53 protein-coding genes (2 of these 53 cut by a window edge) are annotated in these 57,671 nt (G+C 64.2%); 21 read left to right on the plus strand and 32 right to left on the minus strand.

From position 1 onward, the window contains the following. On the plus strand, positions 1-748 hold the 3' end of the coding sequence (locus tag RY1_RS22120) for an arylsulfatase (RefSeq protein WP_072806204.1). Its footprint begins 1,538 nt before the window's first position; the window shows 748 of its 2,286 coding nt (coding positions 1,539-2,286); its start codon lies beyond the left edge, outside the window; its stop codon occupies positions 746-748. A gap of 43 nt (positions 749-791) precedes the next feature. Continuing rightward, positions 792-2,327 carry an ABC transporter substrate-binding protein gene (locus RY1_RS22125; RefSeq protein ID WP_072806205.1) on the plus strand — a complete coding sequence of 512 codons (1,536 nt, stop codon included), beginning with the start codon at positions 792-794 and terminating at the stop codon, positions 2,325-2,327. A gap of 40 nt (positions 2,328-2,367) precedes the next feature. On the opposite strand, the gene RY1_RS22130 is transcribed toward RY1_RS22125, so the two are convergent. The 5 genes from RY1_RS22130 to RY1_RS22150 are packed head-to-tail and all read right to left on the minus strand — an operon-like array spanning position 2,368 to position 6,965. Continuing rightward, a complete protein-coding gene (locus RY1_RS22130; RefSeq protein WP_072806206.1) occupies positions 2,368-3,429 on the minus strand; it encodes an ABC-2 membrane transporter-related protein in 1,062 nt (353 codons plus the stop codon). Beyond that, positions 3,426-4,283 carry an ABC transporter ATP-binding protein gene (locus tag RY1_RS22135; protein ID WP_072806207.1) on the minus strand — a complete coding sequence of 286 codons (858 nt, stop codon included), beginning with the start codon at positions 4,281-4,283 and terminating at the stop codon, positions 3,426-3,428. The genes RY1_RS22130 and RY1_RS22135 overlap by 4 nt, the downstream gene beginning before the upstream one ends. A 3-nt stretch (positions 4,284-4,286) precedes the next feature. Next, entirely contained in the window at positions 4,287-4,682 is a 396-nt protein-coding gene (locus RY1_RS22140) for a GntR family transcriptional regulator (RefSeq protein WP_072806208.1), read from the minus strand. Between the two features lie 34 nt (positions 4,683-4,716). Further along, positions 4,717-5,571, minus strand: coding sequence for an alpha/beta hydrolase fold domain-containing protein (locus RY1_RS22145; RefSeq protein ID WP_072806209.1), 855 nt, complete (start codon positions 5,569-5,571; stop codon positions 4,717-4,719). Next, positions 5,571-6,965: an MDR family MFS transporter gene (locus tag RY1_RS22150; RefSeq protein ID WP_072806210.1), complete on the minus strand. Its 1,395-nt coding sequence runs from the start codon at positions 6,963-6,965 to the stop codon at positions 5,571-5,573. The genes RY1_RS22145 and RY1_RS22150 overlap by 1 nt, the downstream gene beginning before the upstream one ends. Positions 6,966-7,022: 57 nt before the next feature. On the opposite strand from RY1_RS22150, the gene RY1_RS22155 reads away from it, so the two are divergent. Next, positions 7,023-7,595 carry a TetR/AcrR family transcriptional regulator gene (locus RY1_RS22155; RefSeq protein WP_072806211.1) on the plus strand — a complete coding sequence of 191 codons (573 nt, stop codon included), beginning with the start codon at positions 7,023-7,025 and terminating at the stop codon, positions 7,593-7,595. Positions 7,596-7,725: 130 nt separating this feature from the next. Here the strand turns inward: RY1_RS22155 and RY1_RS22160 are convergent, their stop codons facing one another. Both RY1_RS22160 and RY1_RS22165 read right to left on the minus strand, forming a co-directional pair. Continuing rightward, positions 7,726-8,100 (minus strand): histone-like nucleoid-structuring protein Lsr2, encoded by a 375-nt coding sequence (locus RY1_RS22160; protein WP_072806212.1) that lies wholly within the window; start codon positions 8,098-8,100, stop codon positions 7,726-7,728. A gap of 55 nt (positions 8,101-8,155) precedes the next feature. After that, positions 8,156-9,238: a GGDEF domain-containing protein gene (locus tag RY1_RS22165; protein ID WP_072806292.1), complete on the minus strand. Its 1,083-nt coding sequence runs from the start codon at positions 9,236-9,238 to the stop codon at positions 8,156-8,158. Positions 9,239-9,438: 200 nt separating this feature from the next. Here RY1_RS22165 and RY1_RS22170 point away from each other — a divergent pair, with 200 nt between their 5' ends. Then, a complete protein-coding gene (locus RY1_RS22170; protein WP_072806213.1) occupies positions 9,439-10,170 on the plus strand; it encodes a GAF and ANTAR domain-containing protein in 732 nt (243 codons plus the stop codon). 23 nt (positions 10,171-10,193) lie between these two features. Here the strand turns inward: RY1_RS22170 and RY1_RS29820 are convergent, their stop codons facing one another. Beyond that, entirely contained in the window at positions 10,194-10,736 is a 543-nt protein-coding gene (locus tag RY1_RS29820; protein WP_139279949.1) for a hypothetical protein, read from the minus strand. 190 nt (positions 10,737-10,926) lie between these two features. On the opposite strand from RY1_RS29820, the gene RY1_RS22185 reads away from it, so the two are divergent. Further along, the gene (locus RY1_RS22185; RefSeq protein WP_072806216.1) at positions 10,927-11,697 is read left to right on the plus strand and encodes an ATP-binding protein; all 771 of its coding nucleotides are present in this window, start codon (positions 10,927-10,929) and stop codon (positions 11,695-11,697) included. A gap of 28 nt (positions 11,698-11,725) precedes the next feature. Here the strand turns inward: RY1_RS22185 and RY1_RS22190 are convergent, their stop codons facing one another. Beyond that, complete coding sequence (locus RY1_RS22190; protein ID WP_072806217.1) at positions 11,726-13,567, minus strand: CheR family methyltransferase; 1,842 nt, start codon at positions 13,565-13,567, stop codon at positions 11,726-11,728. Positions 13,568-13,711: 144 nt separating this feature from the next. Here RY1_RS22190 and RY1_RS22195 point away from each other — a divergent pair, with 144 nt between their 5' ends. Both RY1_RS22195 and RY1_RS22200 read left to right on the plus strand, forming a co-directional pair. Beyond that, on the plus strand, positions 13,712-14,701 hold the full coding sequence (locus RY1_RS22195) for a chemotaxis protein CheB (RefSeq protein WP_072806218.1): 990 nt from the start codon (positions 13,712-13,714) through the stop codon (positions 14,699-14,701). A gap of 81 nt (positions 14,702-14,782) precedes the next feature. Next, positions 14,783-15,574, plus strand: a complete 792-nt coding sequence (locus RY1_RS22200; RefSeq protein ID WP_072806219.1) for a class I SAM-dependent DNA methyltransferase — start codon at positions 14,783-14,785, stop codon at positions 15,572-15,574. A gap of 36 nt (positions 15,575-15,610) precedes the next feature. Here the strand turns inward: RY1_RS22200 and RY1_RS22205 are convergent, their stop codons facing one another. The 9 genes from RY1_RS22205 to RY1_RS22245 form a co-directional block, all read right to left on the minus strand. Then, positions 15,611-16,063 (minus strand): DUF8820 family protein, encoded by a 453-nt coding sequence (locus RY1_RS22205; RefSeq protein WP_072806293.1) that lies wholly within the window; start codon positions 16,061-16,063, stop codon positions 15,611-15,613. Between the two features lie 74 nt (positions 16,064-16,137). Further along, complete coding sequence (locus tag RY1_RS30760; protein WP_245819862.1) at positions 16,138-17,340, minus strand: DUF6745 domain-containing protein; 1,203 nt, start codon at positions 17,338-17,340, stop codon at positions 16,138-16,140. A gap of 83 nt (positions 17,341-17,423) precedes the next feature. Beyond that, the gene (locus RY1_RS22215; RefSeq protein WP_072806220.1) at positions 17,424-18,233 is read right to left on the minus strand and encodes a sialate O-acetylesterase; all 810 of its coding nucleotides are present in this window, start codon (positions 18,231-18,233) and stop codon (positions 17,424-17,426) included. A gap of 10 nt (positions 18,234-18,243) precedes the next feature. Beyond that, a complete protein-coding gene (locus tag RY1_RS22220) occupies positions 18,244-19,455 on the minus strand; it encodes a lipase family protein (RefSeq protein ID WP_072806221.1) in 1,212 nt (403 codons plus the stop codon). Between the two features lie 67 nt (positions 19,456-19,522). Further along, positions 19,523-20,791 (minus strand): acyltransferase family protein, encoded by a 1,269-nt coding sequence (locus RY1_RS22225; RefSeq protein WP_072806222.1) that lies wholly within the window; start codon positions 20,789-20,791, stop codon positions 19,523-19,525. A 16-nt stretch (positions 20,792-20,807) separates the two neighbouring features. Further along, a complete protein-coding gene (locus RY1_RS22230) occupies positions 20,808-22,028 on the minus strand; it encodes a lipase family protein (protein ID WP_072806223.1) in 1,221 nt (406 codons plus the stop codon). After that, the gene (locus RY1_RS22235) at positions 22,025-22,717 is read right to left on the minus strand and encodes a YveK family protein (RefSeq protein WP_072806224.1); all 693 of its coding nucleotides are present in this window, start codon (positions 22,715-22,717) and stop codon (positions 22,025-22,027) included. The genes RY1_RS22230 and RY1_RS22235 overlap by 4 nt, the downstream gene beginning before the upstream one ends. Next, positions 22,714-23,964, minus strand: coding sequence for a lipase family protein (locus tag RY1_RS22240; protein ID WP_084727724.1), 1,251 nt, complete (start codon positions 23,962-23,964; stop codon positions 22,714-22,716). Before RY1_RS22240 ends, RY1_RS22235 begins: the two co-directional genes overlap by 4 nt. A 4-nt stretch (positions 23,965-23,968) precedes the next feature. Next, positions 23,969-25,366: a tyrosine-protein kinase domain-containing protein gene (locus RY1_RS22245; protein ID WP_084727726.1), complete on the minus strand. Its 1,398-nt coding sequence runs from the start codon at positions 25,364-25,366 to the stop codon at positions 23,969-23,971. 110 nt (positions 25,367-25,476) lie between these two features. Here RY1_RS22245 and RY1_RS22250 point away from each other — a divergent pair, with 110 nt between their 5' ends. The 10 genes from RY1_RS22250 (at position 25,477) to RY1_RS22295 (ending at position 37,153) form a co-directional block, all read left to right on the plus strand. Next, the gene (locus RY1_RS22250) at positions 25,477-26,880 is read left to right on the plus strand and encodes an O-antigen ligase family protein (RefSeq protein WP_072806225.1); all 1,404 of its coding nucleotides are present in this window, start codon (positions 25,477-25,479) and stop codon (positions 26,878-26,880) included. 115 nt (positions 26,881-26,995) lie between these two features. Continuing rightward, entirely contained in the window at positions 26,996-28,537 is a 1,542-nt protein-coding gene (locus tag RY1_RS22255; protein WP_072806226.1) for a cellulase family glycosylhydrolase, read from the plus strand. Between the two features lie 532 nt (positions 28,538-29,069). Further along, positions 29,070-30,215: a glycosyltransferase gene (locus tag RY1_RS22260; RefSeq protein ID WP_245819863.1), complete on the plus strand. Its 1,146-nt coding sequence runs from the start codon at positions 29,070-29,072 to the stop codon at positions 30,213-30,215. Further along, positions 30,212-31,207, plus strand: a complete 996-nt coding sequence (locus RY1_RS22265; RefSeq protein WP_072806227.1) for a GDP-mannose 4,6-dehydratase — start codon at positions 30,212-30,214, stop codon at positions 31,205-31,207. The genes RY1_RS22260 and RY1_RS22265 overlap by 4 nt, the downstream gene beginning before the upstream one ends. Next, positions 31,204-32,160, plus strand: a complete 957-nt coding sequence (locus tag RY1_RS22270) for a GDP-mannose 4,6-dehydratase (RefSeq protein ID WP_072806228.1) — start codon at positions 31,204-31,206, stop codon at positions 32,158-32,160. Before RY1_RS22265 ends, RY1_RS22270 begins: the two co-directional genes overlap by 4 nt. Then, complete coding sequence (locus RY1_RS22275) at positions 32,157-32,771, plus strand: acyltransferase (RefSeq protein ID WP_072806229.1); 615 nt, start codon at positions 32,157-32,159, stop codon at positions 32,769-32,771. The genes RY1_RS22270 and RY1_RS22275 overlap by 4 nt, the downstream gene beginning before the upstream one ends. Positions 32,772-32,794: 23 nt before the next feature. Further along, positions 32,795-33,862, plus strand: a complete 1,068-nt coding sequence (locus RY1_RS22280) for a glycosyltransferase (RefSeq protein WP_245819865.1) — start codon at positions 32,795-32,797, stop codon at positions 33,860-33,862. After that, positions 33,850-35,004 carry a lipopolysaccharide biosynthesis protein gene (locus tag RY1_RS22285; protein ID WP_245819866.1) on the plus strand — a complete coding sequence of 385 codons (1,155 nt, stop codon included), beginning with the start codon at positions 33,850-33,852 and terminating at the stop codon, positions 35,002-35,004. The genes RY1_RS22280 and RY1_RS22285 overlap by 13 nt, the downstream gene beginning before the upstream one ends. After that, positions 35,001-36,131, plus strand: a complete 1,131-nt coding sequence (locus tag RY1_RS22290; protein WP_072806230.1) for a glycosyltransferase — start codon at positions 35,001-35,003, stop codon at positions 36,129-36,131. Before RY1_RS22285 ends, RY1_RS22290 begins: the two co-directional genes overlap by 4 nt. Continuing rightward, positions 36,128-37,153 carry an alpha-amylase family protein gene (locus RY1_RS22295; RefSeq protein ID WP_072806231.1) on the plus strand — a complete coding sequence of 342 codons (1,026 nt, stop codon included), beginning with the start codon at positions 36,128-36,130 and terminating at the stop codon, positions 37,151-37,153. The genes RY1_RS22290 and RY1_RS22295 overlap by 4 nt, the downstream gene beginning before the upstream one ends. Here the strand turns inward: RY1_RS22295 and RY1_RS22300 are convergent. From RY1_RS22300 to dcd, 14 genes are all read right to left on the minus strand, one after another. Continuing rightward, entirely contained in the window at positions 37,113-37,871 is a 759-nt protein-coding gene (locus RY1_RS22300) for a TspO/MBR family protein (protein WP_072806232.1), read from the minus strand. The two genes, RY1_RS22295 and RY1_RS22300, sit on opposite strands and share 41 nt — an antisense overlap. A 165-nt stretch (positions 37,872-38,036) precedes the next feature. Further along, a complete protein-coding gene (locus RY1_RS22305) occupies positions 38,037-39,683 on the minus strand; it encodes a signal peptidase I (RefSeq protein WP_072806233.1) in 1,647 nt (548 codons plus the stop codon). Further along, on the minus strand, positions 39,676-40,227 hold the full coding sequence (locus RY1_RS22310) for a SipW-dependent-type signal peptide-containing protein (RefSeq protein ID WP_084727728.1): 552 nt from the start codon (positions 40,225-40,227) through the stop codon (positions 39,676-39,678). The genes RY1_RS22305 and RY1_RS22310 overlap by 8 nt, the downstream gene beginning before the upstream one ends. Before the next feature lie 5 nt (positions 40,228-40,232). Further along, entirely contained in the window at positions 40,233-40,796 is a 564-nt protein-coding gene (locus tag RY1_RS22315; protein ID WP_072806235.1) for a signal peptidase I, read from the minus strand. Then, complete coding sequence (locus tag RY1_RS22320) at positions 40,793-41,374, minus strand: hypothetical protein (RefSeq protein ID WP_139279950.1); 582 nt, start codon at positions 41,372-41,374, stop codon at positions 40,793-40,795. Before RY1_RS22320 ends, RY1_RS22315 begins: the two co-directional genes overlap by 4 nt. A 25-nt stretch (positions 41,375-41,399) precedes the next feature. After that, positions 41,400-41,945, minus strand: a complete 546-nt coding sequence (locus RY1_RS22325) for an alternate-type signal peptide domain-containing protein (protein ID WP_072806237.1) — start codon at positions 41,943-41,945, stop codon at positions 41,400-41,402. A gap of 480 nt (positions 41,946-42,425) precedes the next feature. Then, entirely contained in the window at positions 42,426-43,478 is a 1,053-nt protein-coding gene (locus RY1_RS22330) for a fused (3R)-hydroxyacyl-ACP dehydratase subunits HadA/HadB (RefSeq protein ID WP_072806238.1), read from the minus strand. A 132-nt stretch (positions 43,479-43,610) separates the two neighbouring features. Further along, positions 43,611-44,555: an Hsp70 family protein gene (locus RY1_RS22335; RefSeq protein WP_072806239.1), complete on the minus strand. Its 945-nt coding sequence runs from the start codon at positions 44,553-44,555 to the stop codon at positions 43,611-43,613. Between the two features lie 114 nt (positions 44,556-44,669). After that, positions 44,670-45,479: a class I SAM-dependent methyltransferase gene (locus RY1_RS22340; protein ID WP_245819867.1), complete on the minus strand. Its 810-nt coding sequence runs from the start codon at positions 45,477-45,479 to the stop codon at positions 44,670-44,672. Between the two features lie 153 nt (positions 45,480-45,632). After that, positions 45,633-45,923, minus strand: a complete 291-nt coding sequence (locus RY1_RS22345) for an ANTAR domain-containing protein (RefSeq protein WP_072806240.1) — start codon at positions 45,921-45,923, stop codon at positions 45,633-45,635. A 319-nt stretch (positions 45,924-46,242) separates the two neighbouring features. Next, positions 46,243-47,109 (minus strand): hypothetical protein, encoded by an 867-nt coding sequence (locus tag RY1_RS22350; protein ID WP_072806241.1) that lies wholly within the window; start codon positions 47,107-47,109, stop codon positions 46,243-46,245. Between the two features lie 91 nt (positions 47,110-47,200). Continuing rightward, positions 47,201-48,649, minus strand: coding sequence for a CYTH and CHAD domain-containing protein (locus RY1_RS22355; RefSeq protein WP_072806242.1), 1,449 nt, complete (start codon positions 48,647-48,649; stop codon positions 47,201-47,203). A gap of 74 nt (positions 48,650-48,723) precedes the next feature. Next, on the minus strand, positions 48,724-50,100 hold the full coding sequence (locus RY1_RS22360) for an Hsp70 family protein (RefSeq protein ID WP_072806243.1): 1,377 nt from the start codon (positions 50,098-50,100) through the stop codon (positions 48,724-48,726). Positions 50,101-50,208: 108 nt separating this feature from the next. Next, positions 50,209-50,787, minus strand: coding sequence for a dCTP deaminase (gene dcd, locus RY1_RS22365; RefSeq protein WP_072806244.1), 579 nt, complete (start codon positions 50,785-50,787; stop codon positions 50,209-50,211). Between the two features lie 213 nt (positions 50,788-51,000). Between dcd and RY1_RS22370 the strand changes: the two genes are divergently transcribed. The 4 genes from RY1_RS22370 to RY1_RS22385 form a co-directional block, all read left to right on the plus strand. Next, positions 51,001-51,756 carry a hypothetical protein gene (locus RY1_RS22370; RefSeq protein ID WP_139279952.1) on the plus strand — a complete coding sequence of 252 codons (756 nt, stop codon included), beginning with the start codon at positions 51,001-51,003 and terminating at the stop codon, positions 51,754-51,756. Continuing rightward, positions 51,753-53,879, plus strand: a complete 2,127-nt coding sequence (locus RY1_RS22375) for an Rv1355c family protein (RefSeq protein WP_072806246.1) — start codon at positions 51,753-51,755, stop codon at positions 53,877-53,879. Before RY1_RS22370 ends, RY1_RS22375 begins: the two co-directional genes overlap by 4 nt. A gap of 72 nt (positions 53,880-53,951) precedes the next feature. Next, positions 53,952-55,799, plus strand: a complete 1,848-nt coding sequence (locus tag RY1_RS22380; RefSeq protein WP_072806247.1) for a putative bifunctional diguanylate cyclase/phosphodiesterase — start codon at positions 53,952-53,954, stop codon at positions 55,797-55,799. Between the two features lie 95 nt (positions 55,800-55,894). Next, on the plus strand, positions 55,895-57,671 hold the 5' portion of the coding sequence (locus RY1_RS22385) for a putative bifunctional diguanylate cyclase/phosphodiesterase (protein ID WP_245819869.1). The gene runs 26 nt beyond the window's last position; 1,777 of the gene's 1,803 nt are visible here — the first part of the coding sequence; its start codon is at positions 55,895-55,897; its stop codon lies off the right edge, out of view.

A 57,671-nucleotide genomic window follows, 5' to 3' on the forward strand; every position in this document is an offset into this window, starting at 1 on the left:
GGGTGCGGACATCGACTCCCCGCACTGGCAGCTCTTCGATGTGCGGACGGATCCGACCGAGCTGCACGATGTCTCGGCGATTCATCCAGGGAAGGTAGCCGAGCTCGCGGCGGCCTGGGACGATGCCGCGTGGGCCAACACGGTTTTCCCTCTTGTCACCCGCGCCGACCTTGCCCGGCGACGTCCGGAGGAAGCTCGGCTGTCCGACCCGGTGACCATACTTGCCGGCACACCGACGTTGGAGCGCTACCGGTCCTCGAAGCTGATCGCGTACAGGGACTTCACCATCGATGTCCTGGTGGACGACGTCGGTGAGGGTGTCCTCGTGGCACACGGCGATCCGCAGGGCGGGTACATTCTGTACATCGAGAACGGCCGCATCGTGTTCGGGTTCAACAGTTTCGGACGCTACACCGAAGCATTCGGCCCGGTGCCCATCGATGCTCACACCATCACCGTCGACGCCACGGTCGCACCTCGGCTGCGCTGGAACTTCCGGATATCGGTGGACGGCGCCCCGGTCGCCCGGTTGGACGATCAAGTCCAGCTGGTTGCGATGGCACCGTGGACCGGCATCTCCGTGGGCGTCGATGCCCGAGGTCCCGTGTCCTGGGATCTACGCGAACGGCGCGGACCGTTCCGTTACTCGGGTTCGCTGAGGTCCGTGACCTACCGGCCCGGCCCGGTGCAGGTCGAGGCGGCAACAGTCGACCGGATCGAGAGCGACGCCGAGGTGTTCGCGGATTGATGCGGCTACGCCCCCGGCGCGTGAGCCACATACAGGAGGAACCATGATCAACCGTAGAAGTTTTCTGACCGCGGGTGCCGCCGCCGTATTTCTCACCGCCTGCTCGTCGGCGGTGGAGGAGTCACGCAGCGGTGGCACGGGAGAACCCGGCGGCACACTGGTGATCGGCTCGCTCAGCGATCTGAACCCGGCGAGCATCTTCTCGCAATCGCTGACATCGATGACCATCGGCGGACTCGTCTTCGACACACTCGTCCGACTCGATCCCGACACGCTCGAGCCGACGCCCCGCGTCGCGACGTCGTGGGCGGTATCGGACGACGGACTGCAGGTCACGCTCGATCTGCGCGACGACGTCACCTTCCACTCCGGACGGCCGTTGACATCCGAGGACGTCGCATACGCGTTCGCCAACCTCGCGAAGGACGCCGCCGGTTCGCAGCTCCAGGCTGCAGCGAAGACGATCACCGCCGTCGATACCTCGGACGCGCACGTCGCGGTGCTCACTCTGGCACACCCGCTGGTCAACCTGAACGACCTGCTCGAGTTCACGTTGCTGACCGACTCCGAATCCGAAGCCGAACTCCTGTCCGGTGAAAAGTTCATCGGCACAGGCCCGTTCGTGTTCGACTCGTGGCAGCGCGGGCAGCAGTCCAACTGGAAGCGTAACGAGAACTACTGGGGCGACGCGGCTCTGCTCGACGGTGTCACCGTGCGCGTGGTTCCCGACAGCTCTGCACTGTTGTCCTCGGTACGATCGGGTCAGACGAATGCGGTGATCGGGGTGTCGGCGCAGGACGCACGGCCGTTCTCGGGTGATCAGTTCACCGTCGAGCACGAGGACGTCTACGACGTGGCCTACTACGTCGGTGTCAACGTCAACGATCCTGCGCTGGCGGACAAAAGGATTCGCCAGGCCATCTCGTACGCGGTCGACCGGACGCGGATCGTCGACGAGGTCCTCGGCGGTATCGGCATCGCGTCGAGTGCACCGTGGCCCGAGTCCTCACCTGCGTACGACGCCTCTGCCAGGGACTTCTACTCCCGTGATCTGGAGAAGGCACGACAGTTGCTCGCCGAGGCGGGCGGCCCACCCGCTGCCCCGCTGCTTCTGTCCTACGGAACCGGTGTGGCCCCTGCGCGCACCATCGCCGCGATCATCGAGAACAACCTCGCCGAGATCGGTTTCACCGTCACCCTCGATCCCCGCGAACAAGCTGCGTTCTCACCGTTCCTCGGCAGCGGTCAGCATCAGCTCTGGATCAATCCGCACGGCTTCGCGCAGCTCAACCCGTCCACCCTCGCGACGGGCGCGGCGCCGTTCAAGCCGGCCAAGAACCTGTCGGGGTACACCTCACCGCAGTACACCGACATCGTCGATCGCCTGTGGTCGCACGCCGACCCCGACAGCGACGCGGCAAAGGCGTCGTACACGGAGTTCTCGGATCTGTTGCTCGACGAGCAGTTCGTCATCGACCTCGCCGTCACCACCAACACGAACATCTACACCGCAGGCACCGCGGGTATCACCTGGAACCGGTACAAGAATCTCATTCTGGACACGGCGACGGTGGGCTGACGCCCACCTCCAGAACCAGCCACCTCCAGAACCATCCACCTCAGGGCCGCAACCTACGCACCAGCAACGTCGACGAGCCTGCCAGCACTGCCGAGAGCAGAAGGCACAGCGCCGTTTCGGTGAACTGGAATCGCCAGAACATCCGGTCCGAGTGGTAGCGACTCTCGTAGTGGTCGACACCCATCGCGCGCAGACACGTCACCCTCTCACGTGCGTCCTCGGCGTACCACGCGTCCAGACGTGCCTCGTACTCGGCGTTGGTCTCGTCGGCCGCCGGTTCGACCCAGTCGTCGCCATTCGAGACGCACGCGTCGGGGGCAACCACGACCCGTTGCCCCTGAGCGTCCACGTAGTCGGTACCGACGGTCCATTCCGGATAGAAGTCGGCGTACCCCAGTTGGGTGTACGACGAGAACGCGCCGGTGAACATCTCGTCGAGCGGAATTTCCTGCACCTGTGGGCTGGCGTAATGCTCGCGGAGCTGAACCGGAAAGAGCACCAACGCGAATACGGTCAGAACCAGAGTCGCGATCATGGCACCGACCGTGTGCCGCAACAACAATGCGCTCGTACTACCGATCGTCAGCGCCAAGGCCGTGTATCCGGCAGGAACCAACCCTGCCGCACCGAACGACGGCCACTGCAGGCGCGAGTCGATGGCGCCTACGAAACCGAATGCGCCCGAGGTGGATTGGTATTGGTACCGAGCCCAGAACCACACGTACCCCAGGACGAGCATCGCGAGGACGACGGGAACGAACACCACCAGCACACGCGTCCAGTACCAGCGTCGACGACTCACCGCCTGTGTCAGACCGAGGACGTGTGTGCCACGTTCGATATCGCGTGAGAACACCGTGACTCCGACGAAGAGCCCCAGCACGACGGGCAATCCGATCGTCGCCACGGACGCAAGAGTCAGCGTCGATTCCGCGAGGCACCCCGTCGCCGCATAACCGAAGCACTGGAAGAAGAAGGTTCCGAACGGACGAACCCCGCCGAGGCCGAGTGTCAACCCAAAAACCACGGCAGCAAGAACAAGGGGTACGAGCACGGAGGCAAGGACGGTTGCGCGGAACTGACGCCACGTCACCCAGATCACGATGCACTCCGCGCGCTCAGGTGGGCCAGCACGACGTCGTCGAGTGTCGCAGCGTCGACGTGCCATCCCGGCGGTGCGTCGGGTCGGGGGCCGCGGACGACGAATACTCTTCCGCCGGAACCTGTTGCCTCCAACACCACCGAGCCGTCGGTCACCACCGCGGCCGGATCACCGGATCCGATGAGCACGTAGTGCCCATCGACGACGTCGTCCACAGCGCCGGAAAGCCGAATCCTGCCGTCGCGCAACAGCATCAGATGATCGGCGACGTCGGCCAATTCGGCAAGGACATGCGAGGACAGCACGATCGTCGTCCCGTACTCGGCGGCGTCCCGCATCAACGTCTGCGCGACGGCTCGGCGCGCGACGGGGTCCAGGTCGGCGAGCGGCTCGTCGAGCAGGAGCACGTCGGGTCGACGCCCGAGCGCAAGTGCCAGTGCGACGCGTGTGCGGTGGCCCGGTGAGAGCGATTTGATGCGCGCAGACCTCGGTACCCCTGCCGCGTCGACGAGTTGCGCGGCATAGGCGTCGTCCCAGGACGGGTTGGTGTTCCGGCCGAATCGCAGTATCTCTTTCACCGTGAACCTCGAGTACAGAGGTGTGTGTTGGGCGAGATACGACAGACCTGGCGCGATCCCTCGCTGCCCCACCGGTTTTCCCAACACCTCGAGCGAACCGCCGTCAGGTGAGAGGAGTCCGACGACGAGGGACATCAGCGTCGACTTGCCTGCGCCGTTGGATCCGACCAGCGCGGTGATGGTGCCGCGCTCGATCTCGAAGGAGCAGGCGTCGAGCACCTTCTTGCGCCTGAAGGACTTGTCGACGTCCGTCATGGACAGCACCGTGTCGGTCATTGCTCAGCAATCTCCTTCGCCCGAATAGCGGGTATCGAGCGCCGAGGTGACCAGCGCTTCCAGATCGGTCCGGTCCAGTCCTGCCGCGACACCGTGCCCGACCCAGCGATTCAGTTCTTCGGTCAGTGCCGCCTTCTCCACCATGCCGGGCTTGGCGAGAGTTGCAACGACGAAGGTGCCCACACCCGGCCGCGGTTCGACCAACCCGTCCCGCTCGAGCTCGCGATATGCCTTGAGCACTGTGTTCGGGTTGATCGCCAACGCGCCGACGACGTCTTTTGCCGTGGGGAGCCGTTCACCGACAGTCAGCTCACCGAGGCGAAGGGCCTGCTTTGTCTGCAGCACCAACTGCACGTACGCAGGGATGCCCGAGCGCCGGTCGATCCGGTACGCGATCATCGGTCACCATTTCACTAGTGTGTTAGTGGAATGACTATAAGCCACGACCGTCCACGCTGCACACGTGCGCCCGCAGATGGTCGATGATCAGGGCAATCGCGTCGGGGCCCGCAGTCTTGTCGCCTGTGAACCCGTGATCACTCCCCTCGAACACCCGGTGGGTCACATCGACTCCCGACTCGGCGAGGAGATCCACGAATCGATCACCCTCTGCCCGAACTGCGTCGAGACCACCCGTCTCGAGCAGCGTCGGCGGGAAGTACGCCACCTCGGGGTCGAGGAGCGGTGACGCCAGCCGGTTCGTGCGGTCTGCACCGGCGAAATAGGTGGCGTACATCAGCCGGATCAGCCACGGTGACACCGCGGGCATTCTCAGAGTGGAGTGACGTTCACCCGTGCCGAGCGTCATGTCCAACGCCGGATACGCGACGACCAACGCAGCGGCGTCGAATCCCTGCTGAACGACGTTGATCGCAAGCTTTCCACCGGCGCTGAATCCGCCCACGGCGATCGGGCCGGTGAATCGTGCGGCGATCCACCGCGCCACATCGATGCACTCTTCCTCCGCGACAGGGAACGCCACTCGCGGTGCGGTGTCGTAGTCGACGGAAACGACGATCGCCTGCAGCTCGTCGACGATCCTGCGTGCGACGTGCTCGTCCTGCTCGGGTGACCGGACGATGAAGGCGCCGCCATGGAAGTGGATGTACACCGGGCCGCTGTCTGCGACCGTCTCCGGACGGTAGACGAGGCATCGAACCGACCCGTGTCGCGTCGGCACGCGAACAACCTCGGGGTCCGGACCGACCAGACGTAACTCTTTGTCGGAGCGGGGAAGTAACCGAAAGGAACCGCGCAGGGCCCAGGCCCCGAGATCTGCGAGTCTCATCAGTACTCCTTGGCTTCGACGCTGCCGTCTGCGACGAGCATCATCTCTTCGCTGAGCGGCTTTTCTTTCATCAGAACTCCCAGCACAAGCGCGAGCGCCATGAACGGCACGGTCCAGAAGAAGACCTCCTGATACGCACCGACCGAGGCGACTCCGCCCGACGCAGCAAGGATGGCGCCGAACACCGCAGCGCCGAGCGCGCCGCCGATGCTCTTGAAGAAGTTGAGCGCTCCGGTTGCGACTCCGAGGAACCGGTAGTCGACGGCATTCTGCCCGGCAAGCAGAGATACCTGAACGAACAGTCCGATTCCGGCACCCGCGAAGACGAGTGGCACGATGATCGCCCATGCAGCTGTACCGGCGTCGACGGTCGAGAGGAACCACATCGACACGCCGGTCAGGACTGCACCGATGATCGGATACTGCTTGTAGTGACCGGTTTTCGAGATCAACGGTCCGGCCACGGCTGTCGCGACGATCAATCCGACCAGTTGTGGAATCAGGAACAGCCCGGCGACGAAGGCCGAGTAGTGCTGCACCGACTGCAGAAACAGCGGGACGTAGAGCATTCCGACGAAGAGGACGAGCGTCGAGACGAAGAACTGGACCGAGGAGATACTGAAGACCGACGACCGAAACAGATGGAGTGGCGTAATCGGTTCGGCGGCACGACTTTCGACCACGATGAACGCGCCGAGGCCGACGACGGCGAGAATCAGCAGAGACCACTGCGCTGTGTCGGTGGCGAACAGCAGTAGCGCAGCCGTCCCGATGGTGACCAGGACACCGCCCCACACGTCGACGCGTCCCGTCGAATTCGGAGTGTTCAGATGCACGCGAAGTCCGATGATGACCAGCGCGACCAGTCCGATCGGGATGTTGATGTAGAAGATCCATCGCCACGACAGGGTGTCGGAGAACAGCCCACCCAGAAAGGGACCTGCAATCAGCGCGATCGTGGCGACGATGCCCGTCAGCGCCTGATATTTCGAACGTTGCCGAGCGGGGATCACTTCACCGACGATGGCCATGACCAGCGAGTTCAACCCGCCGCCGCCGATGCCTTGCAGCCCGCGGAAGATCACCAGCATGACCAGACTCTGTGACAGTCCGGCGAGAACCGATCCGAGCAGAAACACGACGATTGCAATCTGGAAGATGCGTTTGCGGCCGTACATGTCGCCGAGCTTTCCAAAGATGAGCGTCGATACTGCGCTGGTCAGGAGGTATGAGGTCGCGATCCAGGACGACGACTCCAGCGCGCCGAGATCGCGGCCGATGGACGGGATCGCGGTGGCGACGATGGTCTGGTCCAAGTTCGAGATGAAGAGGACCAACATGAGTGGCACGAGGACCACCAGGATGCGGTTGCGCGAGACAGTAAGGGAAGTCATGGCTAAAAAGTAACTCACTTACCTTTTATGGTCAATAACTTTCGCTACTCTGTTTCCATGAGTCTCCGGGAACGAAAAAAGCTGCAGACACGGCAGAACGTCATCGCGGTTGCGGAACGATTGTTCGAAGAACGCGGATACGACAATGTCACCGTCGCCGAGATCGCTGACGCCGCCGACATCTCGGTCAAGACACTCTTCGTCTACTTCCGATCCAAGGAGGACCTCGCGTTCGCCGATACCTCGCTGATCGACGACGTCGCCTCGGCGATCGAGCGCCGGGGGGACAAATCCCACGCCGAGGCGCTGGTCGAATCACTGCTCACGCGCACCGACGACACTGCAGGACTCGAGGCGTTTCATCGCGGGTACGGTCAGTCGGCCGCGCTGGAATCCGGACTTCTGCGCATGTGGGCCGCATGGGAGGAGCGCCTGGTGGCCGCGCTCGCGGCAGAGGCAGACGGGCCTGCAACCCCTCGGATGCGGCTGCACGCCATCGCACTCGTCGGAATCATCCGGACGACCACTTCACCCGAGCTGCTCGACGCGGTCTCCGGACTCACCGACAGCGAAGCCCAGCGGGTTGCCGAAGACTGGCTGGCCGAAGCCGCGGCTCACGTCGAACCCTGAGCCTCGCAGCTCCAACCCTGAGCGGTACAGAAGATTCCGTGCTGCGCCCGCCATCGCGCTCATCGGTGCTTCCCACCGCGATTCACGGGCGCGACAATTCCTGCAGGCGCAGCAGCAGAACTACTTTTTTTCAGTGAGCTGCGTCGTACGCCTCTACGATATCGGCGGGAATTCGTCCGCGGTCGTTGATGTCGTAGCCGCTGTCCGCTGCCCACTGCCGGATGGCGCGGGTTTCGGATGCGTCCCTTTTCGCCGGAGCCGCTGCCGCGGGTGCAGATTTCGTTGCGGCACCCGCAGGTGTCACTTTCCGCTTACGTCCGCCGACGCGCGTGGCAAAACCGACGTAGTAGTCTATTTTCTTCCGAAAGTCATTGGCATTCTTGCTCTTCAAATCGATCACGTAATCGACGCCGTCGAGCGAGAACTCGATCGATTCGCCGTGACCCTCGTCGATGGCGGTGCCGTCGATGTCGTCGACCAATTCGTAAATGACCTGCTTCGCCACAGTGCGACGCCTTTCGAAGTAAGAGAATTCACTCAAGCGTAGCTATTGCCGATGATCAGCGGAAATTATCGGTATCTTCAGGCGCGTCGGAGTGTCTCGCGGCGGCGATATGCACTGTGTTTCCGCCCGCCTTTTTCGCGTCGTACATCGCCGCATCTGCCTTCTCCCACGCGCGCCGGAAACCCGAGTCGGGTGCGTGGGCGATGCCGATGCTCACCGTCGTACCCGTCCCCGCATGAGCGATGAAGCTCGCCTGCAGTGTGCGTGCACGCTCTATCGCCTCCGCAGCGGCGATTCTGGCGACGACGACGAACTCCTCCCCACCGGTCCGAGCCGTGATGGACGGCGGCGGGAAGGCGGCATCGATCGCACCCGCGGTACTTCGCAGGACGACGTCGCCGTGTGCATGGCCGAAGCGGTCGTTGACCTGTTTGAAACGGTCGAGGTCGATGACCATCACCACCGCGACATCGAGTCGGACTCCGTACTCCCCGATCGCAACATCGAGCCCCCGTCGATTCCGGAGACCCGTGAGAGGGTCGAAGAGCGAGGTCGCGGCATCGCGGCGCAACAGGAGAAGAAATGCCTGAGTGAGCACCGGGGCAGAGAAGAGTACGAGCGTCAGCATGACCAGATAGGCGCATGCGAGGACCACGTCGGCGCCGGGCGCGGTGACAGCCGAGACGAACAGGACACCGACGAGTGCGGCGACCCAGATCTGGTGGGCCAGGAACAGTTTCTGGCTGTGAAACGCTGCGATGTAGCTGCCGTTGACACCCAACGCGGCGGCACAGGGCAACGCGACGAACGGATCGCTCAGCATCAGCAACGCCGCAGCCGCACTGAGCTCCAGATACAGCACGAACAACCGCGACACGTTCTCGCTGGGCCACCTCCGGAGCACCCACAGGATTCCGATGACGGTCGACGAGCCTGCCAGTACGAGCGCGAGCACACGCTGGGCACCGTCCGGGGCGCCCGCCGGGGTATGGGTGCCGAGAATGCAGAGCGCTGCATACATCCAGCACCACGTCCCGAGTGCGACGTCGGCGCGACGCAGCAACGGGTCGGCTCGATGGTAGGACGAAGTCCAGGCGTAATCGGCGGGGTGAGCCCACCATGTGTAGAGGAGTCGCATGCTTCGGGCGCAAGCCTTCTGTGTGGAGCAATCGTCACCGCGACCCGGTACAGGATTACCGAGCCGACCCCTCGTTCCCGCGGCGACGGCACCCATTCAAGCAGAAAACAGGCCAGCCAGTATTCGAACGCGTCGACTTCACAGGACCGCGTGGATGTGGCAACGTGGAAGACACCTCGTACCATGTCAGGGGGCCTGAGATGAATACCAGCGCGCACGACATGCAGGCCGCGATCGCGGACCTGGCGCGGTCGATGCACCACTCGAGCAGTGCACACCCTATCACCGCGGACGGCCTTCTCTACGAGGTCACCACGAGTGCCGCGCGGTTGGTCACCGCAGTCGATCACGCGGGCGTCAGCCTCATCCGTCGACACGGAAAAGACCACACCATCGAGTCGACAGCGCCCACCGGAGAAGCGCCACGACTGATCGACAAACTGCAGGAAGAGTTCGGCGACGGTCCGTGCCTCGATGCGATCCGCGGACACCACACCGTCCACGTCTGCGATTACACCACCGAGACCCGATGGCCGCAGCTGGCGCGCGCAATTGTCGACCACACCTCGGTACGGTCCAGTCTGTCGATCCAGCTCTACACCGATCAGCAATCGTTCGGGGCGCTCAACCTGTACTCGGACTCGGCGGCGGCCTTCGACGAGGACACGGTCCAACAGGCTCTGGCGTTGGCTGCACACGCCGCCGTCGGGCTCTCCGGGGCACGCCGCGACGCGCAGTTCCGGTCGGCTCTCGCATCCCGCGACATCATCGGCCAGGCCAAGGGCATCATCATGGAACGCTTCTCGATCGACGCGCTACAAGCATTCCGACTGCTCAGCAAACTGTCGCAGGGCCAGAACGTCCCGGTGGCGCAGATCGCCGCACAACTTGTCGAAGTCGATCACCCGGCACCTAAGCCCAACAGCAATTGAGGCCCAACAGCAACTGAGGCCCATCAGCAATCCGACATGTCCTGCTGCCCAGACACGTGCTGCCCAGACACCTGCTGGTCTGATACGTGCTGCTCCGGTACGCGCTGGGGCGGTGCTTGCTTCGATCGGGGCGCCCGCTGCGTCGAGAGAATGCGTTGCGACGCCGTGGCCGCGCGCCGCGCCATGAAATCCGCCGTCGCCTCACGCTGGCTGATGGCGCCGGCGATGTCGTTCTCCACAGCCGCCCGGCGGTGCTCGGCGGCGGCGACCTTGTGCTCGTCGGCATCGCCGAAACCCTGCGCAATCGCGCGCTCATGCACCTCCGCGGCGCGCAGATGAGCCATCGACGCATGCTGATGGCCGAGGGCGGCAGCCAGATGCGCGCGCGCCGCGCGGTCGTAGGCATTCTCGGCGCGTTTCTGCGCGGACTGCGCGGTTTCCGGGGTGCATGGCTTGCCGGAATTCAGATCGAGACGCCGCTGCTGCAGCTCGCGCGCTCTTGCCGCGGCCGCACTGCCACGCTCGGTCGAGGACCCAGGCGATATCGGGGAATCGTCGTCGGTCACGGGCTCACCTACTCCACACGTCAGCGAACAATCGCATCGAGTACCAACAGATCCACTATATGACGATCGGATGTGCATCGACATCGTCACGGTCCGCCGCCGGGGTGGGCGGTAGACTTGGAGTGGTTCTCGATGAGCAACCAGGCGCTGCACGCGAGAAACGACCACACCTTCGTCCGAGGCAGATCCGATGACCGAAGATACTGTTTTCACCTCCACCGAATGGGTGAACCAGATACCCGTCGTGCATTTACACGGTGTACTCGACGCGCGAAGCTACATGCAGGTCCGCAACACGATCGTCAAAGCCGCCACCGATTCTCCTGATGCAGTCCTCGTCGTCGTCGACGATCTCTCGGTTCCTACAGAATCGGCGTGGACGGTGTTGACGAGCTCCAGCTGGCTGATTCGGCAATGGCCAGGAATACCGCTGTCCGTCGTCTCGAACTCGTCCGATCGACGCGAACGGCTCACCCGAAACGGCATAGCTCGCTACCTGCCCATACATCCCGGCGTCGAGGACGCCCTGGCCGAGATTCGGGCAGGCCGGAATTCGTCGCCGGTGCGGGTGCGTGTCCGCCACCACCGGCCGCGGACCGAGGCGGGCCTCGCCGAGATGCGCGAGCTGGTGACCGACACATTGCGCGACTGGGGTCACCCGGAGTGTGTGCCCGCGGCGCGGTGCATCAGCTCGGTGCTCAGCGGCAACGTGTTACGGCACACCGACAGCGATCTCGATATGCGTGTCGAGATGCGCGGAGACCTCGTGACCATCGCCATGCAGGACGGCAGTCCGGCACCGGCGGTGTTGCGCGAGGAATCCGCCGATCCCGGTACCTACGTGTCGGGTCTGGCCATTCTCGCCGCGCTGTCCCAGGCGTGGGGCAGCGTTCCCAGCGAGGACGGCAAAACCGTCTGGTCCGTCATGGGTCCGGAGAACTACCTTCCGATGTATCGATAACGGCTGGTATCCCGGTTGAATCCGATGGTCAATCCGAGTCGGGATGGATCAGTAGCATCGCGCCCCTGATCTCACGATCGTGCACCTTGAACGGGCTGCACCGGATCAGCACCCGCACCGCTCTGCCACGGCGATTGATGGCGTCCAAACGTATGGAATCGGAGTAGTTCTCGTCCACCAGCGCATTGCCGATCAGCGGTCGTAGCTGCGCGGTCGGCAATCCGATGTCGAGCGCCAGCAGCTGACGTCCCCGCGCTTCGGTGTCCGTGACCCCCCAGAGCTCCACCGTCGCCCGGTTCCAGACCGTCACCCGCATGTCACGATCGACCACGATGATTCCCACCGCCGCCGAATCGAGAATGGAGTCGAAGAACTCCTGCGCCTGCGTCAATTCGACGGTCTTGTCCCCCAGCGCCCCGTTGATCTCGTGCAGCTCGTCATTGGTGGACTGCAGCTCCTCGTTCATCGTTTCGAGCTCTTCGTTGGTGGACTGCAGCTCCTCGTTGGTCGTCTCGAGCTCCTCGACCGTCGATTGCAGCTCCTCGTTGGTCGTCTCGAGCTCCTCGTTTGTCGACTGAAGTTCCTCGTAGGCGTTCTCCAGCTGCTTGTTCGTTTCCTCGACCTTGTCGAGAAGGGCGCGTGTGGTGCTGACGTCGAAAAATGCGACAGACACACCCACCAGCCCGTTCCCCGCATCGATCAGCGGGTTGACATGGATCTCGAGCCACAGAGCCTGCCCGCCGTGCTGAAGCCACTCGACGTCACGGATTCTCGACGACCGACGTTCGACTTTGGCCTGCTCGACGTACCCACGCAACTCCACCGGCCGGTACGACAGTTCCAGGTCCCGCAGCAGGCGTCCGACATCACGAGCAGACAGACCGAACAGTGACTCGGCGTGCTGATTGATCAGCGCAACCGTCTCGTCGCCGGTGAGTACCACCTGCGCGACGGGGGTGTGACGGAACGCGAGCTCGCGCAGATTGGACACGCCGGGCAAGTCGTGGACCGACTCCGCGAGAGTCTCCGACGGCATTCGGGCAGGGGCGCTTCGCTCGTCGGTCACCTTGCGGAACAGACGGTTCTTCAGATCGAACGGCGCAAAACGGTCGCTGTGGCTCAGCAACATCTCGGCGTGGCCGAGAAAGAGAATTCCATGGGGCGCAAGCGCAAAGTGCAACCGGCCCAATACCCGTCGCTGCGTCTCGGCGTTGAGATACATCAGGGTGTTCCGGCACACCAACAGATCGATACGCGAAATCGGAGCATCCTGGACGAGGTCGTTTCGCCCGAAGATGACCGCCCTGCGCAGCTCCTTGCTGAATACGTACCGCGTACCGTCCTGGTCGAAGAAACGCGAAAGATGTTCCGCCGGGATGTTCTCGACGGCTTTCGCGTCGTACGACGCCTGACGTGCCGCGGCGAGCGCATCCTCGTCGACGTCCGTGGCGTAGATCTTGACGCGCTGGCGGAAGCTTTCCGGGCCCACCGCGTCGGCGAGCAACATCGCCAGCGAATACGCCTCCTGGCCCGTCGCACATCCTGCGCTCCACACCCGGATCGGATCATCGGGACCCCGCTGAGCGAGTAGCTGCGGAATAACTATGGTGCGCAGCACTTCCCACGCGTCAGGATCTCGGTAGAACGTAGTGACATTGATGAGGATCGTGTTGAACAACGACGCGAACTCGTCCGAGCTCGCCTGCAGATGATCGAGATATTCGGAGTATTCCTCGAAGCCGATCTGCTCCATCCGATGCCGCACCCGCCGCATCAACGACGTGCGCTTGTACCCCGTGAAGTCGAATCCACGGGCATCTCGCAGATAACGAAGCAGCGTCTCGAAATCGTCGTCGAGTTCCTCGGGCAAACCGGGTCCTTCCGTGGTTTCGTGCGGACGTAGGGTTCGCCCGCGCGCCCATGACTGTAACGTCCATTCTGACGCATCGGCCGGTGTGAACGCAGCAAGCCCGAGCTTTCGGTTAGAAGTCCGCCATTCGGGTAAGACGGAAGCGTGCCGGATTCCAGCAGTCCTCTCATCGTCGCCGTCGGTGCCTCTGCGGGCGGTGTCGAGGCGCTGACCGCATTGGTCGCTCATCTGCCCGAAAACTTTCCGCACGTGATGCTGGTAGCTCTGCACATGCCGGAGAACGGAACCAGTGCGCTGGCGCAGATTCTCGATCGATCAGGATTGCTGCCCGCGGTGACCGCGGAAAGCGGCGCTGCGTTGCGCCCCGGAGTCATCCACGTCGCGCGCCCAGGCCGTCACCTCCTCGTCGACGGCGGCGAGGCGCTCCTGAGCGACGGGCCGACGGAAAACGGACATCGCCCATCGATCAACGCGCTGTTCCGATCGGTCGCAGTGTCGGCCGAGACGCGGGCCGTCGGCGTACTGCTGTCCGGAGTGGGCGACGACGGCGTCGACGGCCTCGCCGCAATCCAGGCTCGCGGAGGCATCGCGATCGCGCAGCATCCCAACGACGCTGTCTACCCGACCCTGCCGGGTCACGCCATCGAGGAAGTTGGCGTCGATCACGTTCTCCCCGCGGCGCGGATCGGCCCGATGCTGATGAGAATGGATCAACGACCACGCCCACCGAGCACGTCCTTGGATCGAGAGCGCCTGGAATTCGAGAATTTCATCGCAAGCAGCAGCCGGTTCGAACGCCACCCCACCGCCGACCATCTCGGCACACCCTCGGGCTACGTGTGCCCGGACTGCGGGGGTGCCCTCATCGCCATCGACGAGAAACACAACTTCCGCTGCCACATCGGCCATGCGTGGACCGGACACGCATTGTTGGAAGCACAGAGTTCGAAGATCGACGGTGCCCTGGCCGTAGCTCTCCGCAGTTTGCACGAGCGCATTCATCTGGCGAATTCGCTGGCGGTCAAATCCAGGCCCGGCCCGCTCCAGGACCGATACAACCTTCATGCGAAAGAGGCATTGCAGGCGGCAACGGTCCTCAGCGCAGCACTCACTCAGCATCCGTTCGAACCCTGAGGTCCCTTGCTCCCTGCCTCCGCTCCCTGCGCCGAAAATCGAATGCACAGTGGCACAGACCGGGTGTAGCGTCCGACGACCATGACGAACGAGACGAGCAGGGCCGATTCCCGTATCCGGCACGACGACGATCCTGCGGACGGCTTGTTCCCCGAAAGTGTGGCCGCGCGCTACGACCATCCCGGCGGCGAGAACGAACTCGCCGTGATCACACCGGCGGTGGACGTTCTGCAGGATCTGGCCGGCGACGGACCGGTGCTCGAGTTCGCCGTCGGGACCGGGCGGATCGGCGCACCGCTCGCCGCCCGCGGGGTCCAGATGAGTGGTATCGAACTGAGCCGGGCCATGGCGTCACGCATCACCGGCAAGCCAGGAGGCGACGACGTCGACGTGACGATCGGCGATATGACGACCACGCGGGTGCCCGGCCGATTCTCCCTGGTGTATCTGGTGTTCAACACGATCAGCAACGTCACGACGCAGGACGCGCAAGTCGACGTCTTCCGGAACGCGGCCGCCCACCTGCGGCCCGGCGGCCTGTTCCTCATCGAAGTGGGACTGCCGGACATTCGACGTCTGCCGCCAGGGCAGGACATCGTTCCGTTCGCAGTGACCCCGGGCGAATCCGGTAGCGGGTACGTCGGGTTCGACCAGTACGACGTCGTGACACAACGGTTCACCTCGAACCACGTCACGGTCTCGGCCGATGGCCGAGGGCGGTTCCGACGCATCCCCTTCCGATACGCCTGGCCCGCGGAGTTCGACCTCATGGCCCGCATCGCGGGCCTGACGCCGGCGCACCGCTGGGCGGATTGGGACCGCTCGGAATTCACCGCGGAGAGCACCAAACATGTGTCGGTCTGGCAGAAGTGACCGGACCGGAGTCAGTCCCGCCGTCGTCGCAGGTACTCAATCCGCCACGAGTTGGGACGAGCCGAACATGCCGCCCACGCCGCGTTCACGCTGACGGCCGATCACGTACCGGCCGGGAGCTATTCCGGTGGCACCGTGCTCGGGATGGATGAGATAGGCAACGACCTGCGTGTCGAGAATGCCGAGCGCAAGTCCCCGAGAGTCGTGTACCCGCGACGACCATCTGCACTCGCCGCCGTCGGCGAGGAGCGTGTGCGGGTTACCGCCTGCGGCACTGCGTAACAACTCCACTCCCGAGAGCGGAACGTCCACCGTGTGCGACCACGACGTGGTCATCACCGCCTCGAGCCGCTCGTGCGGTACCACGATGAGATCGCCTTGGGCTTGCAGCCCGTCGATCACGGGAATCGACATCGCCTGATCGAGATAGTCGAACACATCGAGTCCCGACAGCGACGTCAGCTCGGACAGGGTCATAGGGTTGTTCAGGGGCATGGGATTTTTGAAAGTCGTGGGGCTTTCGAGGGTCATGAGATTCACCTTGTGTGTCGGTATGCGAATGTTCAGGTTCGGCGGAGAAGGTCGGCGTAGTCGGCGCCGCTGATGCCGTAGGTCCACCCGGCAGCATCCATGGCAGACGGCATCCAGTGAGGAACGTGCAGTCCGTACCGTCGACGGTGCCCGTCGCGCTCACGGGAACCGTTCACCGCCAGCAATATTCGACTACGCCTGCCCCAACCATCCGGCGTCGTGTAGAGCTGTAGCATGCACCCTGGATTGCCGGGGTCGTCGCTTCGGTCGATGAGTTCCAACCCCGCCGCATCGATGTAGGAGTCCCATCCGATGCGTTCGATGGCGCAGCGGCGGACCTCGACGTTGCGCTCGGCGGAGATACGTTCGACGGATGGATCGAGCACGACCCAGTCCGGCACGATCGTGCCGTGCAGCACGAACACTGCTGTGCCATCGGCGAATTCGAGAGCCGGACGGTCAGGTTCGTGCAACCTGCGCTGGTTGTGCACACCGCCGGGAGTGGGTTCGGTGCGCAGCGCGGTCGGGCGTTCGGACATGACGCAGACGCCGTCGAACGCCCACCACCATCCGGTGGAGTCAGTCAGTACCGACAACACGTCGAGTAGGACGACGTCCTCGTACCCGAACGTCACCAACCCGGAACGCCGATAGACATCGTAGTGACCGACCCGATGGGCCTCTTGCTGTCCGTACCACGTGACGCCACACACGACGGGTGGCATCAACGTCCGCACTGCGGAGGCAACTCCGTCGAACAGGCTGGTACGCAACGAATCCCACATCGACGCCCGTAGAACGAGATCAGGGTCGATGCCGCGCCCCAGGGCGTCCTTCGGAGGCAGAGAACGCGCCGCCTCGATGGCCGAATGCCTGCCTGCCCAGTCCGATCTTCGACGCTCTATCCGGGCATCCATGCGTGCGAAGGATGCCCGGATACGCGCTGCGATGCACGTGGGCGGCAGATCCAGACGATCCTCGGCGAACGACATCGATTCGGCGAGGTTCTCGTCCTCGATGAGAGTCGCCCCAGCAGGCGGAGACGGCACCCAGACGAACTCGGGCCGAGCCAGGCCGCACAGTCGATAGAGCTGTGCGACGGCAGATTCGGCCGAGGTTCGATCGGACCGCCGAGTACACAGTCCCCGCGCGAGCCACGCGTCACGTTCAGCTGAGATATTTTCGATGATCTCGCCCCGAATCGGATGTCGTGGGGCGAGTGATGCGGCGGTCACGCGACGGTGGCGGAGTCCGCCTTTCCTGTAGTCATGATTCGAGGATGGCACGGGATCGGCCGAAGCGCAAGGCGTCCACCCCTCTACCGCGCAGCTGCGAAGGCGGCCCACATCGATGCACCCAACAGGCGTTGCCCAGCCGCGTTGTAGTGAATCTTCTCGGTCTCGCTGTTGTAGAGCCCGCGCGGCCCCTCCACGAAAACAACTCCGGCGCGGCGGTTCGGTGTGTCGCGGTGTACCGCGTCGATCACCGGATAGTCGCGGTGCGCCGACTCGATCTCGTCCGGCACCATCTGCCCGATCACGAACGGCACCTCACCGAACCGTGCACGCACTGTGTCTATGACGAGATCGAGCTTGTCCGCGTACACCGGCCCCGGGGTCAGCGGAACATCACTCTCGCCCTGGTGCCACAGCACGGCGGCCACACTGCTGCCCGGGGCCGCATCGAGTCCGGATTCGATGCGGCGCACGGCATTCCAGAACAGATTCATCCGCGCACCGCGATCTGCTGGGTCCCACGTCGTGCCGCCGACCCGCGCGAATGCGGAATCTCCACGAGCGCAGGGAATCAGCAGAACCGGCTGCCCGGTGTCGTCGGCCAGCCGGCGTGCGAACGTCGTCGCAAAGCCGACTGCCTTCGACGGCACCTCGTGGAACAGCGGATCGCATCCCGCAACGATCGTGTTCTTCGACCGACCCGACGACGCCCACTGATGCACCCTCGGATGCGGTGCGTCCAGTCCGGCGCGGTCGAGACCGATGCCTGCGCCGTGCGCATTCGATTGCCCCATGACAGCGACGACCAGATACGGTTCCGCGAACGGGGGCACCGGAAGTCCGGATCCCAAGCGCCGCTTGATGATATCTTTACCGCGCACCACAATGCTCATGTCCCCACCTTCACTCGCAGTCGTTCGCGGCGGCGTCGCCGGCGAAGCGTTCGCCTATCCACCGATTGACCGCATCCCCATCGAGGTCGCTGTGGCCCTTGCCGTGTTGCCGGTCGATGGTGACGGCATCACCGAACGCGCACGCTTTCGCCAGCGCGTCGTCCGTCCACGAGACATCGATGTAGGTATCGGCATCGCCGTATACCACCAACATCGGTGCGGTTGCCCTCTGCTGAGGGACCGCCATAGCGCCGAGGTAGGAATCCAACAGCGCAGCAGCCTGTTCGGTGCGCGGCGCGAAGTCCAGCGGCCCGATCCGCGCGGCGGCATCGGTGCGCGCCGACGCCGTGGCCGGGGTGCAGCCGCTGAGTACGTCCCAGTCCTCGGCGACATGCCCGCTGCGGTAGTCGTCCAGGTCCAAGTCCGGATGCGCTCTGGACAACGATTCGAGTAGCCAGTGAACCAACGGAGCTTGATCGGCCGTCAGCGTTCCCTGCTCGGTCTTGTCGACAAGACCGCTGACATTTGCACTCGGCGCCAGACTGACCGAGCCGAGAAGCTCCAATTCCGGTGCGTACCCTGCTTGTTCGTTGGCCGCCCATGCGGCACCGCCGCCCTGGGAACCGCCGAACGCTACCCACCGGCTCGAGACGTCGGGGAACGTGTGGCGGAGCGCGCGAACGGCGTCGATCATGTTGTAGCCGGCCGACGCGTTGTCCAGATACCGATGCACTCCCGGGTGTCCGAGCCCCTCGTAGTCCGTGACCGCCACCGCGAATCCCGCTGCGGTGTATCCCGCAACGAGCGGCGCCACTCCGAGGAGAGTGCGAGACAACGACGGTCCACACGCCTGTTCGATCCCCGTCGTGCCGTGGCCGAAGGAGATCACCGGCCACCCGCCCTCGGGTGCGTCCCCTGCCGGGGTGAACACGCTGCCGGACACTTCCGTCGTCCCGCCGCCATTCCCGGCCGACCGGTAGACCACCCGCGCTGCCTTCACCCCGGCCCTGGTGACCGTCCACGGCAGATTCGGCAGGGTCTCGGCGCTGACCACCGATCCGTTACCCACGCCAGGATCGGCCACCTCGATCGGCTCGGATGGCTGTGGCCACGTCGACAGAACCGCGATGCCGGGGGCCAGCACCAGCGCCGGGACTACCGTCGAACATCCCGACAGCATCAGTACCGACGCCGCCAGCGCCGCGTATGCACGCGCCCTCATCGCGCGTGCATGCCGTCCCCTACACCCCGCTCGGACAACAGCGGTACGGGGCGTGTCGTGCGCGACACTATGTGGCTGACCGGAATTTACGCGCCTGCATCAGGGCAGGCTTCTCCACCAATCGGTAGGTGATGGTGGCGAACACCAGGCTGACGGTAGCCACGACGAGGAAGTTCCACAACATTCCCAGCGGACTGTCCCCTGCCATCCAACCGAATCGGCCGACCACGATCAGTATCGGGAAGTGCCACAGGTACACACTGAGCGAGACGGTTCCGACGTAACTCAGTGGGGCCCAGTCGGCGAGTTCGGCCAGGCGTGAGTTCTCACCGCGCGCCAGCGGAGCGATGATGAACAGGATCAGCAGCCCCGACCCGATGGCCACGAACGTACTCTGCCAGCGTGAGTTGTCGTCGACCAACTTCAACGAGATGACCGCAACCGGAATCATCGCCAGCCCTGCCCACCACCGCATCTTGGTGGCGACCACACCGGTCAGGACTCCGTTGTCGATGGCGACGAATACGACGGCCACCAGCATGCCGTAGGTGAAGTTGTCGGCCAGCGACCAGAAGCTTCGGCTGAGTACGGCGATTCCGTTGGGACCCCAGTCGAGAAGTTGCGGGCTCGTGATCCCGGACGACTCGACCAGACTCGCGGTGTAGAGCTTGCCGGTCAGTCCGATCACGAACAGGACGACAACCGGGATCATCGCCAGCACAGGGGCACTGATGTTCGTCCGCTTCCGTAAGTAGAACGCGATCCCCGCGAGCAACGGCAGGGCGATGTAGAACGCGAGCTCGAGCGAGAGCGACCACGACGGGCTGATTCCCGTCTGCAGATACGCCGGGAAGTACGAGTGCAGCAGCGTCAGGTTGGCCAGCAACTCCAGCGGATCGGTGAGCATCCCGAGGCCCGCGTCGGTGAAATGGCGTTCTGCGACGGCGGCGTTCTCGGTGAACACCGCGCGCAGCACGAAACTGCACAGCAGAAGAATCACGATGTAGGCCGGGAAGATCCGCATGATCCGGTGCACGACGTACGTCTTGTTGTCCGGCATCGACTTCCCGGCGAAAAGCCTGCGGACCATAGGCAGAAAGATCAGGAAGCCGGACAGTGCGAAGAAGAAGATCAGCCCTTGACCCAGCAGGCCGAGCTTGAAGTCGATGACGGTCTGCGGGCTGTTGTGACCGCCGACGTGCACTGCGAGAACGCACAGGCACGCGAATCCGCGCGGGCCGTCGAGACCGACGATGCGCGTGGCCCGGCCTGCCGGCCGAACCGCCGGAGATGTCTTGGTTGCAGCACCAGCAGTGCCGTCGGGAGAATCGGTCATGGTGGGCGCCTTACGGTTACGGTTGCGGAGGAGCTGGGCAATAGCTGATCGCTGGGGCGCCGTCGAAGCGCTCCTCGATCCACGGGAACGCGGCGGCGCCATCGACGTCCGCGTGGCCTGCATCGGGCTGCAGTACCGACTGGATGGACTCGCCGGATTCACATCCCGCGGCGATCGCGCGGTCGGTCCACGCCTGTGAGATCAGCGAATCCCGGCCGCCGTAGATCACCAACATCGGGGCCGAAGCAGGAGCTGTCGGAAGGCTCATCTCGCGGAGATACGCTTCGAGAGCTCGGGTCGCCTCGGGCGTCGACGGCCGAAGGTCGTCGTTGTCGATCTGCGCCGCCAGTGCCGTGCGATCGGCGGCACGCGGTCCACCGCACGCCGACAACTCGTCCCAGCGGTCCTTGACGACACCTCGCCGGTAGTCGTCCAGATCGATCTCCTGATGAGACTTCGCGAGCCCCACCAGTATCCACTGCAGCAGCGGCTTCTGGTCGGTCGTCAAGGTACCGTCGGCAGCAGCCTGCGCGAGGCCGCTGATGTCGGCCGCAGGAACGAGGGAGACCGAACCCACGATCTGCAGTCCGGCGCCGTACGTGCTCGCGAGTTCGTTAGCAGCCCAGGATGCCTGGCCGCCCTGTGAGCCACCGAAGGCCAGCCACCGATCGGATGTGCCCGGCACCAACCTCTTCGCGGCTCGCACCGAATCGATCAGATTGTTCGCAGCGGTTCTCGCATCCAGGTACGGATGATAGGTCGCGTCGAGACCGAGCCCTTGATAGTCGGATACGGCCACCACGTACCCCGCACGCACGAGCGCGGCGACGATCTGCGAACTGCCGAGCAGTTCCGGGTCGGTCGACGGCGCACAGTCCGGCAGAACTCCCGTTGTCCCGTGGCCGTATGCGATCACCGGCCAGCCGCCATCGGGGGCTTTGCCCTCGGGAGCGAAGACCGCTCCGGATACCTGGGTCGGTGAGCCGTCCACGCCCGACGTCGACGAATACACCACATGTGCTGCGATGGAGGAGATACTGCTGATCCGGCGATCGATCGTCAGGAGTTCTTCGGCGCGCACGAGCGAACCGGATCCGTGCTCGGTGTAGTCGGCAGGAACGATACCCCCGAGTGCAGCGGAATCGGTTGATACCAACTCGGTTTCGCTCCCGCACCCGGCGAGCAGCAGGACTACGGCCGCCGCACACGCGGCGCTCACGCGTCGTAGATGTTTCATCGTCGATCTCCCCCTGACCGCCCCGCGGCTGCCCTCCCGGTGATGTACTCGGCTTGGTCGCGATACTGGATCGTGTCCCGCCGAACTCCGTACACGACAACGAGCACACAGCTCACCACAAAACCCATTCCTCCGCCGAGTAACAGGTTATCGGTCTGTTTCGGAGTGCTCGGTGAGCCCGGCACCACCGCTGGATCGACGAGCGTCACCGTCGACACCGGGCCGTCCGAGCCGAGATCGATCTCCTCGATCACCTGAATCAGATTGGTGGCCAGTGCGTTCGCGATATCGCGTGCCGTATCACCGGTGTCGGCGGTGACCGCGACCTCGATCGACGCAGAGCCTGGCGTCGGCAGGACGAGTACGTCCTTCTTCAGTTCCTCCGGTTCCATCGACAGGTGCAGTTGGACGATCGTGCGCCTGAGCACCTGTTCACTCGTCGTCAACTCGGCGTAACTCTCCACCCGGGCGAGGGAGCTTCGGTTGCCGTCGAGCGCGGCACGCGGCGACGACGGGCCGGGCGCCGAGACGAACACCATGGATGTAGCCGTATACGTCGGTGCGACAAACACAGTGGCGAGCCAGGCACCCCCGAGGGCGAGCAGCGTCGCCGCGAGTACGAGCGCCCACGAATCGCGGATCATTCGTCCGTAGTCCTTCAGCCGAGGCACTCCTGCGGGCGAGATCATCCGTTCTGCTCGCACGTGTTCACCGGTCGTTGGCCGGCGAACCTCGCCGTGACCCACGGCACCGAGAAGCTGCTGTCCAGATTGCCGTGGCCCTCGCCTCGATGTAGCTCGTATTCGACGACATCTCCCGAATCGCAGGCACGCTTCAGGGCTTTCTCGGTCCAGGATTCGAGGATCAGATCGTCCGTCGAGCCGTACATGACCAACAGCGGAGACGTCGACTTCTGCTGCGGCAGCGCCATCTCGGTGAGCCAACCGCGCAGAGCGTCCGTCGCGTCCGCATCGATCGGCTTCAGGTCCGACGGCTGCAGCCGTGCAACCAGTTCCGGCACCTCGTCCGACTCCGGAGGAATGCACGCCATGAAATCGTCCCACCTGTCCTTGGCCAGACCCGACCGATAGTGGTCCAGATTCATCTCCGGGTGCGTGATCGCCAGGCCGTGCAGCGCATACATCAGCAGCGGATACTGCGCGCGCGTCAATGTGCCCGCCGCCGCCGAGTCCGCGAGCCCCGCCATATCCGATACCGGCACGATCGCCGCGGTACCGACGAGCTCCATGCCGCCCCCGTACTCCGCATTGCGGTCGCTCGCCGCCCACGCCGCCATTCCGCCGAGGGACACCCCGTAGGCGGCCCACCGGACACTGAGCGTCGGAATCAAATTGCGGGCCGCCCTGACGGCGTCGATCATGTTGTAGCCGAATGTCTTCGAGTCCAGATACGGATGATAACTGCCGTCGACACCGAGACCCTGGTAGTCCGTGATCGCGACCGCGTAGCCGTTCAGCACCAGAGCCGCGACGATCGGTGCGCTGCCGAGCAGATTCGCATACTTCGAGGGGCCACAGTTGCTCAGCACACCCGTCGTGCCGTGACCGTACGAGACCACCGGCCAGCCACCGCTCGGTGCACGACCGCCAGGGACGACGACGGTCCCCGATACCTCGGTGCTGCCGCCGTCGATGCCCGACGTCGAGCGGTACACCACACGCGTCGCACGCGCACCGAGTTCGGTTATGTCGTCGGCGATCTCGTCCAGCGGTTCGAACGACAACAGAGAACCGGGCCCGGTATCGGTCATGTTCGGCGGCGGTATCGGCTCGGGCGTCGCAGGCGCAGCGGTCACCGGTGTGGTGTCCGCACCGGGGGGAAGGACGATCCGCTGGTCCTGAGCGCACGACATCGTCAGCGGCAGGACGACGAGCGTGATCGCCGCGAGGAGGATCGGTCGTGTCGGCCGCACCATCGCCTCAGCGCCCGCTGGAGGACGACGCCGAGACCTCGCGGTCCGCGGCGGCTGCACCGCTCGTCGTGTCGGCGCCCGCGGTCCTGGCGCGCGCCGACCGCCCGCCGCGCGTGGTCTCGAATGTCGTCACCACGCCGAGCACGCTGCCGCCGACACCGCCCAGTACCTTCACCGCGCGACGCAGCGTCTCACGCGAGGTTCGGCCGATACGCGCCAGCACCAGGCCGCCGTCGGCGAGTGCCGTCAGGATCGCACCGTCGGTGACGTCGAGAAGGGGTGGGGTGTCGATCAGGACGTATCGATAGTCTCCGCGCAAGGATTCCAGAAGAATCTGGGCGCGATCCGAGCCGAGCAGTTCACTCGGGTTCGGCGGGATCGGGCCCGCCGGAAGTACCGCGACACCGTCGAGAACATCGCGGTGGATCGCCTCCTCTAGTCGGTGCTCGCCGGACAGGACGGTGCTGAGCCCGCGGGTCTGTCCGATTCCGAGTCGCTCACCGAGGTCCGGGGACCGCATGTCGCCGCCGACGAGAAGGACCTTGTGTCCGGCCTCTGCCATCACCGCCGCGAGATCGATCGCAGTCGACGTTCGCCCCTCACCCGCGCCACCACTCGTCACCGTGATGACACGAGGAGGAGAACCGCCGCCGAGGAAGCGGATGTTGGTGCGCAGCGCGCGCAGCGGTTCGCCCATCCGCGCGAACGTTGCGACGGGATGTCGCGGGCGCTCCGCATCGGCAGGCAGACCACCGAGAACGGTTCGGTCCGAGATGTCCTCCGCGCGTGACCGATCGCGAATCGACCGATCCATGAGCCCGCGGCCGAGTGCGACGAGAAGCCCGAGAATCAGACCGGCAGCGCCGCCGAGTACGAGGAGAGTGACCAGACCGGTCCCGACCGGACCGGTCGGAACGTCCGCCTGATCGACGATGGTCGCACCGGCGGCCGGGCTGCCTCCGCGCTGTGAGGTCTCGAGTTCCTGGACGACCTGAGTCAGCTGGCCGGCCACGGCATTGGTGAGCGCACCGGCAACGTCCGGATCCGAATCGGTGCCGCACACATCGAGCAGCACCGTCTTCTCGATGGGCGTCGCGGTGATCCTCGCGCGCAGATCCTCGGCCGACATCGGCTGCTGCAACTGATCGACGGCGCGCTGCGCGACCTGGATGCTGGTGGCGAGTCCGGCGTACGAGCTCACGCGCTCTTGGGAGAACAAGTTGTTCTGGTACGCCTCACCGACCGAACTGCCACCCTCGGTGGTGACGAACAGACGGGCGCATGCCTGATACCGATCCGTCGACACGAGCGAATACGCGAATCCGCCGACGATGCCGAGCACGGTCAGCGACGCGACGATCCACCACCCTGCACGCAGAATCCGCCCGTATTCTCGAATCTCCACGAAATACTCCTATCGGATTACCCGGTTCGCCAGAAAGAATAGAGCGCTCGGCTGAATTCAGCAGTACGTACATGTTGCGGGAGAACGAAAGCGTGACAACATCACTGCCCATGAGCATCTCGAAGCGCGTCGACGCGGCGGTGATCGTCGTCGTTCCTTTAATTGTTTCGTTTTTGATCATTATCGGAGGAGCTCCCGCGAAATTGGGAGCCTTCGCCCTCGTCGGACTGGTGGTCGGAGCTTACATCGGCCTGCGGCACCCCGCGTATCTGACTCGCGCTCTTGCATTTTCACTGGGCGCTCTGCCGTTCGGTTACGTACCGGGTGTACACGCGCCCCTGGTCTTCACCTTGGGATTTGCGGTCGTACTCGCGGCGTTGATCCACCGCACGGGCGTGAGTCGAATCACATACGGCGAAATGGCCGTCATCGCATTGATCATCACCTCCGCGCTGTCCGTCGTCGCAACAAGTAGTGCAACAGTGGATTACAGTGAGTTCGGCAAATGGCTCGTGTCGACACTCGTCGTCGTCGCTCTACTTCGTCTGCCTCGCGGCGAACTCGAATTGTTCGGCAAGATCTACGTCTACTCGGCGTCGGCTGCTGCCGCGTTCGCCGTCGCCATTCTTCTCGCGGACCCCGAGGGCAAATCGATCGGATATCTCTCCCCCTTCGGATACGGCGGCGAAGCAGAGAGCGGCCGGTTCGTCTACGCGGGCGAGACCACAACACTTCGCCTCGCCGGCACGTTCATCGACCCCAACGCTGCAGGTATCGGCTTGTTCGTCGCGCTGATGCTGTGCGTCCTACTGATACGCGGGACAACCCGATGGGTGCTGTCGGCGTTGCTTTTCGGGGCGATAGTGCTGACGTTGTCGCGGGCAGCGTTGTTCTCGGTCGTCTTCGGCATCTGCCTCATGCTGGCGTTTCACACCATGCGGACGAAGGATCGCCTCATCATCGTCGGGGGATTCGTCCTCGCGTTCATCGGTGCCCTGTGCGTGCCCACCGTGCGCAACCGGGTGTTCTCCTCGTTCGGCAGTGGCGACGCCGGTTCCAGCGCGCGCGGCGACGCGCTCGTCGATTTCCCGGGCCACATGGCCGGTCATTGGCTGTTCGGCCTCGGCTGGGGCCGGGCGGAATTCAAGGATCCCGGGCATGCTTTCGCGGTGAACTACGTCGCCAACGCGCCGCTTCTCTCGGTGTATCGCGGCGGCATTCTCGCCGGACTCGCGTTCGTCGCCGTGCTCGTCGCCGGGGCGATCATCGGCTACCGCTGCCTCCGGTCGAACAAGTGGGAACACGGATTCATCGGCGGCGGATTCATCGGATTCTCCGTCGTCGCATTGCAGCTGGATTTTCCGGTCGTCACCATTCCGGCCACCACGATGGCATTTTCGGTGCTTCTCGTATTTCTTGTCCTCGCGTGGGAAAAGGCATCCGATAACCTACCCATCGACCGAAGTACCATTCGATGGAAGGCGTCGGGCTTGGAACCGATGAAACACGCCTGACCTGCAGTTTCAATTCAACAGACCACATGGTGTGAATTTTTACAAAGCCACTCGACAGTGCAATGATTCCGAAAGTCGGGTTCGACGCGAACCCCATTGCCGGAAAGACGCGCCGATGAAAAGAATGCGATTGCGTTCGGTGATATCCGCCGTCTCGGTGGCCATTGTCACCGCGGCCGTGGCAGTCGCGGTGACGTCCTATGTGGTGTCAGGAACCGGGGTGTCCGAAACCGGGGTTCCCGAAACGCAACCGGTCGGGCAAGCGGAGGCCGCCGTCCCACAAGGGACCGTCGGGGTCTCGGACAGCGGAGCACTGCTGTGGTCGACCGACGCGGAACTCGATACCACCCTGACGGTGCTGAAGGCCGCGGGAATCACCTCCCTGCGTATCTCCATCCCCTGGCCCACCGTCGAACTCTCGCAGAACCGACTCGACTGGACAGCAGTCGACCGCGTCGTCGGCGCTGTCGCAGCGCGCGGAATCTCGATGCTCGGAATCATCGCGTACACACCGCCCTGGGCCACGTCACCGCCAGGAGGACCGATCAGCACCAGGCCCGCCTCGCCCGCGCTGTTCGGCCAGTTCGCCGGCAAGGTCGCCGCCCGATACAAGGGCCGGATCGCAGCGTACGAGATCTGGAACGAGCCCAACGGAGCCTTCTTCTACGGACCTGCGCCCGACGCGGCCGGGTACACGGCCCTGTTGACGTCGGCGTACCCGGCCATCAAGGCGGCGGATTCGGCGGCGACGGTCATCGGCGGCGTCCTCGGTGCCGTCGTCGACATGCCCGGCGTGCAGAACCCCGTCACGTTCACCAGGCAGATGTACGCGGCCGGAGCAGCGGGGAAGTTCGACGCATTGTCGTTCCACCCGTATCAGTACTCGCTGAAGTTCGCCGACGGTGTCTACGTCGACGACTCCCCTGCACGCCAGATCATGGATATCCGCGCAGCCATGGTCGCAGCCGGTGACGGCGCGAAGAAAATATGGGCCACCGAGTACGGCGTCCCCACATCCGTGGTCTCCGAGGCGCAGCAGAACGACATGATCACCCACCTGATCACCAAGTGGCAGGAACTGCCGTTCGCCGGTCCGATCTACCTGTATCAGCTCCGTGACCAGCAGACCGGAAGCGCCGATCCCGAAATGACCTTCGGGCTGATGCGCACAGATTGGAGTGCCAAGCCCGCCCTGTGGGGCGTCATGTCGCTCCTGGCGAACCACATTCCGAGAACACCGGAGTACACCCGGTTCACCGCGGTTCCCGCCGTGTTCGGCGCTGCCACGAGCCCGGTCTTTCCGATCCGCACTCGGTGGGCCCAGATCCGCGAGTACGCCACCGTCTACGAGATGCCGAGCGGATTCATCGCCGCACCGCCCGCGGTGGCGAACGCCGTCCGCTACACCGGATTCCTACCCACCACCGGATTCGCCAACGGCTACCAGGACTTCGACAGCCCGTTCGGCCTGCGCGTGTTCTCCACGGACATCGGCGGAACACGCCTCATCGGAGGCGGCATCATCGCAGCATGGGACCCGACCCTCGGCCCGGCGACGAGCGACGAAATTCCACTTCCCGGCGGCGGCGTCCGCGTCACCTTTCAGTACGGGACGATCACCTGGCGGCCTGGTACCGGTGCAGTCGTCGTGCGCTGACCGATAACGCGAACATCCAGGGGACGCGAACATCCAGCGCGCGAATGATCAGGGGCGCGAATATTCAGGGGCGCTGACTGATCCAATTCTGAACCACATTTCCGCTTTCACTTGAATTCGACATCACTGCTGTCGACCGATTCGATGCCGGCCGAATTCATTATTAGTTTCCGAAAGATCGAGTTCCGGACAATACCGAGGACCGCGCTTCACCGAACATTCATCGACCCTGTGAACCACCTCACTTAGAGCTACCATTTCCAGGCCGGAACGTATAGATATATACGACGAACGAATGACGCAATGGACACCGCGTCTGCAGTTTTCATCGAGGTCGGGGGGCCTGCAGTGAGCTCGATAATACAACGCACAACGACGTAGCGAAATCGAACGACATCATGCACACGCAATCTCGACCACCGGATCTCCTGTGCACAGTTCGACACGATGGGTAACCGATGAACACATATTTCGTTGTGCCACAGCTCTATTCAATTCGTCCTGGTTCGACGCGCAGCAGGCGAGTCGACCTGTGAGCGAGCGGTCCGGACGCCCGATACGCGTGGCGATAGCGCACGACTACCTGACCCAGCGGGGTGGCGCCGAGAAAGTGGTGCTGGCGATGGCTCGTGCGTTCCCCGGTAGCCCGATCCACACCACTCTCTACGAACCGACGACGACCTTTCCCGAATTCGCCGATCTCGACATCAGACCGTCGCGGCTCAACCGTGTCGGTTTCCTACGAAGGAACCATCGACTGGCGCTGCCGCTCCTGCCGTTCGCGGCACGCTCGATCACGATCGACGCCGACGTCGTCGTGACGAGCACCAGCGGTTGGGCACACGGATTCCGCACCTCTGGAAGCAAACTCGTGTACTGCTACTCGCCTGCCCGCTGGTTGTACGCCTCGCAGATGTACCTCGGCGAGTCGAGCAGTGCAGTCAAGCGCGCGGCACTCGCGGTGCTCGCGCGGCCACTGCGTCGGTGGGATCGACGGGCAGCGGCGACCGCCGGCCGCTATCTGGCGATCTCGACGGTGATACAGAAGCGCATCACCGACGCATACGGCATCGACTCCACCGTTGTGCCTGCGCCGTTCACCGTGGAGACCGCGCCGATCCACCCCATCGCCGCCGCCGAGAAATGGGTCGACGGCACATCCTTCTACCTGTGTATCTCGCGGTTGCTTCCGTACAAGAACGTCGACAAGGTGATGGGCGCGTTCGCCGGGACCGATCGCAAGCTCATCGTCGTCGGACGCGGCCCGGAAGCGGAACGTCTGCGAAAGATGCAGTCGGACAACATCCTCATGCTCAGCGATCTCAGCACCGGTGAGATGAGGTGGCTCTACACCCGGTGTGACGCCGTCGTCACCGCCAGTTACGAGGACTACGGACTGACTCCGATCGAGGCCGCCTATCACGGTAAGCCGAGTGCCGTCCTTCGCTGGGGCGGATTCCTCGACACCGTCGAAGAGGGGGTGTCGGGAGTCTTTTTCGACGAACCGACCCCCGAATCCATCGCGGTCGCGCTCGCCACGCTCGAACGAACGACGTGGGAGCCGTCGAAGATTCAGGCTCACGTGGAGCAGTACAGCGAAGAACGCTTCGCCGCCGAACTGATCGCCGCAGTCACCGACATCCACGAACGAACAACCGAGAGGAAACTGTCGCGATGACCAAGAGGGCACTGATCACCGGAATCACCGGACAAGATGGTCTCTATCTCGCCGAACTGCTACTCCGTAAGGGATACAAGGTGTTCGGTCTGCTTCGTGGACAGAACAATCCGAAGGCATCGATGCTCGACCGAGTTCTCCCGCAGGTCGAGGTTCTGACGGGCGACCTACTCGATCTGTCCAGCCTCATGCGGGCATTCGCCGTCGCCGATCCGGACGAGGTGTACAACCTCGGCGCGGTCTCGTTCGTCGCATACTCGTGGGAGAACGCCCGCCTCACCACCGACGTCACCGGCGGCGGTGTACTGAACATGCTCGAGTCGACACGCCTGTACCAGAACGTCGCAGGCAAACAGGTCCGCTTCTACCAGGCCTCCAGCTCCGAGATGTTCGGCAAGGTCCAGGAAGTTCCGCAGCGCGAGGAGACGTTGCTGTGGCCACGGTCGCCGTACGGTGTCGCCAAGGTGTACGGCCACTACATGACCATCAACTACCGCGAATCGTACGATATGCATGCCAGCTCGGGCATTCTGTTCAACCATGAATCACCCAGACGTGGAGTCGAATTCGTGACGCGCAAGGTGACCCGATCGGTCGCTCGTATCGCGTTGGGGATGCAGAGCGAGATCTCGCTCGGCAACCTCGACGCCAAACGCGACTGGGGTTTCGCCGGTGACTACGTCGAAGCGATGTACCTGATGCTGCAGCAGGACCAGGCGGACGACTACGTGATCTCCACCGGCGAAACACACTCCATTCGTGAGCTTCTCGATCACGCGTTCGCCGCGGTCGGCATCACCGACTGGTCCGAGTACGTCAAGATCGACCCACGCTTCTTCCGTCCCGCCGAAGTCGATCTACTGGTGGGTGATTCGGCGAAGGCACAGGCCCAGCTGGGCTGGAAGCCGAAAGTTGCCTTCGCCGAACTGGTCACGATGATGGTGCAGAACGATCTGGCCGAGCAATCTCCCGATGCGATAAAAATCGCGTGACGACGGCACTGATCACCGGCATCGGAGGGCAGGACGGCACCTACCTGTCCGAGTTGCTCGTCGATCTCGGGTGGGCTGTGCACGGGGTCGAACGCCCTGGTTCGACCCACGTCACCGACACACAGATCACGCGGCACATCATCGACCTCGGCGAACCGGACGCCGCGATATCCCTCATCGAGGCCACCGACCCGGACTACGTCTTCCATCTGGCAGGCATCTCGTCGGTGTGGCGGTCCTGGAACGAGCCTGTTCTCACCACCCGGGTCAACGGCGTCTCGGCGGCATCGCTTCTCGACGCCTGTTTCACGCACCAGGAGGCGTCGGGCAAGCGCGTGATGGTGATCAACGCCTCCAGCGCCGAGATCTTCGCCGGTTCGGGAGAGCGCAGGCAGGACGAGCACACCCGTATCGCTCCGACGTCGCCGTACGGCGCATCGAAGGCGCTGAGCCACACCATGGTCCAGGTCTACCGCGCACGCGGACTCGAAGCCACCAATGCGATTCTGTTCAACCACGAATCGCCGCGTCGGCCGGACACCTTCGTCACCCGCAAGATCACCAAGGCCGCCGTCGCGATAGCACGCGGCACGCAGAGCACACTCGAACTCGGCAGCCTGACGGTCGAGCGCGACTGGGGCTGGGCACCGGACTACGTCGCCGCGATGCTCGCAATGGCACGGCACGGCACGGGCGACGACTTCGTCGTCGCCACCGGGCAGGCACACAGTGTGGCGAACTTCGTCGAAGCGGCGATGTCGGCCGTCGGCATCGCCGACTGGCGAAGCTACGTACGAGGTGATCCCGACATGTTCAGACCTGCAGACTCTGCCTCGATGATCGGTGACGCGTCCAAAGCGCACGACGTATTGGGATGGAAGCCGACCAAGACTTTTTCCGAGATCGTCAGCGCGATGGTCGAATTCGACATGACCGAGGAGATGGCAGCATGACAGCGGTGGAGAATCAACCCGACGCACAAGCGCATGTCCATCACGTATCGGACTACAAGATGCAGGACATCACGCTGGCTCGCAAGATCCGCAACAGGGTCGGCACGCTCGCCTTCAACATGGTGGTCACCTACATCCCGTCCCATGCGATACGGCAGTACTTCCTGCGGGCGTTCGGTGCGAAGATCGGCAAGGACACCTCGATCTTTCGCGGCACGACCATCCTCGACATCGAGAATCTCGTCATCGGTGAGGCCTGCTCGATCGGATTCCGCTGCATGTTCGATGCGCGCGGCGGAATCACGATCGGCGACAACGTCGTCATCGCCAGCGACACCCACATCATCGGCGGATACCACGATCACAACGACCCGACCTTCAAACCCATCCTCGAACCGACCTACATCGGCGACTACGTGTGGATCGCCAGTCGCTGCACGGTATTGAGCGGATCGGTCATCGGCCGCGGGGCCGTCGTCGGAGGCTGCTCCATGGTCCGCGGCACCGTGAACGAACTCGAAGTCGTCGCCGGAACACCTGCCAAGGTACGCAGCATGCGAAACCCCGATGCGTTGCAGTACCGCCCCAAGTACCGTCCGCTCTTCTACTGACCGACCGAAGGGAACCGCACCAGGTGATCCTGAGCGACCACAGACTCGTCCACGTCGCGCCGCACTCCGGCGTCGGCGGCGTCGGTGACTACGCAGACGACTTCGCGGCTGCGGTGAGGCCCTACTTCGCGGAGGTCGTCGAGTACCGCCACGATGGGCCTGGCCACGATTCGGTGCGCGACATCGCTCGCCACCGCACAGCACTCGCGCACCTCGTCGAGAACAGCCCTGGCCCGGTCGTCGTGCACTTCGAGTTCAGCGGCGGGTCGGTCGTGCCGTTCTGGGCGAGCTGGAGACTGCGCGGAAATCCACTCGTGACGGCGACCGTCCACGATCCTCCCGGTCTGGTCTGGTGGCCTGCCCGCACCAGGTTCCTCGCCGGGCAGAAGGTACTGAACCACGGCCTGCACTATCCACTGCGCTCGCTGTGGCGACGGCTCGAACGACATGTGGCAGGCGACAGAACGCTTTTCGCGCTCACACGGGCAGGAGCCGACTCGCTCGCACACGCATACCCCGGTGCGACGGCCACGGCGTCGACGCTGTTCGTTCCCACTCGCCCCGACCTCGTGCCCGCAGAGGAACGCCCGCCGGCGGTCGGGTTGTTCGGATTGGTCTATCGCGGCAAGGGCTTCGAGCAGATCGAGCGGCTCCGCGACCGTCTTCCGCGCGACATCGCGATCCGTGTCGCCGGGCGCGGCACCGAGCAGCTGCCGTCGGTCGACGGCGTCGAGATCGTCGGTGAGGTCAACGGCGCCGACGAGGACGCGTTCTTCGCCTCGATCCGAGCACTCGTCGTCCCGTACGGCAAACGCACCGTCTACGGCGACGCCTTCCCCGCGTCGTCCGTGGTGACCCGTGCCATCGCGTACCAGACTCCCGTCGTCTGCCTGAAATATGGCGCCCTCGCGGAATCCGACGGCGGCGCAGTGGTCGTGGACGGCGGTATCGACGAGGTCGCCGTCGCGGTCGCGGCTCTGGTGACCGACGACGTCGCACTCGGGAAGCTACGCCGCGAGGTCGAGGCTCTGCGCGCGGCCAACACCCCGGAACTGGTCGTCGACGATTTTCTGTCGGTGTGGTCACGGTGAACGCCAACCTGTTCAAGGCCGGCGTCGCTGCCCTGTGGACGTACGGTGGCCGCGGGATCGGTCTGCTGTGGACGGTCGCACTGATCGCCCGGCTCGGGATCGGCGACTACGGGCACTACGCAATGGCTTTCGCACTGGCCGCCATCATCGCAGCGCCACTCGATCATCCTTTCACCGTGCGGTCCGTCCGCGTCGACGAGGACGCATACACCGGCGAGCGGACCACACGCGTCATCGCAGGACTCGCCCTGATTCTCCTCGGTGTGTGCCTGATCGACGTCAACTACATCGCGTGGTTCGCGCTGGTCGTCGCGGGCGGCGAAATAAGTTTCAACGCGTACAAGTCGAGAGCGCTTCGCGACGGCCATCCCGACATCACCCAGCGCTTGGACACCGCGCGGCAGGCGTCGAGCATCGCACTTGCCACCGCATACCTGTTCGTCGCCCAGGATCCGACGCTGCTCGCGGCCAGTGCGCTGTACGCGGCGCCGTACCTCGTCGTGGTGGCCGCGGCGATCGTACAGACGCGAGCCGCACGGCCACGTGTCCCCGGATCACTGCGTGAGATGTCGATGCTGTTCTCGGAGAATCTCGCCAACGCCGTCTACATCCAGGGCGATGTACTGCTGCTCGGATACCTGACCGACAGCACCGTCGCCGGTTACTACTCGGTGGCCTCGGTGACCGCATGGGCGGTGGCGTTCATCGGCCAGTCGTTCGGGCACACGTTCCACGAGGATCTGCGCCTGGCTGGTGGACGCGTCACCGCCGGTCCGGCACTGCGCAGCACGGCCGCTCTCGCCTCGGCCGCGGGCTCCCTGTTGCTGATCGCAGGTCTGGTCCTGTTCCTCACTCCGGCACCGGACCAGGTCGCCGGCGCGATGGTGATCATGTCGTTGTTCGTCGTGATGCGGGTGATGAACCACGTCTTCACCACCGTCCTCTACCTTCAGCATCGCGACCGCACGCGCGTGCTCGCCGCGGCCACACTCGCACCGCTGAAGATGGTGTCGGTTCTGGTGCTGTTCCCGCTCGGCGCGATAGGGGCCGCGATCGCCTCGGTCGTGACCGACGCGGTACTACTCGTGTGGTTCCGCCGAGCCCTCTACACGCAACCCGCCGAGGACGAGGTGTCGCCATGAGGCGCGCGACATTCCTTCTGTCGAAGGATCCCACCACCGAGCACGGCGGCGATATCGCGTTGTCGCGCTTGATGATGCAGCTCGCCCGCGAGGCGTTCGAGGTGCGGTCGCTGTGCTTGTCGAAGGAATCCGCCCCGTCGCCGCACCCCGACGTCACGCGGGTCGCCAAACCCGGCGTCGATACCTCGTTGCTGCTGAAATCCCTGCGCCCCAACCGAAGTATCGTGCACGGTCGCTACGACGTCGATGCCTTCCGCACGGCCATCGAACAGTCGGAATCGGATGTGTATGTGGCAGAGCACAGTTACATGGCCGAACCCTTTCTACGCTCACGCAAGTTCGGGTCTCCGTTCGTCGTCAACACCGTCAACACCGAATCACAGGTATGGAAGGTGACCAGGGGCCTCGCCGGGCGAATCGAAGCGCCCCGCATTCTGCGCGACGAGATCCGTGTAGCGCGGGCCGCCGACGCGATCGGCACCTACGACGCGGACGAAGCAGACATGTACCGCAGCAAAGGAGTTCACGATGCTCGGTGGATCGATCTCACTCTCGAACCCGCCCCGCGGTTGAACCTGACCGAGACTGCTCGCAGGCTCGTGTTCATGGGAACCCGCGACTGGCCACCGAACCAGGAGGCATTCCAGATCGCCCTCGAGTACTGGCCTCGCATCGCCTCGGGCATCGAGGGCGCGGAACTATGCATCATCGGCGCCAAGGCAAGCGGTACAACCGATCCCGTGTATCCTGCCGGTGTGCGCGACCTCGGATTCGTCGACGACCTACAGGAGTTCCTCGGAACCTGTCGTGCACTGATCGCGCCCGTGGCCACCGGCGGCGGTGTCCGCGTCAAGATCCTCGACGCAGCAAGCAAAGGCCTTCCCGTCGTGGGGACGTCGGCCGCCGTCGGTTCGCTCGGAACCATCTTCGAACTCCCCACCTTCGACCACCCCGAGCAGTTCGTCGCCGAATGCCGCCGCTATCTGCTCGACCGTGACGCAGCCGTGAATGCAGGCCGACGACTCCACGACCTCAATCTCGCGCGCTGGGAGGATCGACTCCCGCACACGAGTGTGGAATCACTGATCAGCGCACCACTACCCGGCAACTTAGGATCAACGACATGAGACTTCTCCGTGTGATCACCATGGCTGTCGCAGCCACCGTCGCACTCGGGTTCTCCGCGCCCGCCGCACAGGCGGCACCGCCGTCGGGACTCGGTTTCAGCAGTGGGGCGCCGTTCGTTCTGCTCGACGACGCCACACTGAACAACGAACTCGGTGCGGGCCGTGAGGTCGGTGCATCGTGGGTGCGGGTGGTCGTGAACTGGGCGTCCATCGAAGTCGCGCCCGGTGTGTTCGACTGGGGCAACGTCGATCGCGTCGTGAACGCCGCACGTGGGCAGGGCTATTCGGTGCTCGCAGTGTTGGCAGGGACCCCACTGTGGGCGCAGGGTCCCATTCCGACTCTGCTGCCCGGCGCTGTTCCCGTCGACCCCAACACCTACGGCACGTTCGCAGGCGCGGCGGCGGCGCACCTCGGTGGGCGCGTGGACTCGTACGAGGTGTGGAACGAGCCCAACATCCCGGCTTTCTTCGCGCCGGTCGACGCGTCCCGATACGTCGGCCTGCTGCGCGCGGCCTATCCGGCGATCCACGCCGCCGATCCCGGCGCGACCGTCCTCAGCGCAGGCCTGGCCACCACCATCGACACCGGCGGGTGGACCGTCGCACCCGTGACGTTCCTGCAGCAGATGTACGCGTCGGGCGCGGGCGGGTTCATGGATGCAGTCGCGTTGCATCCCTACACATTCCCGTTCACCGTCGAGAACGATCCCAACGGCCAGTGGGCTCAGGTCGATCAGGCGTACGGCACCATGGCGGCCAACGGCGACGGCGGCAAGAAGGTATGGATCACCGAATTCGGTGCACCCACCGGCAACGGCCCCATGGCGGTGTCGGAGGAAGCACAGGCGTCGATCATCGGAAGCAACCTGGCGCAGGCGTCACGGCTGCCGTACATCGGTCCGGTGTTCGTGCACTCGTTACGCGACGCGGGCACCGACACCCTCGATTCCGAACAGAACTACGGACTGCTGCGCAGCGACTTCAGCCGGAAACCATCGTTCTTTGCGGTGCAGGGCTCCTGACCACTGCCGTGTAGACACCGACGACGAGCGCAGCGGCGACGGCCGTCCATCCGACCGCTGCGCTGAGAAGGTCACCTGCCAGACGCCCCTGGGCGATCCACATCAACCCCCACACGATGCCGATCGCGGGCGCAACGGCGCCTCGCGAGTAAGCAGCCACTCCGACACCGACGACCGCTGCACCCGCTGTCGCGGCCACTGCCCACGCCGTCGCACCGAAGGTGACGCCGAGTGCGACGAGCCATGCGGTGGCGTTGGCGATCGTGGCCACACACACCCAGCCGAGGTAGAGCCCCATCGTGCCGTCGGTGATCAGCGCATCGAGGCGACTCTCCGGTGGTGTGGCCTGAGTCGATACGAAGATCCTGACCAGGACGACGAGCAGGACGGCGATGATCGGCACGCTCAGCCACAGCAATCCGAGTTGGATCGACAGGATCCAGGCAGCGTTCAGGAGCATCGACAGCGCGATCGGCCCTCGGAGTGCATCGTGCCTCGGTCCCCCGAAGAATTGGAGGATCGCGTACGCCAGGAACCCGATGTAGATCGCGGTCCATATCGAAAAAGCCGGGCCCGACGGGGCCACCAGGGTCGCGGTTGCGCTCAACGCGCCGTCCGCAGCCTCCGCGACCGGCGTGCCCACCCACGCTCCCGAACCGACGAACGATCCGATCACCGCCACAATCGCGCTGATCAACACCCCGACCTGCCGTGTCATCCTCGTCTCACCTCTCGTGGCACAGGGGTCCGAAGCCCCGACGCATCGCCCGGATTCCCGAACCGGGGCAATCGCAAACCACTCCATCACAAAACGGGCGACGCGGCTCTTTCTGTTCCGGCCGTCGGATCACGAACATATTCGCCCGGGAATCAGACGCGGGAATCAGAGAAGTGCGGCCACGTCCGCCGGCAGTTCGGACCGATCGATCCGGCTCGATACCGCAGTTCCATCACCCACCGGGGCGATCTGCATCACCGACCCCGCGGACAGCACGTACAGATTCCCATCCGACGACCACACGGCCCCGGACCCGTAGCGCTCGCTGACAGACGCTGCGGCCTCGTACACCGAGGATCCATCGGCGTCGGTGATGGTCAGCGATCCGCCGTCGATACTCGCCGTGTACCGCCCCGAGGTCTTCGGATTCCCCGGCGAGACGAAAGCATCCGCGGGCGGGGGCGCCGGGGTGGCCGAGACGGTCGGCACTACCGGCTCGGGCAGCGCTTCGGGGGTCGGGGCTTCGGGGGTCGGGGCTTCAGAGGTCACGGCTTCAAGGGTCACGGCTTCAGGGGTCAGGGCTTCGGGGGCTGGAGATTCGGGTGGTACGGACTCGGTGGTCACAGATGTGGGCACCGACTTCGGCACGGCTGTCGTCGGCGGCGCCGAACTCGGCACGGCCTCGGTACCGGATGTTGCAGCGCCGCTGGGTGTTGCTGCAGTACTGGGAGTTGCAGCGCCGCTGGGAGTTGGAGCAGTACTGGGGGTTGCAGCAGTACTGCTCGCAGGGTCGGTGGAGGTTGCGCCCGGTGCCTGCGCCGATCGCGCGGCCGGTGCGGCGGCAGAAGTCACGGTGCCCGCGTTCTTGCAGATGTACAGCACCGTGCTCAGGGCGACGACGGTCTGGACCAAGAATTGAGCGGAGAGGAAGTTGCTGAACTTGGTCTGCAGCGTGACCCTGATGTCGCCGTAGATGAAGAGGCTCGTCAGCCCCGGGGGGAGCCGGTACGTAGTCGTGGCCGTCCCCGACGACGGAAAGTCGATGGTCGTCGGATTGGCTCCGACAGGAGGAGTGAACACCAACCGGTACGCCGTTGCCCTGGCGACGTTCGGCCAGCTGAGATCGACACCTCCGAACGGGTTTGCGCACGTGAACGACGCAGGGCGCGCCAGCGAGACCGGCGTGATCGACGCCTGGGCCGTCGCGACGTCCAGCGGCGCCGCCTGCGTGTCCGTCGAATGCGAGAATCCGGCGCCGACCACCGTGGACACGATGACGACCCCCGCTACGGACGTGAGCACCGCATGCCTGCCCGACGGCTCGCGGAGGCGTCGTAGATCCGGTGCGAATGCGATCCACAGCAGCCACGCGGCCAGCGCGCCGCCGACGATCCACGCGACCGGCGTGCTCAGCCATGCCACGAAGTAGCCGACGTACGGCACGGCGAAGAACACGCGCTCGGCGTCGACGACGACGTACGGCTCCGGATCGACCGCGGCGTTCGCGTCGCCTTTGAGGCTCAGGACAACGGAATTGCCGGTGACTTCTCCGATGGAATCGACTCGGTGCGTGATGCGCGAGCCGTCGGACCGCTCGACACTGACGACGTCGCCGACGGCCACGTCGGTCGCGGGAACGGTGCGCGACATCGCGACCGATCCGGTCGGAATGCTCGGCTGCATCGATCCCGACGTGAACACCAGTGGCGTGATCCCGAAGACGACGGCGGCGAGCCCCACCAGAATGCACACGGTCCCGAGGACGGCACCGATCGTCAGCGCGAGCTCTCGCAGGAATTTCGCGTCACGCATCGGCGTCGAACCTCAGCAGTGCGGTACCCGTCTGCCCTTGAACGGTGGTCGGCGCTTCGGGGGACAGCGTGACGAGAACACACAGCGGGACAGCGCCGGATGGAGCGAGAGGTCCTGTCCTCGATCCGATCGCTGCGTCGGCCGCCGTGAGGTTCACAGCGGGCAGAACCAGTGTGCCGCCGTTGCACGCCGTACCGGTCGATGTAGCTCCCGTGTACACCGACAGGGTCAGACCGGTGGAGAACGCGCCGCTGCCTTTGGCGAACATCGCGTAGTAGAGCGGGATGTTGCCTGCGTTCTGCACCTGAACTATCGCCGAAACACGCTCCCCTGGATACAGAGCGGTTCCGGACACCAAAGCCAAAGGCGTCGGGTTCGCCTCGACACCGGAAAGTTTCACGTTGAACAATCCTGTGGTGAAGGTGCCCGACGTCGCCGTCGCCGTCTGCGACCATGCAGCAAGGGTGCCCACGGCGCCGAGTCCGAGCACCATGCCCAGAGACAGCAACGCACGCAATCGGGTGCTGCAGAGCACGTTCCGCACGCGCCTCACGATCGACGCCGCGAACGCTCGATACCTGCCCCGACGAACTGAAACAGCGCATAGAGCACCAGCACGCCCACGAGAGCCCCCACCACGAGGGTGCGGCGGTCACCGGTGAGCCAGTTGTTCACGTACCCGAGGTACGGAATGCTGTACCACACAGCACCTCTGATCTGCCCGGCCTGCACGTAGTTCGGGTCGGCGACCGAGTTGTTGTCGCCCTGTGTGGTGTAGACCGTGGAGCCGTCGGCCTCGATCGATGTCGCGATGATCCGGTGCGTGATCACATCCGGCTTCCCGGATTCGATCTGGTAGGTCACCGCCTGGCCGATGGCGAGGTCCGCGTCGTCGATCGGTTTGGTGACGATCAGCGTTCCAGGCGGATACGTCGGCTCCATCGACGACGTCAACACCGTGTAGGGCATCGCACCTGCGATCTTCGGAACCACCACGGCAGCAAGGAGTATCGCAACGACGATCATCAACGCCAGCAATGACCCGATTCTCGATATCCACCATCCGAAGCCAGTGGTCTCGTCGGTCTCGGCCGGTTCGGTATGTGTACTCATGCTCTCGGCGCCTGCTTCGCAAGAAAGGAGAAGACGTGCGTGTAGGTCGACACGACGGCCGGAGCCGTCGTCAATGTCGATCGCACGCACAGTATTTGGGTTCCACCGGGTTCGAGCCGGGTTGTTGCGCCGCTCAGCGCGGCCGGGGTCCCCGACGTCACATCCACCGAGAACGCTGCGGCTCCCGACGGGGTGCCAGAGTCGGGACATGCCGCTTGCGAGGCGACGACCGTGCCATCGAGATGCACTGTGACGGCCGCGCCCGACTGCAACTGCACTCCGATGGCCGAGACCTGAACCGTCATGGGTGTCGTGCCGGAATTCTCCAGTACCAACGGCTTCTGGACGAATTGGTTCCGTAGGAGCGGAGATGTCGACCGCAGATTCGCGAACACGTAGCTCGACGACTTGGGGTCGCTTCCACTACGAGCGGTGAGCGAGAAGCTGCCCGCAGTCACCGTCCCGCCAGGGGCTGTGGTCTGGGACCGCCACAGCGCGCCGGTGGACTGCACCGATCCGAAGATCAACGCGGCCACCGCCGCTCCTGCGACAGCGCACCACAGCCACTTGGTGCTCATGGCAGACCGATTCACTCGACCAAGATCACGAACGAGTTTGCGTCAGATCGATCTTGAAGTTGGTCAAACCCACCGAGCCCAGCTGTCCATCGAGACCGGTTGTGGTGGAGAGGAATTCGAGGCGAACCTTCACTGCAACGACCTTTCCGTTGTCGGTGCTGGTAATGGCGTTGTTCGCGATATCGTCGGTTCCGACCTTCGAACTAACGGTGACCGGCGTGTCCGCAGCCGTGATCCCGGTACGAACGATGGAGTCCTGGGCGGCGGAAATGGTGGCCGTCAGGTTGTTTCCGGAAGCCGCGATGGTGTAGCTGGCATCGTATTCGAGGATGTCGCCGGGCACCATCTTGAAGGCGGCGATGTTCGCGATCGGCCCGGGCGCAACACTGCCCACGGTCGAGATCTCGGTCCAGGTACCGGTATTGACCGGTACAAGTTTCAACTCACCCGCGGTGACGGTGCCACCGGGAGCAGTCTGACTGTCACTCCACAGCGCGTAGGAACCCGCTCCACCCAAGAGAAGTACGCCTGCGGCGGCGGCAGCAATTGCGCCTTTGGTTGCCTTGTTCATAACCGGTCTCCGTTGCATAGAGATGCCCGTTGTGTGGGCATGAAGGGTGCCTACCTGTCCGTGCCGGACAAGGGCTTCGAAAACTCGCGTCGCCGGGGTTTTCGACGACGCGGTAACTCAGCCAACATGTCGCTACCCCAGCAAGCCCCGTTACGCCCTCATTACGCCTGCACCGGCGCCGCTGCGGTAAACGTCCATGCCCGTGCCACGGTAGAGCACCGAACGCAGAATCGGCGTGTTACGCGATTATTGTTGCAAGACAGTGGAATACGAAAATAACGATAGCTCTCCCTCGGGCGGAAGTTTCGCCGAGTGGATGGTAGCCGCGGCCGATAGCATCTGCGGCGGTATTGTTTCGTGTGACAAAAGAACTAAAAGTTTTTTTACGTGACTGCGCATTCACGATCAACTCGGTCGATCCGGTTATCGTGCAGCACACCGGCGGCACGGAGTGGTTTCGTCCCCGTGCCGCCGCCGGGCTCAACCCAGTTGCACGGTCGCGCTCGCACGGTGTCCGAAGATGCGCTTGCCCTCGAAGGTCGCACCGAGCGAGACGACTGCGGTGCGAGCGTCGGCGTCGAGCGACTTGATCTTGCCGCTGAACTGCAATTCGGCGGCCTTGTGCGGGCCGACCGGGATCGGAGCGGTGAACCGGACCGTGTAATCCTTCACCGCGCCGGGATCACCGATCCACGAAGTGATGTATCCACCGCCAAGACCCATCGTGAGCATTCCGTGCGCAAGAACGTCGTCGAGGTCGATCAACTTGGCGAACTGCTCACTCCAGTGAATCGGGTTCGCGTCACCGGCGACTCCGGCGTAATTGACCAGATCACCGCGCGTCAGTCGAAAAGTCTTCTCCGGCAGAAGATCTCCCACCGAGACCTCGTCGAACTTCACCGCGGGAGCCGGCACGTGCTCGACGACCTTCAGCGGTGGATGCTCGACCTGTTCGTCTTCGTGCTCGGACGCGTTGGCACGGGCAGCCGATGTGGTGGCTCCGTGCATCACGAGATTCTCGGCTGCGTCGATGATGCCGGTGTCGACATCCCCTTCGCGGCCTATGAGAAGCGTCGTATAGGTCGTCTCGACCAATTCGTTGCGCTGGTTGGACACGATGTTCTTGGTGACCATCATGTCCTTGCCCATGACTTCCTTGTAGGAGTCGAGCGAGACGTCGCAGTGCAGTTGGTCTCCGGCGTGGATCGGCTGATGGAATTCGAGGATCTGATCGGTCTGCAGCATCTGACTGAGGTCGAAGCCGACCGCGATCTTCTCGAGCAGGCGACGCTGCGCAAGCGTTCCGACGAGGGAGATGAATGTCAACGGCGCAACCAGGCTGCCGTGCCCGGACTCCGACGCCGCATCGGAATCCCAGTGGACCGGATTGAAGTCCTGAACCGCGCGCGCGTACTCGCGTACCTTCTCGCGGCCCACCTCGTAGTAGTCGTCCGTGCGGTAGTGGCGGCCCACCATGGCGCGCACGTGCTCTGCGGGATCGACCGCGGGTGTAGTTGGCTCATTCTCACTCATTCAGGAAAACTTACCGGGCACGCCGGCCCTGGTACACACGAGACAAGCGCCTTGTGGAACCTCATAGGCCGCCTGCAGCTCCCTCGTTGCCGTCCACAGCAAGTCCTTCCCGGCCCGTCACGCCGACCCCCATCACGCCGATCGATGCCGGGGTACGAAATCGAAGTCCGACGCCGGTGCCGCTATTCGGCCGACAGCGGCCAGCGGCCGATGGAGACGACTACGCACAGCGTCGGCGGCGAGTAGAGCCGCCCCGTGCGCCGTCAACGACTCGGGCAGCGACGGCACCAGTACCGGTAGCTTCAGATCACGTCGGAACACTCTGCGCAGCGAAGGAATGTGCGCGCAACCGCCGACGATCGCGAGTGCATTGACCGAGCTGGGCGCGTCGACGATGACACTGGCAGTCCAATCCTCGACGGCCCGCACCGCGTGGTCCACGATCTCGTCGAACGAACTTCGCCACAGCCTCACCGGCCCTCCGACGAACGGGCCGGGCACCTCCGCGACGCGCAGACTCGACAATTGCTCTCGGCCGTAGCGGATCGCCGTCTGCAGGCTGTCCAGCGTGGTGCTCGACACCAACTCGTCGGCGCCGTAGGTCCCCAGCAGATACCGACGGACCGCGTCGTCGCACACCGCGCCGCCGAAGATCGCTGTCCGACGCGAGCAGAACACCTGTCCCGACGCCGGATCCACCACCGAGACCGTGGTGCCCGACGCACCGAGATCGCAGATGGCCACCGTCCTGATCCCGTCGAGCTGGCCGGTACCGCGCAGGAATCGCAATTGCGCGCCCAACTCCGAGACCACCATGAATCGGCCGGCGTCGTGCGTCGAGTACGCGGATGCGGAGGTACGTGAGGCGGGGTCGTCCGGAACGGCGAGCACGATGTCTGCTCGGTCGACGTTCTGGACCTGCGCCATCGATTCGAGGAGTTCCAGCGCTGCCCCGACGTGATCGGCCGGTTCGAACGAGCGAGCAACACTGGCCGAACAGACGGAGTCATCGGCTGCGTCGAGCGCCGTGGCACGAGCAGTCGCGGTTCCGACCGACACACCAAGCACCGTTCTCATGATTTCCTCGGCTTCAGGTCACACGTAATCCGACCAGCAGATACTAGCCTCGAAATCAGTCCGTGGGTAGGTCCAGGGAGTATTTTCCAGTCTTGGAGTTTGTTTTGTGAGGCTTCACGCAAACCTGAGCCGAGTGATGCTCGGCCGGAGGTCTCGCACAGTGGGCATCCGTGCCACTCGTCGCAGTATCGGCGATTTCCAGGCGCCGCGCCCGGGAGGAAGCACAATGTCGTCGACCGCCCCGATGCCCGGCATCACATTCACCAGCGCGGACGCCTCCGAGTACGAGAAGGCGAACGGCATCGGCGGGACGGTGTATCGGTCGGACATCTTCAGCCCGTCGAGGGTCCTGTTACGGAACCACATCGGTATCGAGTCGAAGATGAAGTGCCCACCGGGGAACCGTCGCGCGCAGTCCGCGATCAACGCCAATGCCTCCTCCCGATCGAAGTACATCAGCAAGCCCTCGGCGGTGATCACCACTCCGCCGCGGGGATCGACCTCGTCCATCCAGCCACGATCGAGCGCCGACGACGCAATCTCGACGACCGAGTCTTCGTGCGGTAAAAGGCTTTTCCGCACGCGAAGCACCGGTTCCAGATCCACCGACAGCCACCGCACATCACGGCGACCCAGTCGCCAGTAACTGGTCTGCAAGCCCTCACCGAGTGCGACGACCGTCGCGTGTCGATGCGTCGCCAGGTACTGCCACACCGCATGATCGAACGCGAGCGCTCGCAGCGGATGCGACTGCGAGGGCTTCCCGAACTTGCCCCAGTCGCATTCGATCCTGTCGAACACCTCGATCGCCAGAGGATCCTCGAAAGCCGAGTCGGGACGTGTCGCCTCGACCGCACGATTGCGAAGCGTCCACAGCGACGTCTCCGACACTCCGGTCAGAGCTGTGCTGTCGATCCGTTTCACGCCTCCTCCTTCACCTCGACTCAGGCTACCTACATGACACTTAGGCAACCCTACATCGAGATGAGGAGAAAAAAATCTTACGCTGGGAGACAACAGCTTTCAGTCACACAACAGCTCTCGGTCCGCCAACTTCGGTCAGGTGACAACTCTCGATCAAGCGACGTTGTCGATTCGCGACAGAGACCGGCGATCGGCCAACAGATCGCCCCATTCGTCCTTGACTGCCGCGGCGGGAGTCGACTCGACCGCCAACTCACGCGCAGTGGCCACCAGCGATCGAGCGGACTGCAACAGACTGACGTCGAAATTGTAACTGTGCGCAACCAATTCTTCGAAAGCCTGCTCCGGCGTATAACCGCGCAATGCGATGAGTACGCCGACCGCCCAATCGATACTCGTTCGAGAAACCGGCACGGAGTCGAAACCGTCGTGATTATCGTTCATCGAGCCTACCTACTGTCCATGAGTGGTCATGTACGCGAAACATTCTGCATGTCAACAACTTCGATAATGCGTTGAGAGAACGGTGTCGAGTTACGAACAGCGCGTACAACACACATGCGGCGACAGGACGGCTGTGGAGCCGAATACATTCGCCGGTCGAATCATGAACCGATGGTAGCCCGATATTCATGAACTCGGCCACAGGAAACTGGCGATAATTCACCTCTGTTCGCAGAATTCACACGAGGTTCACAAATGCGCGTGAATACCACCGTGTGCGAGGAGTGACGTCTGGCTGTTACTCCGCGTGCACGGGCAGTTACTCCGCGTGCACGGGCTGGGACGTCGCATCACTCGTCGTGGTCTCGGTCGACTCACCGCCGGAGGCGGACGTGGTGGTCGCGACTGTCGTGGTGGTGATGGCGGTGGTGTGTGGCGGCACGACCGAGGTGGTGACAGGAGACGACACATCCTGTCCGGGCGATACACCCTGCCCGGGCGGGGGCGATACTTCCGTCATCGGAAATGGCGTATACACCGGTGGACGCACGATCACGATCTCCGCTGTCGGCTCCAGAACGGGCAGAACCGGTTCCGCTGCAACGGAACCCGGTACAACCGTCGGCGCCGCGGCCGCCGGGGACACCGGTGTCGGATGAACGGCCTCGACGGGTATCACTCCGGTGGGTTCGGCGGGCGATTGCGTCGTCACCGCCCATGCGGTGACGACGCCGAGCGCGGCGAGTGCACATGCCGCTGCGGTCGTCGCAGGCCAGAAACCGCGCCGTTCCTCCGGCCGTACGACTCGATGCGACACTGCAGGCTCGACCACTGCGGCCAGCAGCGCAGCGGCGACGTCGGGGGAATAACCGTCGACGAGGCGTGGGTCGAAGATATCGAGCACGAGGACGGGTTCGGGTTCGCTCTCGGCGAGCGCGTCGGCGACCAGCAGGCGTTGCAACGAGTCCTCGCACACGACCGCGGCGCCGACGACGAGCAGGTCGTTCTGCGCCGCTTGTATCCGCATGAACCCGAGCGCGGACGACACGGCTCCGGCGATGCCGCCTGGCGCGGTTGCCACCTGCACCGTTCGAGATGCGACGGGACCGAGCTGGGGAAATTCGATGTCGACGAGCGAAGCAACGACCTCGTAGGTGCCGACGTGCACGCCGAGAGCAATACGCACGTTGCCTTCGCCCCCTACGGTCGAGTCGACCGCATCGGGGCGGTCGGTTTCCTTACGATCACATTACCTTCGCCCGGTACCGACCACGCAATCAGATATCCAACCCGGACACTTCGGCGCGAGCCGACTCCGCTGCTCGAACCTCGCGGGCGTAGAGGATTCCGAACGTGAAGCCGTTCTCGCCCGGCGTCACCCCGGCTACCCTCCCGAGTTGCTTCAGCGTCTGGGCCGCGACGACCGCGTCCTGGTGCTCACCGAGCACCTCCTGCACCGACTTGTACCGTGCGATCCTCGCCTTCGCTTCCTTCTTGCCGACGATCGGCTGCACCAGTTCGGCCGCATACCGGGCGCGTTTGGCCGCCTTGCGTGCCCGATGCAACGCCTCGTCGTCGCCGTGCTCGACGGCGGCCGAGACACGTTTGCTCACCTTTCGGCCTGCCTTGCGTGCCAGCTTGTCGAGCGCTTCGGCGTCGACACCATCGCTGCCGGGCGCGAGAGGAAGTGCCCGCGACCATTCGGTGACGGTCGCCAACAGCTGTCGATACCGTTCACCGCCCAGTTCCGCCGTCACGAGTTCGCGGTGGCGGATCTGCTCGGCCAGCAGATCGTTCTCGATCCGCGCGGCAACCGGCCCGAGGACCAGCTCGCCGGGCAGCTCGCGCACCGACTCGGCGAAGCGTGCACGCTGCACCTGACGGTCCCGAACCTCACCGAGAAGTCCTGCATACCACGATAGTTCGCTGTCCAGATGTTCCGCGGCACCCTCGTCGAACAGGTCGGCGAACACGCGTAGCGTGCTCCGATATCGCCGAATCGCGACGCGGGTGGGGTGAATCGGGTCGAGCCCGCGCCGGAGATACACATCCCCGGCGAAGACTGCCTGGGCCTGCTGCTCCAGATACTCGTCGAGCACACCGATCGCCGCGGGCAGGGACTTCTCGGACGGGGTCGCCAACGCGCGATGCAGCTTCGACGGGTGCGCCGACCTTCTGGCACCGGCGGCTCGCAACGCCTTGCCCGCCTTGCTCAACGTCTTTTCCGAACCTGCGGGCCCCAGCTCGACCTCCAGCTCTCGCCACCCACGGCCCACCGCGCCGTCCACCTCGACGGTCACCGCATCATCGGCGACCTCGGCGAGCACCGTGCCGTCCGCGTCGGTCACCACGTGCACCCGCCGAAGCGAGGTCAAGGTCGCCACCGGCGCCAGCGGCTTCCCCAATCGGGCACCGGCCAGAAGCGTCGTCAGCTCCTCCGGCACCTGCGCGTCGTCGCCCGTCCCGAGCGGTAGCCGAATCTCGGTGCGCGCCTTGTCCGCCGGAACCTTGGCGTGCCACCCGTTGTCCGCGTCGCCGCGCCTGCGCCGCACGGTGATACCGCGCCGGAGGAGGTCGAGTTCGGAGGTGTCGTAGTAACTGCTGATCAAACGGACTTCGGCGACGTCGACGGCACCTCCCGATGGAATCAGGTCCGTCAGGGGCGGGAGAACGAAATCCGAGTCCGCGTCGAACTTGTCCTCGCGTTCGGTCTGTATCGAAGCCATGCCCCCAGTCTGCCGGAATCAGGTGAACGGCAGGCGATCATCGGCCAGGAGACCTCATCAGCCCGGAGAACTCATCAGCCCGGAGAACTCGTCGGCTTCGGTGACGTCGAGGAGGTTCGCGTCGCAGACGAGGACGTGGCCGGGGAAGGTGAGCTCGACGCGGGTTCCCGCGTCCTCGTCGTCGTGGGTTCCTGTGTGGTGCGTTCGACGGTCGTGGTCGTCGGATCGGGCACCCGCTTGGTGGTCGTCTTCGGAACGGCGGTCGTGGTGGGCATGGTCGCCACCCGATCGGCACTGCTCGGGATCGGCGCGGGGGTCGTCGTCTCGCTGCTCGACGCGGCACTCACCGGCGGGACCTGCACTTCGGTCACCGGCGGCGCCTGCACTGCGGTCATCGCCGGCGACGGATTCGAGGTGGAGGTCGCGGGGCGCGTTTCCACCACCGACGTCGCCGCGTCGTCGCCGGATGCGGCCGCGGCGATGGACGTGGCGACTCCGCCTGCGACGAGCACGGCAACAGCGCCCCCGAGGTATCGAGACCGCGTCAGACGAGCCAGACGCTTCGACGAGGAATCGCTGTGCCTCGGGCCGCCTCCTGCGCGGGCACGCGCAGGGCCTGCGAAGATCGCGCGCGCCGTACCCGCAGCTCCCTTCGCCGCCAGCAACTGAGGGTCGACGGGTACGAACACCGGCACCGACACCGCGTCGAACAGCGATTGGCGGACGATCTGCATGTTGGCACCGCCCCCGACTGCGAACAACGCGTCGACTCGCGCGGCGCCGGCGATCATCGACTCGGCGAGCGTGACCGCGTCCCGAACGTTCTCGCGGACGAGGTCGTCGAGATCGCTACGGTGCAGCCACGCCGTCTCCGGCCCGAACGGCGCACGGACGGCCACTGCCGTGACCCCGGACAGTTCCTCTTTTGCGGCACATACCTGCTCGACGAATCTGTGGTCCTCTTCAGGAGCACGAGGTGACCAGGAGGGGTGACGTTCGAGCAGAAACCGCGTCAGTGCGGCGTCGCATCCGTCGCCGGACAGAACCGTGCTTCGACGCGAGAGATGCACTCGCCCGGATTCACGATCGACGATCGATACGGTGACTCCGCCTGCCCCGACGTCGAACAGAACGATGGTCTGTTCGTCGGCCAGGTCGCCGGATTCCTGCAGTGCGCCGATCTGGGCGCCCAGGTCGGTGACCAGCGCGAGCCCGCCGACGTATTCGACGCCGTACGCCTCGGTCGGATTCTTGTCACGAAGCGCGAGAACCGGTGTCGTCGACGCGTGTGCCAGCGTCCCGACCGCCGATGTGACGGCTCTCCACTGATCCTGCGCGTCGATCGGCGGCCGCGCGAAGGACTCGGTACTCGTCGGCGGCGCCGTGGACAGATCGAACGATATTCCGTGGATGCCGCTCACGCCGAGGGATGCGCCGAATACGGCGGTCATCGAAAAACCTCACTCCGGTAAGCCCCGACCCACGCGGTAAAGATGTCAGGCTACACCGAAACCCGGCCCGGCGACGGTTACCGGAGTCGAATCAGACCGATCGGACGGTCAGTCGACCGGTGACTGCACGAAGTTCAGGTACGCCTTCGACGGCGTCGGACCGCGCTGGCCCTGGTACTTGGAACCGACCGCTGCACTTCCATAGGGATTCTCGGCTGGACTGGACAGCCTGAACAGGCACAACTGCCCGATCTTCATCCCCGGCCACAGCGTGATCGGCAAGTTTGCGACGTTGGACAACTCCAACGTGATGTGTCCGCTGAATCCAGGATCGATGAATCCCGCCGTCGAATGCGTCAGCAAACCGAGCCGACCGAGCGAACTCTTGCCCTCCAACCTGCCCGCGAGGTAGTCCGGCAGCGACGTCAGCTCCAAGGTCGACCCGAGTACGAACTCCCCCGGATGCAGCACGAACGGCTCGCCTTCGGACGGCTCGACGAGGCTGGTCAGCTCGTCCTGCTGTTTCGACGGGTCGATATGGGTATAGCGAGTGTTGTTGAACACGCGAAAGAGTTTGTCGAGCCGCACATCGACACTCGACGGCTGAACCATCGAGTCGTCGAACGGCTCGATGCCGAGGTTGCCGGTGGACACTTCGGCACGAATATCACGGTCGGAAAGCAGCACACTGCAGGCTAACGTGCCGCCGGACAGCAACGACGGGTGCACCACGTAAGCCCCGGTTGCTACCGGCCGGTATCTACCTCCTGCCGCGATGTAGCGAGGAGGGGCCGCACACAGATAAATCTTCGCGTTGCTCACATTCCGGCAATTAGCCCTGATAATGAGCAATGTCCATTAATTCACGCCTCAATCAAAGGCAGTCACACAAGGATGACGATGAATTCGACCTTCGTGCTCGATCGGGGAGCCAGGGAACGAAAGCGTTACCCCGTTCCCATTCCTTCGGATTCGACCTATTTCGACCTTGATCTACAGTGCACAGTTCTCGCGACTACGCCGAGCGAGCGGCCCGATCTCTGGCGAGAGTTCGTCGAGGGCGCACTGGAAAGCTATTCGCATTTCGGAGTGGAGAAAGCTCTGGAGTACGACCGAATCGTCGACGGATCGTCGACGTCGCTCTTCTTTGCCGCTCTCGACGACTCGGGACGGATCTGTGGCGGCCTGCGAGCTCAGGGCCCGTATTCACTTCCCGACCAAACCCATGCCGACCTGGAATGGGTGAGTTCACCGCAGGGCCGAACATCGCTGCGTTCGATGGTCGCCGCCCGTCTACCGCACGGCGTCGTGGAGATGAAAACGGTGTGGTCATCGGTACGCGGGCCGCGTCGCGGATCACCGGGTTATCTCGGTGCGATCGGCGCATCTTTGGCGGCAGCTGCTCTCGGATGCCGATTCACACTGGCGACGAGTGCCGATCACGCGATGGGGCCCTATCTCGACTCCGGCGCAGTGATGGCAGCCGATATCGAACCCGTGCCTTATCCCGACGACCGCTATCGGACGCGGATTCTCTGGTGGGATCAACACACGATTGCCAGCACGACAACGAGCGCGAAATATCGTCAGATCTCACAAGCAGTCGACGCATTGCTCGGCCGCAACAACATTTCGACGGAGGCCGCAGCATCATGACCGAGCAATGGCAAGCGATTGTTCTCGACGAGACGAATACCGATGATCGCGCCGAACTGGACCGACTTCGCGCCGATCCGACGGTGGAGTTTCTCGACCGTCTCGCCGAACAGCGAGCCGGTTTGGCGAGACTGACACCGCCTCCGACACAGGATCTACTCGACGAACCGATGCGATGGATCCACTATCCGTGGCGGCGCACCGTCGTCGCCACGCTCGGGCCGGTCGGTTTCCGTCACCTCCGCCTCGACCGGAACAGAAACAAGATCACCGCGGAGGAGCAGGACCGGCTGTCGAAGTTGACGATCGGCATCGTCGGGCTCAGCGTCGGGCACGCGATCGCGTACGCCCTCGCACTCGACGGCGTGTGCGGCGAACTGCGACTGGCCGATTTCGACGAGATCGAACTGTCCAACCTCAACCGAATTCCGGCGACACTCCTGGATCTGGGGCTGGGTAAGCCCGTCGTCGCGGCACGACGCATCGCCGAACTCGACCCGTACCTGCCGGTCACGATCGACGACCGAGGGGTGACGTCGGAGACCGCCGACAGCTTCGTACGCGGACTCGACCTCGTGATCGAGGAATGCGACTCCCTCGATGTCAAGATTCTGCTGCGCGAACATGCGCGTGCACACCGCGTGCCCGTCATCATGGAGACGAGCGATCGAGGGTTGCTCGACGTGGAGCGATTCGACGTCGAACCCGATCGCCCACTGTTCCACGGTCTGCTCGGCGACATCGAATCGAGCACGCTGGAGAACCTGTCGACCCACGACAAGGTCCCCTACGTTCTCGCCCTTCTCGGCGCCGAGGACCTCTCGGCACGGATGGCAGCGTCGATGATCGAAGTCGACCGCACGACGACCACGTGGCCGCAACTCGGCAGCGAGGTCGGACTCGGCGGTGCGTCGGTCGCCGGTGCGGTGCGCCGCTTCGGACTCGGCCAGCCACTGGAGTCGGGTCGGGTCCGAATCCACATCGACAGCCATCTCGACGAGCTCACCGCCCCCACCGGTGCCGTCCACATCGGAGTCGACAGCGATACCGAAAAGAGCGAGGACAGTTCTGCACCTGCCTCGTCCACACCCGCCGAAGCGATCGCCGACGCCGCCAACAGGGCCCCGTCGGGAGGCAACGTGCAGCCGTGGAACATCACTGCCGATTCCTCCTCGGTCAGGTTGACTCTCGCCCGCGACCGTACGTCCGGCCTCGATGTCGCATACCGAGGAAGCCATGTGGCCATCGGCGCTGCGTTGTTCAATGCGCGGGTCGCCGCGGCGGGCCTCGGTGTGCTGGGCGAGACCAGCATCGAGCCGATCGACGACACGGTCGAAGTGTCGATTCGATTGGGCGAGGGCAACGATGCCGCACTTGCCGACAGATACGACCGAGTTCTCTCGCGGGTCACCAACCGACATCTCGGCACTCCGCAGATCATCGACAGTGCGACGGTGGCAGCGCTGTCGGCCGCGGCCGAAGCCGAGGGCACGCGTCTGGCGTTGGTCACCGATCGCGCCGATATCGATCGGATCGCCGAGATCATCGCTGAATCGGATCGCATTCGCTACCTGACGAAGTCGCTGCACTCGGAGATGATCTCCGAGCTTCGGTGGCCGGGACAAGCAGATCCCGACACCGGAATCGACGTGTACGCACTGGCACTCGACGAGACCGATCGAGTCAAGCTCGAGGTCTCGCGTCGGCCGGATGTCATGGCGCTGCTTCGTGATTGGGACGCAGGTGTGGCATTGGGCGAGGACAGTCACGACCGCATCACCTCCAGCTCCGCCCTGGCGGTGACGGTGGTGTCCGGCCACTCCCCCGCCGATTTCGTCCGCGGCGGTTCGGGCACACAGAACGTATGGATCACCGCCGAGGAGCACGGACTCGCGGTACATCCAGCGTCTCCGGTGTTCATCTATGCCCATCGAACCGCTGAATTCCTCGAACTGTCGGCGCACTACGCAACTGCACTCGCTCTATTGAAACAGCGCTTCGACCACGTGATCGGCCTGAAAACGGGAGAGTCGATTGTTTTGGCTCTCCGGTTGTCGCACACCGACACCGAGGCCGTTCGGAGTCGGCGACGAAGTCCTCTCGAAAGACTCTCCACCAGGTAGAGTCGGGCGCCGTACACAGAATTCGAGCGGTTCTCCGTGGCCGCGGGGCGTCGAGACGATCGGGGAGAACAGATGGGCCGGATCCGTAGTCTCGACGCTCTGGTCACCGACGTCGCGTCGCAACTCATGGGAGTCGACGCGGCGTCCGTACTGACCGCGTACACGCGAGTGCTCCGCACGCTCGTCGAGTACTTCGGTGTGGACGCCGGTTACCTCCGGCACACCGACTACGACCACCGCTCGACCGTGATGATCGCCGAGTGGCCTGCCAGGCCTGACGCCCCCGATCCGGATCCGCTCGGCGTCGTCTACTTCGCCGATGCCGACCCCGTGTTCGCCGCGTGCGAGCATCTACTGCTCCCCAAGGTGTTCCGGCCCCGCCCGGACGAGGAAGAATATCGCCGACGGGTCGAGGCCGCCTCCGGTTACGCGGTCACCTCGATGTCCGTCGTGCCGCTGGTGCAGGGCAAATCGATCGGCTGGGTCGGATTGATCAAGAGCGGTGACCGCGACTGGTCCGATCAGGAAACCAATGCCCTCGTCGCGATCGCCTCGATGTTCACGCAGGTTCACGCGCGGATCGTGGCCGAGGAATCTCTGCGCACGGCAGCAGAACACGATGCGCTGACCGGACTCTCCAACCGCAGGGGCGTCACCGACGATCTGGAACGCCGCCTCCGCGACGGCCAATCCGGCGGTCCCGTCGCCGTGTTGTTCCTCGACCTCGATCGGCTCAAGGCGCTCAACGACTTCTACGGCCACACCGCAGGCGACGCATACCTGTGCGCACTGGCCGACACACTGCGCGCCGTCCTCGATTCAGACGCCACCGTGTCGCGGTGGGGAGGCGACGAGTTCGTGGTCGTGCTGCAGCCGTCGGCGATCGACGGAAAGACCGTCTCTCCCTACGACGTCGCACTCCGCGTGCTCGAGGCCGTCGCCACCACCAAGGTCCTCATCGCGGGTGATGCCATCAACAGAACAGCCAGTATCGGTGTCACGACGGCGTATCCCGGTGTCGACAGCGTGCACGAGGTCATCGCCAACGCCGATCAAGCTGCGCTGGTGGCGAAGCGGACGGGCGGAAACAGTGTCGCTCTGTTCGATTCGACGATTCGCGCCCGCAACGCCATGCGTAACGACGTGGAACTACACCTTCATTCTGCAATCGAGGACGGCGAGCTCGTGCTGCACTACCAGCCCGAGGTCGATCTGCGCACCGGTGCGATCACGGCCGTCGAGGCACTTGTCCGTTGGCAACACCCCTCACGCGGGCTGCTGCCACCGGCCGATTTCATCGACATCGCCGAGTCCTCGGACCTGGCAACAGAGCTGGGTCGCTGGGTCATCGAGGAAGCGCTTCGCGCATACGGCAACTGGACTCGCGATCTTCCCGCGCTCGACATCGTCATTCGCGTCAACGTCTCTCCTGCCCAGCTGCTCGCGACCGAGTTCGTCGAGATCGTCTCGCGCGCATTGCAGACCAGTTCGGTGCGTCCGACCCGGTTGTGCCTGGAGATCACCGAGAACGCGGTCGTTCAGGACACCGGCCAGACCGCGAAAGTACTCACGATGCTCCGCGAACTGGGTGTGAGCATCGCGATCGACGATTTCGGAACCGGTTTCAGCTCGCTCGCGCACCTGAAGATCCTTCCGGTCGATGCACTGAAGATCGACCGCGAGTTCGTCGAGCATCTCGATTCCGATCACAGCGACCAGGCCATCGTCAGGTCGATTGCGTCGTTGGCCAAGGCATTCGAACTCGATCTGATAGCCGAAGGGGTAGAGACGATCGCCGCGAAAGCCGAACTGCTCGCCGTCGGATGTACTCGAGCGCAGGGGTACCTCTTCTCGCGTCCGGTGCCCGAGGCGGCCATACGCGACATGCTCTCGCAACCCACATTTCTGACGGGCGAATGACTTTCCCACGAATTCCCAGGTAATGTCTTCCACGCTGGGCTCGGGGGCCAAGAAGGTAGGAGAGGAAGCTGAACCAGCGTCGGAGTCTCGATGTTGTGGTCACCGATGTCGCAACCGAGCTGATGGGCGTGGATGCCACGACGGCCCACGCTACCTACGTGTCGGTGCTACGCGATCTCGTCAACAGCTTCGAACTCGACATAGCGTTCCTCCGCCACACCGATTTCGAGGCAAGTACCACGGTACTCACCGCCGAGTGGCCTCCTCGGCCTGACGTCGCCGATCCCGATCCACTGTCCGTCGTGGCGTTCGCCGGAGCCGAACCGGTCTTCGCGTCGACCGAGAACCTCGACGACATCCGTGTCATCCAGGCCGGCGACGGTATCGAGGAATACCGAACGTTGGTCGAGTCCGCATCGGGATTCGTCGCCGAGACGATGGCTGCAGTGCCACTGATCGACGACGGCACAACCGTGGGAGTGCTCGGCTTCGGCAACCTCTCGGGTCGCGAATGGACCGAGGACGAATTCAATGCGTTGCGCGCCATTGCAGCGCTGATGACGCAGGTACACGCCAGGGTCGCGGCCGAGAACAGGTTCCGCCACGCCGCGTCCCACGACGAACTGACGGGTCTGTTCAACCGCCGAGCCTTGTTGCAGCACCTGCACGCTCGGCTCGACGATCCGTCGTCCGGGCCGGTCGCGGTCCTCTCGCTCGACCTCGACCAGCTCAAGACCATGAACGACTTTCTCGGCCACCTCGCCGGGGACGAGTACATCGTCGCGATCGCCGACGTCCTTCGCGCCGAAATCGAATCGGATGCCTTCATCGCACGGTTGGGCGGGGACGAATTCGTTCTCGTCCTACGCGGACCGGCCAACGCGTATACCGCCGACCTTGCTGCACATGCCGTCCTGCAGGCCATTTGGCGACTGCAGATGCCCGGAATCGACAGACATCGTCGCTCCAGGATCGGCATCGCCGTCGCGCATCCCGGTCAGATATCCGCCGAGGCGGCCCTGCGCCGCGCAGACCAGGCCGCCCTGATCGCAAAAGCCAACGGCGGCAGAAACATCGCCCAGTTCACCCAGGCGGTGCAACATCAGAGCGAACTCCGCAGCGACGTCGAGGTCCACCTGCGCAGCGCAATCGAAAGCGACGCACTCGTACTGCATTTCCAGCCGGAGCTGGATCTCACGACAGGGCGGATCACCGCCTTCGAGGCTCTCGTGCGGTGGCAGCATCCGATTCGCGGCCTGCTCCCGCCGTCGGCGTTCATTCCGGTCGCAGAGGCAACCAACCTCGCCGGCGAGATGGGTGCGTGGGTGCTCGATCGTGCCTGTCGCACTCTCGCCGAGTGGCAGGCTGCGATTCCCGGTCTCGATTTGTCGATGAGGGTCAACGTCTCTCCGGCGCAGCTCGTCGCACCCGACTTCGTGCGCAACGTCGGTGCGGTGCTGACGAGATACCGGATCGCGGCCGCGTCACTGTGTCTGGAGATCACCGAGGTGGCGGTCGTGAAGGATCTCGAACGGACCCGCCGAACTCTTCTCGGATTGAGACGTGCCGGGGTGCATGTCGCGATCGACGACTTCGGAACCGGTTACAGCTCGCTCTCACACCTCAAGGAACTGCCGGTCGACGCCTTGAAGATCGATCGGGCCTTCGTCACCAATCTCGGTACCGCCGACCACGACGATCTCGCGATCATCGAGTCCATCGTCGGACTCGCCACCTCCTTCGGACTCGACGTTATCGCCGAGGGTGTCGAAACACGCGAGGCAGTGGACATCCTTCTCGCGCGTGGCTGCACCCGAGCCCAGGGATACCTGATTTCGCGGCCGGTCCCCGCCGAGGATGCACTCGAACTTC

Source organism: Rhodococcus yunnanensis NBRC 103083 (genome assembly GCF_001895005.1).
GTDB classification, from domain to species: domain Bacteria; phylum Actinomycetota; class Actinomycetes; order Mycobacteriales; family Mycobacteriaceae; genus Rhodococcoides; species Rhodococcoides yunnanense.

Bases quoted from the DNA above. Each gene is read 5' to 3' on its own strand.
- RY1_RS22265 (WP_072806227.1), top strand. From the start codon at position 30,212: ATGACCAAGAGGGCACTGATCACCGGAATCACCGGACAAGATGGTCTC.
- RY1_RS22225 (WP_072806222.1), bottom strand. From the start codon at position 20,791: ATGACCGATTCTCCCGACGGCACTGCTGGTGCTGCAACCAAGACATCT.
- RY1_RS22345 (WP_072806240.1), bottom strand. From the start codon at position 45,923: ATGAACGATAATCACGACGGTTTCGACTCCGTGCCGGTTTCTCGAACG.
- RY1_RS22290 (WP_072806230.1), top strand. From the start codon at position 35,001: ATGAGGCGCGCGACATTCCTTCTGTCGAAGGATCCCACCACCGAGCAC.
- RY1_RS22240 (WP_084727724.1), bottom strand. From the start codon at position 23,964: ATGGTGCGGCCGACACGACCGATCCTCCTCGCGGCGATCACGCTCGTC.
- RY1_RS22275 (WP_072806229.1), top strand. From the start codon at position 32,157: ATGACAGCGGTGGAGAATCAACCCGACGCACAAGCGCATGTCCATCAC.
- RY1_RS22170 (WP_072806213.1), top strand. From the start codon at position 9,439: ATGAATACCAGCGCGCACGACATGCAGGCCGCGATCGCGGACCTGGCG.
- RY1_RS22155 (WP_072806211.1), top strand. From the start codon at position 7,023: ATGAGTCTCCGGGAACGAAAAAAGCTGCAGACACGGCAGAACGTCATC.
- RY1_RS22140 (WP_072806208.1), bottom strand. From the start codon at position 4,682: ATGATCGCGTACCGGATCGACCGGCGCTCGGGCATCCCTGCGTACGTG.
- RY1_RS22255 (WP_072806226.1), top strand. From the start codon at position 26,996: ATGAAAAGAATGCGATTGCGTTCGGTGATATCCGCCGTCTCGGTGGCC.
- RY1_RS22335 (WP_072806239.1), bottom strand. From the start codon at position 44,555: ATGAGAACGGTGCTTGGTGTGTCGGTCGGAACCGCGACTGCTCGTGCC.
- RY1_RS22235 (WP_072806224.1), bottom strand. From the start codon at position 22,717: ATGATCTCGCCCGCAGGAGTGCCTCGGCTGAAGGACTACGGACGAATG.
- RY1_RS22165 (WP_072806292.1), bottom strand. From the start codon at position 9,238: ATGCGACTCCTCTACACATGGTGGGCTCACCCCGCCGATTACGCCTGG.
- RY1_RS22200 (WP_072806219.1), top strand. From the start codon at position 14,783: ATGACGAACGAGACGAGCAGGGCCGATTCCCGTATCCGGCACGACGAC.
- RY1_RS22150 (WP_072806210.1), bottom strand. From the start codon at position 6,965: ATGACTTCCCTTACTGTCTCGCGCAACCGCATCCTGGTGGTCCTCGTG.
- RY1_RS22300 (WP_072806232.1), bottom strand. From the start codon at position 37,871: ATGACACGGCAGGTCGGGGTGTTGATCAGCGCGATTGTGGCGGTGATC.
- RY1_RS22220 (WP_072806221.1), bottom strand. From the start codon at position 19,455: ATGAGGGCGCGTGCATACGCGGCGCTGGCGGCGTCGGTACTGATGCTG.
- RY1_RS22145 (WP_072806209.1), bottom strand. From the start codon at position 5,571: ATGAGACTCGCAGATCTCGGGGCCTGGGCCCTGCGCGGTTCCTTTCGG.
- RY1_RS22370 (WP_139279952.1), top strand. From the start codon at position 51,001: ATGAATTCGACCTTCGTGCTCGATCGGGGAGCCAGGGAACGAAAGCGT.
- RY1_RS22185 (WP_072806216.1), top strand. From the start codon at position 10,927: ATGACCGAAGATACTGTTTTCACCTCCACCGAATGGGTGAACCAGATA.
- RY1_RS22230 (WP_072806223.1), bottom strand. From the start codon at position 22,028: ATGAAACATCTACGACGCGTGAGCGCCGCGTGTGCGGCGGCCGTAGTC.
- RY1_RS22125 (WP_072806205.1), top strand. From the start codon at position 792: ATGATCAACCGTAGAAGTTTTCTGACCGCGGGTGCCGCCGCCGTATTT.
- RY1_RS22295 (WP_072806231.1), top strand. From the start codon at position 36,128: ATGAGACTTCTCCGTGTGATCACCATGGCTGTCGCAGCCACCGTCGCA.
- RY1_RS22355 (WP_072806242.1), bottom strand. From the start codon at position 48,649: ATGGCTTCGATACAGACCGAACGCGAGGACAAGTTCGACGCGGACTCG.
- RY1_RS22320 (WP_139279950.1), bottom strand. From the start codon at position 41,374: ATGAGCACCAAGTGGCTGTGGTGCGCTGTCGCAGGAGCGGCGGTGGCC.
- RY1_RS22135 (WP_072806207.1), bottom strand. From the start codon at position 4,283: ATGACCGACACGGTGCTGTCCATGACGGACGTCGACAAGTCCTTCAGG.
- RY1_RS22380 (WP_072806247.1), top strand. From the start codon at position 53,952: ATGGGCCGGATCCGTAGTCTCGACGCTCTGGTCACCGACGTCGCGTCG.
- RY1_RS22215 (WP_072806220.1), bottom strand. From the start codon at position 18,233: ATGAGCATTGTGGTGCGCGGTAAAGATATCATCAAGCGGCGCTTGGGA.
- RY1_RS22330 (WP_072806238.1), bottom strand. From the start codon at position 43,478: ATGAGTGAGAATGAGCCAACTACACCCGCGGTCGATCCCGCAGAGCAC.
- RY1_RS22250 (WP_072806225.1), top strand. From the start codon at position 25,477: ATGAGCATCTCGAAGCGCGTCGACGCGGCGGTGATCGTCGTCGTTCCT.
- RY1_RS22375 (WP_072806246.1), top strand. From the start codon at position 51,753: ATGACCGAGCAATGGCAAGCGATTGTTCTCGACGAGACGAATACCGAT.
- RY1_RS22305 (WP_072806233.1), bottom strand. From the start codon at position 39,683: ATGCGTGACGCGAAATTCCTGCGAGAGCTCGCGCTGACGATCGGTGCC.
- RY1_RS22315 (WP_072806235.1), bottom strand. From the start codon at position 40,796: ATGAGTACACATACCGAACCGGCCGAGACCGACGAGACCACTGGCTTC.
- RY1_RS22360 (WP_072806243.1), bottom strand. From the start codon at position 50,100: ATGACCGCCGTATTCGGCGCATCCCTCGGCGTGAGCGGCATCCACGGA.
- RY1_RS22325 (WP_072806237.1), bottom strand. From the start codon at position 41,945: ATGAACAAGGCAACCAAAGGCGCAATTGCTGCCGCCGCCGCAGGCGTA.